Source organism: Pseudomonas fildesensis (assembly GCF_001050345.1).
GTDB classification, from domain to species: Bacteria; Pseudomonadota; Gammaproteobacteria; order Pseudomonadales; family Pseudomonadaceae; genus Aquipseudomonas; species Aquipseudomonas fildesensis.
The window spans coordinates 1-55,563 of record NZ_LFMW01000017.1 but is presented as its reverse complement, the minus strand read 5'-3'; the positions used below and the strand labels follow the sequence as shown (position 1 = coordinate 55,563).

The following is a 55,563-nucleotide window of genomic DNA, read 5'->3' as shown; positions in this document are numbered from 1 at the left end:
GCTGGTCCTGGCCCTTTGCTCGGTGCTGCTCCTACAGCGTTGGGGCGTGCCTTTCAATACCGCGTTTTTCGCCTTGATGCCGGCCAATTCCACAGAAATGGTTCACCTCGGCCGCCAGCGCCAGGCCGACACCGGCTTCATTGCCGCCGCCCACAGTATCCGGCTGTTGCTGATCCTGTTGGCGGTACCTGCCGTCGCCACCCTGGGCGTACCTCATGCGGTTGTGCGCACACCATTGCCGGTGATCTGGCCGTGGCTGCTGTTTATCCTGGCGATGGGTTGGCTGGCTGCGCTGGCGTTCAAACGCTGCAACCTGCCCAACCCGTGGACGTTCGGGCCGTTCCTGATCTGCGCGGTGGGCGTGGGCTGCAATAACCTGTCGATGAGCATGCCCGGTTGGCTGAGTGGCGGCGGGCAGTTGCTGATCGGCTGCGCGCTGGGCGCGGCGTTTGACCGTGGTTTCTTGTGCCGCGCACCGGGTTTTCTGTTGAAGGTGCTGTCGCTGCTGGCCGGTTCGGTGATCGCCACGGCGCTGGCGGCCTGGGCGCTGGGGGCTGGGTTGGGCATGCCGTGGCTGTCGCTGGCACTGGGCATGATGCCCGGCAGCGCCCCGGAAATGAGCCTGACCGCCGAGGCATTGGGCCTGGCGGTGACATTGGTAACGGCGATGCAAATTATCCGCATGGTGTTGATCCAAGCCGCGTGCCTGCCGTTGTATCGCCTGCTGGTACACCGCCCCCGTAGGAGCTGGCTTGCCGGCGAAGGTCGTCAACGATAGCGCGGGAAATCGGAATGACTGCGGTGCCTGTGGGTTTTTCGCTGGCAAGCCAGCTCTTAAGGGGACAGGCTTTACAAATCCACGACATTTCCTGTGTTTCTATTTGCATACAATTGCGCCCTCATCAAGGAGGCCAGTATGCAAACGCTTATTCGGGTGGCGACACAGGACGATATCGACACGCTCTTCGCCATTCGCACCTCGGTGGTGCAAAACCATCTGAGCCGCGAACAGATGACCAACCTGGGTATCACCCCGCAGGTGCTGGCCGACAGTATCCGTGAGGCACCGTGCGCATGGGTCGCCGAAGTGGACGGCCAACCGGCGGCCTTTTCCATGGTCGACCTGGGCGAAGGGGAGGTGTTCGCGATGTTTGTGTTGCCCGCCTACGAGAACCGCGGCCTGGGGCGCCAACTGATGGCGGTCGCCGAGGCGGCGTTGTTTGAGCGCCATGACAAACTGTTTCTGATCACCGATGGGCGAAATGAGATCCGCGCCAATGGGTTTTATCGGCGCCTGGGTTGGTGCGTGGTGGCTTCGGTGGACGGTGATGACGTTCGCTACGAGAAGAACAGGGCGCAGTAACGTCATGACTTCCTCAGAACCCAAAACTTCCAAGGCCTTGCGCTACTTATCGCTCGGGGTGCTGTGCATCGCGGGGGTATTGGGGGGTTTTTTCGTGCAGTTCAATGCCAAAGTCGACCGCCTGCGTGAAGAGTCTGCCGAGCATCTGGTGCTTTGTCGGCAAGTGGAACGGGTGGCCAGTGCCGCTTCGTCCAAGAGTGTCGAACTTAGCGACCCCTGCAAGCAATTGAACGAACAGTCTTCGAAAAGTGTTACGCCGTTGTAATCAATAACCCTTTTTTATGAGGGGAAATAGTGTGCGGTACTTGCACCAAAAAGTGGCACTTATATCCGCCTCTACCTTAAAAAAGGTGTGGTTATTGAATGACTTACGATGCTTTTAATCCGATGAAAGGATTAAAATAATCTTGTTAGCGCTTTTTACACTCGGTATTATTGCCGGGCGTTCACCTCCCACGGTTTATGCATTTTTAAATCCCAAGTTTCCATCAGCTACTTGGGATTTTTTTTGCCCGCGATTTGCCCTCGGCGTTACGCCTCTATCTCGGCAAACTCCGCACGCATTCGCCCATTGCGCTTGGCTTGATACAGCAACTTGTCGACGTCTTCGACAAACCCCAGCATTGCACTGTTCGGCGTGACGATATGGGTGCCCACTCCCAGGCTTAAGGACAGCAGGTTCGACACCTGCGAAAAGCCATGCTCGATCTGCTGCTGGCAGATCAAGTGCAGGCAGCGCTGCGCCACTTGCCTGGCCGATGCCGCGTCGGTTTCCGGCAGTAGCCACACGAACTCCTCGCCGCCGATGCGCGCAATGAAATCCCGTGGCCGATTGGCCGCCAGCGACAGCGTGCGCGCCACCTGGCGCAGGCATTCATCACCCTTGATGTGCCCGTAGTGATCGTTGTACTGCTTGAAAAAATCGATATCGAGGATGATCAACGACAGCGGCAACTGGCTGCGCTGGGCACTGGCCCATTCGCGTTCCAGCACGGTGTCGAACATGCGGCGGTTGGCGATGCCGGTGAGGCCGTCCTGGAACGAATATTCCTCCAGTTGTTTCTGCAGGCGCGTCAGATGTTCTTCGGTCTTCTTGCGCTCGCTGATATCGAACATGAAGCCGATCAGCGCCTCGACCTCGCCCTCTTTGCGCACCACATGCACCACGTCGCGAATCCACACGTAGTCGCCGCTCACCGTCAGCGCGCGGTAATCGGCCTCGTGATCCACCCCGGCGCGCGATTGCGACACGCAGAAGTTCACCACGTATTCACGGTCGTCCGGGTGCATGCGCTCCACCCAGTCATCCACGCTCACCCAGCTTTGCGGGGTCCAGCCCAACAGCGTTTCGATTTGCGGGCCGATGTAGCTGAAGGTCATGGTCTGCCAGTCGATGCGCCAGGGGATGGCCTTTGTCGACTCCAGCAGTGTTTTGTAGACGTCACTGTCGGGCTGGCTCGGGGGATCGATGCTCATGGCGGGATGCTCGGAGTGATGGCGAAAAGCCAAGAGCGTCTTTTTATCCACGGTTGGAGTCAAGTGCTTGTCGGTGCGGCAGACGGGAGGTCGTGTGGCGGGTTTTCTGACGTCAGCGTGTCGGCGTTTTCCGGGTGAAATGAGGCATGGCTATCACTTTTGAGTGAATCTTCCGACACCCTGTAAACGCTCATCTACTCTGTTTCCATCACAACTACCGGGTGAGGCCCTGGGAAGGGTGCTTCTCATGATTTCCATCATTGAACTCAACCGCATCATGGGCTCGGGCTTCCTGCCGCTGGCCTGCGATTGCACGGTGAACGCCGATGGCTCGCTGTGTATCCGCATCTTCGAGCCGGTGTCCGGGCGGGTTGATCTGTTGCTGACGCGTGTATCGCCCGAGGGGTTGGACAGTATTCGTTCGATCTCAAACCTTATTGGCGAGTTGCGGACCGAGATCAAGGCCGGGCGGAGAGGGTTTGCGGCGGTGGGTTAGTGCTGAGTGATATATCGGGACATAGCGCATTCCGTCGTCGGAAATGGCGAGCTTTGGTGAGGCTGCGGCGCGGCTACACAAAGGTGCCTGACACCCTTCAATACCTGTGGGAGGGGGCTTGCTCCCGATTACGGTCTGTCAGTCAAGAAATGCATCGACTGACCCACTGTAATCGGGAGCAAGCCCCCTCCCACATTAGAGCTGTGTTGTGCCTGCTAACACGGCCTGTTCTCGCTCCGCACTGTTGACGCCTCGACTCGCTGCACGCGCTTGGGTACCTTGAGCGCGGCGGCGTGTTGCCGTTTGTGGTCCGCAAACCGTACAACGGACCCGTCAAGGAGCGCTCGATGATTGACCAACAGGTACTTCAACAACTGGCCCCCGATGGCGTGCTGCGCGCCGCCATCAACTTCGGCAACCCGGTATTGGCGCAACGCGGCGCGGGCGGTGAGCCCCAGGGTGTTTCGGTCGCGTTGGCCAAGGCACTTGCCGATGAATTGGGTGTGAGCCTGGAGCTGATCACCTTCGATGCGGCGGGCAAGGTCTTCGCCGCGTTGGCCGATGATGTGTGGCGCGTGGCATTCCTGGCCATCGAGCCGGTGCGCGAGCAGCAAATCGCCTTCAGTGAGCCTTATGTGGCGATCAAGGGCACGTACCTGGTGCGCAGCGATTCGGCACTGAGCCACGTGGCACAACTGGACGAACCGGGTCGACGCATCGCCGTGGGGCAGGGCGCCGCCTATGACCTGTACCTGAGCCGTACGGTGCAGCAGGCCGAACTGGTGCGCGCGCCGACGTCAGCGGCAGCGGTGGACTGGTTTGTCGAGCAAGGCCTGGATGCTGCGGCGGGTGTGCGGGACTTCCTGCGGACCAAGGCGTCGGAGCAATGGAGGCTGGTGGAAGACGACTTTATGACCATCCACCAAGCCATGGCGGTACCCGTGGCGCATGCAGCCGCTGCGACGTTCGTCAAATCCTTTGTCGAACGGCAGAAACACAATGGCTTGGTGAAGCGAGGTTTGCTGGACAGCGGGCAGAGCGCTGAATTACAGGCGACGTAGAAACGATTTGACGATGTGCCGGGTGGCGTCGGTGGTGTCCAGTTCGTCCATGGCGCCGTAGGCGTGCCACTGGCATTCAACGATCTCGTTGCTCGGCCGCGCCTCGGCGATGTTCACTACCGATGCCTCAAACACATGGTGCAGCGTGTCGCTGGCCTTCAACTCCTGCAAGTACAACAACCCGTCCACGTTAAGCCCGGTTTCTTCTTCCAGCTCCCGTTCGGCCGCGCCGACCGGGCGCTCGTCTCGCTCGACCTTGCCGCCGGGCAACGCCCATTTTGATCTGGCCTTGCGCACGAAGAGGATATGCCCCTCGTGTTCGCAAATGACCGTGGCCCTTATTTTCATCGTCTGTGCCCCCGCAGCGGGATGAGTGTCATAAAAGTGTAATGCAATTGTCATGCTAAGTGGTTATGGCGCGTGGCCGTGGGGTTGTGGATACTGCTCGATTGATGAAAACGGACGAGGAAAACAGATGAGCACCGTACGTTGGGGCATGATTGGCTGTGGCAGTGTCACTGAAGTGAAGAGTGGACCCGCATTCTACAAAGCGCCAGGTTCTGCGCTGGTGGCCGTGATGGGGCGCCGCGAGGAAGCTGTGCGCGATTATGCGGCACGCCACGGCATTGCCCGTTCCTATACCGACGCCCAGGCGCTGATCAACGACCCCGAAGTGGATGCGGTGTACATCGCCACGCCGCCCGACAGCCACCTCGAGTACAGCCTGATGGTGGCGGCCGCCGGCAAGCATTGCTGCGTCGAGAAACCGATGGCCCTGAATGCCGAGCAGAGCGCGTTGATGCAGCGCACCTTCGAACGCGCCGGCTTGCACCTTTTCGTCTCTTACTATCGCCGCTCGCTGCCGCGTTTCCAGCAAGTACGTGACTGGCTGCGCGACGGGCGCATCGGTGAGTTGCGCCACCTCACGTGGACGCTCTGCAAACCGCCCGCCCTGGAGGACGCCAGCGCCGCCAATTGGCGCACCGACCCGGCCATTGCCGGCGGCGGTTACTTCGCCGACCTGGCCAGCCACGGGTTTGATCTGTTCCAGTACCTGGCCGGGGACATTGTCGAGGTCACCGGCTTTACCGCGCGACAGGCAGGTCGTTATGCGGCTGAGGATGCCGTAACGGCCTGCTGGACCTTCGGTTCAGGCGCGCTGGGCATGGGTTGCTGGAACTTTGTCGCGGACCGCCGCGAAGACCGTGTCGAGCTGATCGGCAGCAAAGGTCGCATCACCTTTGCGGTGTTCGAAGACCAGCCGCTGCGTCTTGAAGGCGAGGTCGACGAGGTGCTCGAAGTGCCGTGCCATGCACATATCCAATGGCATCATGTGCTATCCATGAACGCCCATATTCGCGGGGAAGGCGAGCATCCTTCGCTGGCAATCGAGGCGTTGAAGACCGACCGGATTCTCGACAAGGTGCTGCAGCGCAATCCCTACCATCCTGGTTAATCGCGACAGGTTGGTGATCAAACTTTCAAGGAATAGATGGATGAAATACTGGATGGTGTTGTGGCTGGTCATCGCCACAAGTGCGATGGCTGCACCACGGGAGCAACGGCCGGCGGGGGATTTTGATTTCTATGTGTTGTCGCTGTCGTGGTCGCCGACCTTTTGCCTGACGCACCCGGACAACGAGCAATGCTCGGGCAAGGGTTACGGCTTTGTGCTGCACGGGTTGTGGCCGCAGTACGCACGGGGCGGGTGGCCGGCGTCGTGTGATCCGCAGTCGCGGCTGTCGGCGGAGGATATGGCCAAAGGTGCGTTGATGTTCCCCACCAAGGCGCTACTCAAGCATGAGTGGGCCAAGCACGGCACCTGCAGCGGCCTGGATGCTTCGCGTTACCTGGATGCCACTGATGCGGCGCTGGCTACCGTGCAAATTCCGCAGCAATTGCAGCCGTTCAACGTGCCGGGTTACCTGGAAGCGCGGGAGATCGAGGCGCTGTTTCGCCAGAGCAACCCGGCCATGGGCGACCACAGCGTGGCGGTGATCTGCAAGGGCAAGGTGTTGTCCGAAGTGCGTGTATGCCTGAGCAAGGAACTACGCTTCGCCGGCTGCCCGAGGAGTGTGAAGACCCAGTGCCGGGGCGGCGATATTCGGATTCCGGTGCAGCGCTGATCAGCTACCCGAGTGCAACGCAATGGCCGCGGGTGCGGCGGTTGCACTCGACGCCCCGGCGCGGTCCGCCAGGTAACGCGCCGGCGGCTGGCCCACCGCCTTGCGGAACATGGTGATAAAACCGCTGGCATTTTCATAGCCCAGGTCCAGGGCCACTCGCTGCACGCTTTCACCCTTGGCCAAGCGTTGCAGCGACAGGATCACGTGCAACTGCCGGCGCCAGCGGCCGAAACTCAAACCGAATTCCTCCAGCAACAGGCGCGTCATGCTGCGTTCGCTCATGCCGATGCGCACTGCCCATTGGCCGAGGGTGGCTTTGTCACTCGGGTTGGCCAGCAGGCTGTCGGCCAGGCGCCGCAGCCTCGGGTCCAGGGGCATCGGCAGGTGCAAGTCCTCGATGGGGGCCTGGGCCAGTTCGTCGAGCAGCGTACCGATCAAGCGTCCCTGTGCGCCGTCCACCTCATACAACGGCGGGAAGCTTACCGCCTTGCTGATCAACTCATGCAACAGGCCGGACACCGCCAGGGTGCAGCATTGCGGGGGCAGGGCGCCGGCAACGTCCGGGTCGATCAACAGGCAGTACACCTCCGCTTCCCCTGCGCCACGCGCGGCATGGAAAGTGCCACTGGGAATCCACAGGGCGCACTGGGGCGGCACAATCCAGATACCCGCCTCGATTTCGCAGTGAATCACTCCGCGCAAGGTGTACATCAACTGGCCCTTGCGATGCGCGTGCTGAGCATGCTCCCAGCTCTCGGAGGTACTGGTGGCTCCGACCGCCACCACCGCACGCGGGATCATGTCGGCGTCCCTGGCCATCGAGGGGTCATGCATGTCTAGACGATGGCGCTTCATGGCAGATTCGCAGTTTGGCTGAATTGCGAAACATTCTGGCTATTCTGTGCAATGCCGTCCAGTGGGCCACGTCCTATAGTGAGATTCACTCTCATTCAGGAGCAATGCCATGCGACTCGACAGCTCAACCTTCCCTGTGGTGAAAATCGTGTTTGACGCCCCTAACGAAGGCGGGCCGGAAGACGCCCTGCTGCTCTTCGAAGGCCTGCTGGCACGGGGGCAAGCCTTTGTGCTGCTGCACGAAAAAGCTGTGGATGAAAGTAATTACGAGCACTCCCACGAGGAGCGTAAGCAGGCGTCTATCTGGATGAAGAAACACAAACAGGCCTTGCACACGTTCGTCAAAGGCATGATCCAGGTGGAGCCGAGCGCCGCCAAGCGGCTGGCGCTGAAGCCGTTCGCCGTGATGTTCGGCAAGGCCTGGGGCTACCCGCTGCTGGTGGTGGAATCCAGCGACCGGGCGTGGGCCCTGGCGCGGGATGTGCTGGATGAGCGGGTGTCGGATGTGGCGCATTTCTAACGGATTGAAATGCTTCCCTGTGGCGAGGGCGCTTGCTCCCGTTGGGTCGCGCAGCGGCCCCAAAAGAAGGGACTGCTGCGCAGTCCCCCTCGCCACAGGATTGAACTCCGACCGGTTTTCAGTCCACGCAGATCGCACGGCCCAGCTTGCCTTTTTCGACGGTGGCCGAGCAGCCAAAGCGGCCGTTATCCGCCTGGCATGCACCCGTCACCGGGGCATTCCCGGGCTGCGTGGTCACGCTGGTCCGGCACTCACCGTCACACTGGCTGGAATCGGTGCAGGCTTTACCGGCGTCCTTGTACGGGGTGATGCACTTCCAGCTCTGCAGCTTGCCCACTTGCTTCATGGCGCCGCCCCCCGCCAGGCAGGTGGACGCGGTGGAATCCTGGGCCGGTTGGGTGGAGGTGCACGCCGATACCAGCAGCAGGACGGCCAAGCCAATCATCAGTTTCATGCACGGGTCCTTAATGAAGTAAGCGTAGCGCTGCAGTGTACGAGCATTTGAACTACTTTGATTGACGAGCCATCCCCAACCGGTACTGAGCCATGCACACGTTATGGAAGCGGTATGTGGCGTTGCTGGAAAACGACCTCAGCACGCAGATCTTCGACAACGTCAAAAACCTGCTGGTGTGCGCACTGCTGTTCGCGGCGGGCACCAATACGCTACTGGGCCAGCGTGAACTGTTTATCGGGGTATTTGCGTCCAACGTCGCCGGGTGGGGGCTGATCATCCTGTCCACAGTGTTGATGCTGTTGAACGTCAGCGACGGCATTCGCCGGCTGGCCAAGCTGCGTTATCACCTGGCGCTGCAACTGTTGCTGATCCTGGTTTACCTGGTGGTTGCCGAGCGAGTGGTGGAGATTGTCTGGGGCTTCCGGGCGCATTGAAGTATCCTCCGCGCCCCGCAATCACTGATTCAAAGAAAGATGACCGGACAAGATATGCAGGCGATGCTTTCGTCGATCCTCGACGAAGTTCGTCCACTGATCGGCCTCGGCAAAGTCGCCGACTACATTCCCGCACTGGCCGACGTGCCCGCCAATCAACTCGGCATTGCGGTGTACGGCAACGACGGCTCGGCCTACTGCGCGGGTGATGCGCGTACGCTGTTCTCGGTGCAGAGCATTTCCAAGGTGTTCAGCCTGGTGCAGGCCATTGACCACGGCGGCGAAAGCATCTGGGAGCGCCTGGGCCACGAACCGTCGGGGCAGCCGTTCAATTCAATGGTGCAACTGGAATTCGAACGCGGCCGGCCGCGCAACCCGTTTATCAACGCCGGCGCGCTGGTCATCTGCGACATCAACCAATCGCGCTTCGCCGTGCCGATCTTGTCGATGCGCGATTTTGTGCGGCGCCTGTCGGGCAACCCGCAGATTCTGGTCAACAGCGTCGTCGCCGAATCCGAAGCCCAACACGGCGCACGCAACGCGGCCATGGCCTACCTGATGAAATCGTTCGGCAACTTCCACAACGATGTGGATGCAGTGCTGCACAGCTATTTCAACTACTGCGCCTTGCAGATGAGCTGCCTGGATTTGGCCAAGGCGTTCAGCTTCCTCGCGAATAAGGGTGTGAGCGCCCATAGCGGTGAGCAGATCTTGACGCCGCGCCAGACCAAGCAAGTGAACTCGATCATGGCCACCAGCGGGCTGTACGACGAGGCGGGGAACTTTGCTTATCGCGTCGGGTTGCCGGGCAAGAGCGGGGTAGGCGGCGGGATACTCGCGGTGGTGCCGGGGCAGTTTACGGTGTGTGTGTGGTCGCCGGAGTTGAATGCGGCGGGAAACTCGCTGGCGGGGATTAAGGCGTTGGAGTTGTTGAGTGAGCGGATTGGGTGGTCGGTGTTTTAGTGATGTTGATCGTTATGATCGCTCCCGCGCTCTGCGTGGGAATGCCGCCAAGGATTTGTGTTCGCCCAAACAAAAAATGCGCCCCTCAGGGCGCATTTTTTGTGCGGTCAGCGCTCGCTTATCAGGCGATGGCATCCCAAGCGCGATCACCGTGCTCGTCTTTAATTCGAGTCGGCAAGCCCATCACGTCCAGCGCCTTGAGGAACGGCTCAGCTGGCAGTTCCTCGACGTTGGCCATGTGTTTTACGTCCCACTCGCCACGCGCAACCAGCAGCGCAGCGGCTACCGGTGGCACGCCAGCGGTGTAGGAGATGCCCTGGCTGTCGGTTTCGGCAAAGGCTTCTTCGTGGCAGGCCACGTTGTAGATGAACAGCTCGCGCGGCTGGCCATCCTTGGTGCCTTTGACGAGGTCGCCGATGCAGGTCTTGCCGGTGTAGCCGGGCGCCAGTGAAGACGGGTCGGGCAGTACAGCCTTGACCAGTTTCAACGGCACCACTTCCAGGCCTTCGGCGGTGGTGACCGGTTTTTCGGAGAGCAGGCCGAGGTTCTTCAGCACGGTGAACACGTTGATGTAGTGTTCGCCGAAGCTCATCCAGAAGCGCACGTTGGGCACGTCGAGGTTTTTCGACAGCGAGTGCACTTCATCGTGGCCGGTCAGGTACAGGTTCTGCGAACCGACCACCGGCAGGTCGTCGGTACGTTTGACTTCGAACATGGTGTTGCTGGTCCACTGGCTGTTCTGCCAGCTCCACACCTGCCCGGTGAATTCGCGGAAGTTGATTTCCGGATCGAAATTGGTGGCGAAGTATTTGCCATGGGAGCCGGCATTGACGTCGAGAATGTCGATCGAATCAATGCGGTCGAAATGCTTTTGTTGCGCCAGCGCGGCATACGCGTTGACGACACCCGGGTCGAAGCCCACGCCAAGAATGGCGGTGATGTTCTTCTGTTTGCACTCTTCCAGGTGGTTCCACTCGTAGTTGCCGTACCACGGCGGGGTCTCGCAGACCTTGCCCGGCTCTTCGTGGATGGAGGTGTCGAGGTACGCAACGCCCGTGTCGATGCAGGCACGCAGCACCGACATGTTGAGGAACGCGGAACCTACGTTGATGACGATCTGCGATTCGGTCTCGCGGATCAGGGCCTTGGTCGCTTCCACGTCCAGGGCGTTCAGCGCGAAGGCCTGGATGTCGGCGGGTACCTTGAGGCTACCCTTGGCCTTGACGCTGTCGATGATGGCCTGGCATTTGGAGATGTTGCGCGACGCGATAGCAATACGACCGAGTTCGTCGTTGTGCTGCGCGCACTTGTGGGCCACCACCTTGGCGACACCTCCTGCACCAATGATAAGAACGTTCTTTTTCAATTGCTTTATTTCTCCTATATCCGCCAGCTTACGAAAGGCTGGACAGGTAGTCGTCGTAACCAAATTCACGAACCACTTCGACTGTACCGTCGAGTTGTTTCACTACGATGGACGGCATTTTCAGGCCGTTGAACCAGTTTTTCTTGACCATGGTGTAGCCTGCGGTGTCGATAAACGACAGCCGATCGCCGATGGCCAGCGGACGATCAAATTGATACTCGCCGAAGATGTCCCCGGCCAGGCAGGATTTGCCGCACACCATGTAGGTGTGTTCACCCTCGCTCGGCGCCAGCTTGGCGTTGAGGCGGTAGATCAGCAGGTCCAGCAGGTGGGCTTCGATGGAGCTGTCTACCACGGCGAGGTTCTTGCCGTTGTAGAGGGTGTCGAGCACGGTCACTTCCAGGGAGGCGCTGTTGGTGATCGCCGCTTCGCCGGGTTCCAGGTACACCTGCACGTCGTACTTCTGCGAGAACGCCTTGAGGCGCTGGCAGAAGGCGTCGATGGCATAGCCTTCACCTGTAAAGTGGATGCCGCCGCCCAGGCTGACCCAGTTGACCTTGTGCAGCAGAGCGCCGAAGCGTTCTTCGATGGTGTTCAGCATCTGGTCGAACAGGTTGAAGTCGCCGTTCTCACAGTTGTTGTGGAACATGAAGCCGGAAATCTGCTCGATCACGCCTTCGATCTTCACCGGGTCCCATTCGCCCAGGCGGCTGAACGGGCGCGCCGGGTCGGCCAGCAGGTAGTCGGAGCTGCTCACCTGCGGGTTGACGCGCAGGCCACGGGTCTTGCCCTCGGACCGCTCGGCAAAACGCTGCAGCTGGCTGATGGAGTTGAAGATGATCTTGTCGCAGTTAGCCAGCATCTCTTCGATTTCATCGTCGGCCCAGGCCACGCTGTAGGCGTGGGCTTCACCTTCGAACTTCTGGCGGCCGAGCTTCAACTCATACAGCGACGACGAGGTGGTGCCGTCCATGTATTCCTGCATCAAGTCGAACACCGACCAGGTGGCAAAGCACTTGAGCGCCAGCAGGGCCTTGGCGCCGGACTGTTCGCGCACGTAAGCAATCTTCTGCATGTTGACCAGAAGCTTCTGTTTATCGATGAGGTAGTACGGCGTTTTGATCATTTTTGAGAGCCTGCGGCGGTGCCTGCCAAAAAAGGACACGCATTGTGCCCGCACTTGGATCGAATCGAAAGGTTAGCGGGCGGATTTTGCGCGCTTGGTTTCTAACGATAGCGCCTGAGTGTGACTGTCTGTGGCTATGACACCGGTTCAAGTGGGCACCGCGCTGACATCAAATCGTCATCTCCCCACCACCTGACTGCCACATTTCCCCGTTACTGTCCTCGCCAATGAGATCGATCTCAAGCGAGTGACAATGACCGATTTAAAAGACGTAGCGAAGCTGGCCGGGGTATCCCGCGCCACCGCTGCCCGCACCTTTGCCTCCCCCGACCAGGTTCGCCCGGCGACCCGTGAACAGGTGTTCGCCGCCGCCCGTGAGCTGGGCTTTCGCCCCAACTTGCTGGGCCGCCAACTGCGCCTGCAAACCACCCAACTGATTGGCGTGGTGGTGCCCAACCTGCTCAACCCGGTGTTTGCTGAACAATTCCAGGCCATGGAGCGCGCCGCTCGCTTGCGCGGCTATAGCCTGTTGCTGGCGACCACCGACTACAGCAGTGAACGCGAAAGCATCGTGGTGGAAGAACTGCTGCGCCAACGGGTCGACGGTCTGGTACTGACCGTGACCGATGCCGAGAGCAACAGCGTGCTGAACAGCCTCGCCACCGAACAAACCCCCTTCGTGCTGGCCTATCACCAACCGAGCAACCCGAGCTACAGCGCCGTGTCGGTCGATAACCGCGCCGGTATGGCCCTCGCCACGCGCTACCTGCTCGAAGCGGGGCACCGGCGCATCAGCATGGTCGCCGGACCCGCCTTGCAGTCCGACCGTGCACGCCTGCGCTACGCCGGTTATTGCGATGCGATGCGCGAATACGGCCTAACCAGCCTGCCGGTGATCGAAATGCCGGCACACACCCAGGCCGAGTTCGCGGCCATCGAGCCGTTTCTCCAGGGCCCGCGCGCGCCCACCGCGCTGGTGTGTTCCAACGATTTCCTGGCCATCAGCCTGATCGCCGAACTGCGCCGCAACGCCTGGAACGTGCCCGAGCAACTCTCGGTGATGGGCTTTGACGGTATTGCCCTCGGCACCCAGATGCACCCGACGCTGTGCAGCGTGGTGCAGCCCATCGCGCTGCTCGCCAGCACCGTGATTGATCAACTGCTGGCGCAGATCGCCGGCAATGCCCCGATTTCCCATTGCCTGCCTTGCCATATCCGGCCGGGCGAAAGCACTCAACCCCATGAGGAGACCCTCGATGCGCGCATTCAGTAAAACCCTGGCCGCCGTACTGCTGTGCGGTGCGGCCAGCCTGGCCCAGGCCGCCGACACTGCAATTTGCTACAACTGCCCGCCGGATTGGGCCGACTGGGGCACCCAGCTCAAGGCGATCAACGCCAGCACCGGCGTGCAAGTGCCGCTCGACAACAAGAACTCCGGCCAGTCCCTGGCGCAGTTGGTGGCGGAAAAAGCCGCGCCGGTGGCCGACGTGGTGTATTACGGCGTGACCTTCGGCTTGCAGGCGCAAAAGGCCGGCGTGGTCGATGGCTACAAACCCAAGGGCTGGGAGCAGATTCCCGCTGGTTTGAAAGACCCGGCCGGCCACTGGTTCGCGATTCACTCCGGCACCTTGGGCATCATGGTCAACGTCGATGCGCTGGGCGGCCTGCCGGTCCCGCAAAGCTGGGCCGACCTGCTCAAGCCTGAATACAAGGGCATGGTCGGTTACCTCGACCCGTCCAGCGCATTCGTCGGCTACGTGTCGGCGGTGGCGATCAACCGCGCCCTGGGCGGCGACCTGGACAACTTCGCGCCGGCCATCGACTACTTCCAGAAACTGGCGAAAAACGCGCCCATCGTACCCAAGCAGACCGCCTATGCGCGGGTGCTGTCCGGTGAGCTGCCGATCCTGGTGGACTACGACTTCAACGCCTACCGCGCCCGCTACAAGGACAACGCCAACGTCGCCTTCGTGATCCCCAAGGAAGGCAGCATCAGCGTGCCTTACGTGATGAGCCTGGTGGCCAACGCGCCGCACCGCGCCAATGGCGAAAAAGTCCTCGACTTTGTGCTCTCGGACGAAGGCCAGGCGCTCTGGGCCAAGGCTTACCTGCGCCCGGTGCGCCCGATGAAGATGCCGGCCGACGTCGCCGCGCAGTTCTTGCCCGACAGCGATTACGCCCGCGCCGGGGTGGTGGATTACGAAAAAATGGCCGCCGTGCAGGAAGCCTTCGCCGCCCGTTACCTGAACGAGGTCAAGTAAGTGGCAGCATCGGCAAAACACGCCGCCTGGGCTCTGGCCCCGGCGTTGGCGGTGCTGCTCGCGTTCTGGTTGCTGCCGTTGGCGCACCTGATAGTGCTCGGCACCGAGAGCCGCGACAGTAGCGGCAGCGGCTACTGGCAGGTACTCAGCAGCGCGCAGTATTTGGGCAGCCTGGCGCAAACCTGCGCGCTGGCCATCTTCGTGACGCTCGTCGCGTTATTGATCGGCGGCATCAGCGGCGTATTTCTCTCCCGCCAGCAGTTTTTCGGGCGCTCGGCGCTGGTGGCGTTGCTGACGTTCCCCCTGGCGTTTCCCGGCGTCGTGGTGGGCTTCCTGGTGATCCTGTTGGCGGGGCGCCAAGGCCTGTTTGCGTCACTCGGCCTGCAAGTGGCCGGTGAGCGCTGGATCTTTGCCTACTCGTTGGCGGGGCTGTTTGTCGGCTACCTGTACTTCTCGATTCCGCGGGTGATTCTCACGGTAATGGCCGCGTGCGAAAGCCTCGACCGCAGCCTGGAAGAAGCCGCGCATTCGCTGGGGGCAGGGCACTGGCGCGTGGTGTGCGACGTGATCGTGCCGGGCCTGGCGCCTGCGTTGGCGTCGTGCGGGGCGATCTGCTTTGCCACGTCGATGGGCGCCTTCGGCACCGCGTTTACCTTGGGCACACGGCTGAATGTCACGCCGGTGGCGATCTACAACGTGTTCACCAACTACGCCAACTTTGCCGTGGCCGCTGCGCTGTCGGTAGTACTGGGGGCCGTGACCTGGGCGGTGCTGTTGCTGACCCGGCGCCTGGTGAAAAATGCGGGGACCGTCCTGTGAAGCGCTCATCGCTGTTCGTGATGCAACTGCTGTTTACCCTGTTGGTGTGCGCCTTCATGTTGGTGCCGGTGCTGATGTCATTGCTGGCCGGGCTCACACGCAATTTTTTTGTGGGCGTGTCCAGCGGCTTGACCTTCGATTGGTTGATCCAGGTGTGGCAGGCCTATTCGCCGACCGTGTGGCTGTCGCTGCAATTGGCCGTGGCCTGCGCGGTGTGCGTCTGCGTGATCGGTGTGCCGGCGGCCTACGCGTTGGTGCGGATGAACAACCGCTTCAGCCGCGCCTTTGAAGAACTGATGGTGCTGCCGGTGGCAATGCCTGGTCTGGCCAGTGCCTTGGCCTTGCTGCTGACCTACGGCCAGTTCGGCACGTTTCGCAGCAGCTGGTTGTTCATTCTGGTCGGCCATGTGCTGTTCACCTTGCCGTTTCTGGTACGCCCGGTGATGGCGGTGATGCAGCGCCAGCAACTGCCGGTGCTGGAAGAGGCGGCCGCCAGCCTGGGCGCCGGTCTCATCAAGCGCTTTTTCAGTGTGGTGGTGCCCAACTGCCGCGCGGGGATTCTCGCGGGTGTGTTGATGGTGGTCACGCTGTCGCTGGGTGAGTTCAACCTGACCTGGATGCTCCACACGCCGATGACCAAGACGCTGCCCGTGGGCCTGGCCGACAGCTACGCCTCGGCCCGCCTGGAAATCGCCAGTGCCTACACCCTTATCTTTTTGCTGATGATCGTGCCGCTGCTGGTTGCGTTGCAGGCCATCAGCGCTCGTTTGTCCCGTGGAGAGCGTCGATGACCGCTATCACTATTCGCCTCAAGGGCTGTCGCAAGGCGTTTGCCGACGGCACCGTGGCCGTGCATGACTTGAACTTGACCGTCGAAGGCGGCGAAACCCTGGCGATTCTCGGCCCGTCCGGCTGTGGCAAAACCACCACTTTGCGCCTGATCGCCGGGCTGGAAAGCCCGGACGTGGGCCAGGTGTTTTTCGGTGACCAGGACGTCACGCGCCTGCCTATCGAGCGTCGTGATGTGGGCATGGTGTTCCAGAATTACGCGTTGTTTCCCAACCTGGATGTGGCCGGCAATATCGTCTACGGCTTGAAGATTCGCGGGATGTCGGCGCCGGAGCGCAACAAGCGCTGTGAAGAGTTACTGGAGCTGGTCGGCTTGCAGCAGCACGGCAAGCGCAGCATTCATGAACTGTCGGGCGGCCAGCGCCAGCGCGTTGCACTCGCCCGAGCCCTGGCGCCCCGGCCCAAAGTGCTGCTGCTGGATGAGCCGCTGGCTGCCCTCGACGCGCAACTGCGTGAGCGCCTGCGCAGTGAGCTGGACCAACTGCTGCGTGGCCTCGGTATCACCTCGGTGTTTGTCACCCACGACCAGGGCGAAGCCATGGCCCTGGGGGATCGCATCCTGGTGATGGAGCAGGGCCGCGTCGCGCAACTGGCCAGCCCGCGTGAGATTTACCAGCAGCCGGCGAATGCGTTCGTCGCCGGGTTTGTCGGCAATCTCAACGCTTTTTCGGTGCTTGAGCACACACCCGATGGCGTGAAAGTCAGCGGCGGCGAACTGCCGTGGCACGCAGCCGATCGGCCCGCCACCGTGTACTGCCGTCCCGAACACCTGCGGGTGATGGAGGGCGAAGGGCACTTGCACGGCCATCTGCTGGCGCAGTTTTTCCAGGGTGCGCAAAGCCGCCTGTTGGTGGACGTGGGGGGCGCGCAACCGTTGCTGGTCGACAGCAGCGACAACCAGCTTCACGCCGTCGGTGCACCGATAGCCTTGGCCGTTGCCCCGCACATGTTATTCACCCTGAATGCTTGAGAGTCGACTTTTGAACCGTTCGTTTCTTGTTGCGCAGATCAGCGACCTGCACCTTAAAGCCGGCCAGCGCCTGACGTATGGCGTCGTCGATACGCTGGGTGCTTTGCGCCGTGCGGTCGACCATTTGAACGCCAGCACGCCGCGCCCGGATATCGTGGTGATCAGCGGCGACCTGGTGGACTTCGGCCGCGCCGATGAATACGCCGTGCTGCACCCCGAGCTGGCGCGCCTGCAAATGCCTTGCTACCTGGTGCCGGGTAATCACGACACACGCGGGCCGCTGCTGGAGGCGTTCCGTGATCACGCCTATTTGCCTGTGTCCGCCGAGGGCCCTTTGGATTGGGTAGTGGACACGCACCCGCTGCGCCTGATTGGCCTTGACTCGACCATCCCCGGAGGCCACGGCGGGCAATTGCTGGACAGCCAGTTGCAGTGGCTGGACGCGCAACTGGCGCTGCGCCCCGAGGCACCGACGCTGTTGATCCTGCATCACCCGCCCTTTATCAGCGGTATCGGCCATATGGACCGCGAACCCTTTATCAACGCTGCCGCCCTCGAACACGTGGTCGCCCGCCATCCGCAAGTGGAGCGCCTGCTGTGCGGGCATCTGCACCGGCCGATGCAACGGCGTTTTGGCGGCAGCTTGAGTTGCGTGTGCCCCGGCACCTCACACCAGATCGTGCTGGATTTGCAAGACGCCGCGCCCGCGCATTTCAACCTGGAACCGGCGGGTTATCTGCTGCACAACTGGGATGCGCAGCACGGTTTGATCAGCCACAACGGTGTGTTCGGGGAGTACCCGGGGCCGTATCCGTTTTATGACGCTCATGGATTGATTGACTGAGGTTTTACGGAGGTTCGCTTCTCGCAACTAAGTACCTGATCGCCCGTTAACGCTTCGGCCAACACGTTTGGCCGACGGCATCCTGCTGCCCTTTTTTTGCGCCCGGAACCTGGATTCCGCGCCGGAGTTTGTCCTGATGAAAGCCACTTTGAATGTATTAAGCGTATTGACCGGTAGCCTCGGCGTGGCCTTGAGCCCGTTGGCGTCGGCTGATTTTTTGAGCGACAGCAAAGCCAACCTGAGCATGCGTAACTTCTATTTCAACAACGACAACCGCGACGGCACCGCCGCGCCGTCGAAGACTGAAGAGTGGGGCCAGGCCTTCATCCTCAATTACCAGTCGGGCTTCACCGACGGTACCGTCGGCTTTGGTCTCGACGCCATCGGCATGCTCGGCGTGACCCTCGACAGCGGCGCCGGTCGCCACGTGGGCAGCTCGATGATCCCCAACGATGATGGCAAGGCTGCCGACAACTGGGCCCGTGGCGGTGCCACCGCCAAAGCCCGATTTGCCAAGACCGAAGCGCGCTACGGCTACCTGCGCCCGAACTTGCCGATTCTGGTGAGCAACGACGGTCGCCTGTTGCCGCAGTCCTTCGAAGGCGGGCAGATCACCAGCAACGACATCGATAACCTGACCCTGATCGGCGGCCAGCTTCAACACACCACGGGCCGTGGTTCCAGCGACCGCAGCGGCCTGGCAGTGGCTGGCGGTACTCAGGAAAGCAACAAATTCACCTATGCCGGCGGCGACTACAAAGTCACCAAGGACCTGATGCTCCAGTACTACTACGCCAATCTTGAAGACTATTACCAACAGCACTTTGCCGGGCTGATCCATGTATTGCCGCTCGGTGACTACGGTTCATTGAAAACCGACCTGCGCTACTTCAAGACCACCTCCGACGGCAAAAACAGCAGCGTCGCCGGTCGCTCCGAAGGCTACAAATTCAGTGGCTATACCAAGAACGGCAGTGGAGAAATCGACAACAACACCTGGAGTGCGGCATTCATCTACTCACTGGGCCCGCACGCGATTACCGCCGGTTACCAGCAAGTCTCGGACGACAGCAACTTCGCCCAACTCAACCAGGGCGGCCTGGTCGGCAAAGGTGAGGGCGGCTCCAGCCTGTACCTCTACACCGACCGTACCGTGCAGACCTTCATCCAGGCCGGCGAGCGCACAGCATTCGCCCAATACGCCTACGACTTCGCGTCCCTCGGCGTACCGGGCCTTAAGGCGTCGGTGATGTACCTGAAGGGCGACCATATCCTCACCGCCAGCGGCAACGATGCCAGCGAATGGGAACGGGATATCGCCCTGGATTACGTGGTGCAGAGCGGCACGCTCAAGAACGTCGGGTTTGGCTGGCGTAACGGGATGTCGCGCAGTGAGGTAGCGCGTGACCAGGATCAGAATCGTGTGTTTGTGAGTTATTCGATTCCGTTGATGTAAGGGCCGTCAACTGTGGCGAGGGAGCTTGCTCCCGCTGGGCTGCGCAGCGGCCCCGAACCTGCCACCTCGGTGTAGCAGGTACATCAACATGACCGCTATGGGGCCGCTTCGCAGCCCAGCGGGAGCAAGCTCCCTCGCCACAGGGTGGAAGTCGCTCAGGCCACTCGGTTTCTGCCTGGCGCTTGGCGTTGTACCAGCGCCTATCCGTACGTCGTGGCTTTGAGCGGTGTCGAGACCTGATAGCGGATTGCGCCGCAGAGGCAACTGCCTTGGGTAACTGCATCCATGTGAGATCTATCCTAAATAGGACGGCAGAGACTAAACCTGTGGCGAGGGAGCTTGCTCCCGCTGGGCTGCGCAGCAGCCCCAGACTGGTCACCGCGGTGTGCCTGATGCACCGCGGTGGCAGGTTTTGGGGCCGCTTCGCAGCCCAGCGGGAGCAAGCTTCCTCGCCACAGGGTGGGAGTTACTCAGGCCACTCGGTTTCTGCCTGACGCTTGGCCTTGTACCAGCGCCTATCCGCACGTCGTGGCTTTGAGTGGTGTCGAGACCTGATAGCGGATTGCGCCGCAGAGGCAACTGCCTTGGGTAACTGCATCCATGTGAGATCTATCCTAAATGGGACGACAGCCACTAAACCTGTGGCGAGGGAGCTTGCTCCCGTTGGGCTGCGCAGCGGCCCCAGACTGGTCACCTCGGTGTGCCTGATGCACCGCGGTGGCAGGTTTTGGGGCTGCTTCGCAACCCAGCGCGAGCAAGCTCCCTCGCCACAGGGTGGGAGTTGCTCAGGCCACTCGGTTGGTCTGCTTCATCTGTTCAGTGGCGATATGCCCCACATAAAAGCCCACGTTCAACAGTGTAAGCAGCGATAAACCGGCAAACCATAAGGTCAGGTAACTGCGCAGGCTGGCTTTGATCATGGGTGCTCGCTTGAGTGTTTGTTCCGTACATAGTGCATCTGAATGGATGCATGGCGAGCAACCACAAACGTACAAGAATCGCGTGCATCCGCCTCAGTAGACTCCCCCCACGTCTTCTACTGCAGGTTCCCCATGGACATCTTCCTCTACGCGTTCAGCGTCATGTACAGCCCAGGCCCCGTGAACTTCATGGGCCTAAACGCAGGGCTCACCGGCAAATTCCGGCGCTCCACCGGGTTTTTCATCGGCGTGGGCTGCGCGATGCTGGTGTTGTTCGTGCTGTTTGGCTACACCGGCGAAGCGATCATTTCCCAGGCGGCGCTGCCGTATATCTCGTTGATCGGCGGCGTGTACACGCTGTATCTCGCTTATCAAGTGTTCACTGCTCGCACGGTGGTTGAAGAACCTTCAAGCAAACCGGCCAAGACCCTCACGTTCTGGAACGGCCTGGTGATCCAGTTGCTCAACCCCAAGGGCATCATGGCGGTGTTGCCGATCACCAGTGTGATGCTGCCGGCGGCGCATATCACCGGGGCGTCGATCGCCGGGGTTTCGGCCTTGCTGGCCATAGGCGCCTTTGGTGCACCGTGGGTTTACGCGCTGCTTGGGGCGATGCTGGGGCGGCGGATCAATGGGGCGTCGGCGTTTACTGTGTTCAATCGCTGCATGGGACTGGCATTGGCCGGGTGCGCGTATTTCATGTTCCATGCGTTCTATCTGCACCTCATGGCAACATGAGCGAATCTTGTGATCATCTGGAATAATATGAGTTTGTCTCACTATCGCTGTCTGTCGACAATGGCTGCCATAAATACCTACGTTGGAGTTGTTAGTCATGGCAGTCGCTCATTCCCTTGGATTTCCGCGCATTGGACGCGATCGTGAACTGAAAAAAGCGCAGGAAGCGTTTTGGAAGGGCGAGCTCGACGAAGCCGGCCTGCGCGCCGTTGGCCGTGACCTGCGCAAGGCTCATTGGGACTTGCAGAAAAAGGCCGGTATCGAGTTGCTGCCGGCCGGTGATTTCGCCTGGTACGACCAGGTCCTGACTCATTCGCTAATGTTCGGTGTGATCCCCGAGCGTTTCCGCCCGGCCGATGGCCACGCCACGCTGCACACCCTGTTCGGCATGGCTCGTGGCGTCAGCGACAGCTGCTGCGGTGGTGCCCACGCCCAGGAAATGACCAAGTGGTTCGACACCAACTACCACTACCTGGTACCTGAATTCAGCGCCGACCAGCAGTTCCAGCTGGGTTGGGATCAGCTGTTCGAAGAAGTGAAAGAAGCCCGCGACCTCGGCCACAACGTCAAGCCTGTAGTGATCGGCCCGCTGACTTACCTGTGGCTGGGCAAGGCCAAGGGCGGCGATTTCGACAAGCTCGACCTGCTCGACCGCCTGTTGCCGCTGTACGGCCAGATCTTCCAGCGCCTCGCCGATCTGGGCGTGGAATGGGTGCAGATCGACGAGCCGATCCTGGTGCTCGACCTGCCGCAGGAATGGAAAAACGCCTTTGAGCGTGCCTACAACCTGATCCAGCGCGACCCGCTGAAAAAGCTGGTGGCGACGTACTTCGGTGGCCTGGAAGAGAACCTCGGCCTCGCCGCCAACCTGCCGGTCGATGGCTTGCACATCGACCTGGTGCGCGCACCGGAGCAGTACCCGACCATCCTCGACCGCCTGCCGGCCTATAAAGTGTTGTCCCTGGGCGTGGTCAATGGCCGTAACGTCTGGCGTTGCGACCTGGAAAAAGCCCTGGCCACTTTGCAGCACGCCCATGAGAAATTGGGTGATCGCCTCTGGGTTGCGCCGTCGTGCTCGCTGTTGCACAGCCCGGTGGACCTGGGCCGTGAAGACACGCTGGATGCCGAGCTGAAAAGCTGGCTGGCCTTCGCCGTACAGAAGTGCTCGGAAGTCGCGGTGCTGGCCCAGGCGGTTAACCAACCCGAAGCGCCAAACGTGCTCGCCGCCCTGGCTGAAAGCCACGCCGTGCAAGCGTCCCGCGCGGCATCGCCACGTATCCACAAGCCTGCCGTGCAAGCCCGTGTAGCGGCGATCACCGCCAAGGACAGCCAGCGCCAGTCGCTGTTTGCCCAGCGTATCGAGAAGCAGCGTGCCGGCCTCAACCTGCCGCTGTTCCCGACCACCACCATCGGTTCGTTCCCGCAGACCGCTTCAATCCGCGTGGCGCGCCAGTCGTACAAGGCCGGCAAGTTGAGCGAAGCCGAATACGTCGAAGCGATGCACAGCGAGATTCGTCACGCGGTTGAAGTGCAGGAAAACCTCGGCCTAGACGTACTTGTGCACGGTGAAGCCGAACGTAACGACATGGTCGAATATTTCGCCGAGCAGTTGGATGGCTACGTATTCACCCGCTTCGGCTGGGTGCAAAGCTACGGTTCGCGTTGCGTGAAACCGGCGGTGATCTTCGGCGACCTGAGCCGCCCGAAGGCCATGACCGTGGAGTGGATCCGCTACGCTCAAGGCCTGACCAACAAGGTGATGAAGGGCATGCTGACCGGCCCGGTGACCATGCTGATGTGGTCGTTCCCGCGTGAAGACGTGAGCCGCGAAGTACAGGCCCGTCAACTCGCCCTGGCGATTCGTGACGAAGTGGTCGACCTGGAAGCCGCCGGCATCAAGATTGTGCAGATCGACGAAGCCGCGTTCCGTGAAGGCTTGCCATTGCGCCAGGCACAGTGGCAGCACTACCTGGACTGGGCCACCGAAGTGTTCCGCCTGTGCGCCTCCGGCGTGCGTGACGAAACCCAGATCCACACGCACATGTGCTACAGCGAGTTCAACGATGTGATCGAGTCTATCGCGGCGATGGATGCCGACGTGATCACCATCGAAACGTCACGCTCGGACATGGAGCTGCTGGACGCGTTCGAAGCCTTCGCTTACCCGAACGACATCGGCCCGGGCGTCTACGACATCCACTCGCCACGGGTGCCGGATGCTTCGGAAATGGCCAACCTGCTGCGCAAGGCGGCCAAGCGGATTCCGGCCGAGCGCCTGTGGGTCAACCCCGATTGCGGCTTGAAAACCCGTGGCTGGCCTGAGACCGAGGCGGCGTTGATTCACATGGTGACTGCGGCCCGTCAACTGCGCGCCGAACTGGCGTAACGCGCAGACCTGTAGGCGCCGGCAAGCCTGCTCCTACAGGTGCGTCACAGGTATTTGAGCCAGGCGAGGTCCCGCCGCCGTGCCTTGAGTGCGGCGAACCAGTGCACGGGCGGGTAGAGCGCCAGGGGCAATACCAGCGCCATCAGCCAAACCGCACCCACGCCGTCAAAACCGAAGTAGTTGCCATAATTGAGGCCGAACAGGGCGCCGCAAGCGACGTAGAGCACTTTCAATACATAGAGGTGCAGCAGATAGAAAAACATCGGCGCCGAACCAAACACCGCCAACACACCGATCCAGCGTCGATGCCCGGCGCGCTCCAAGGCCAGCAACAGCAACAGTCCCACCCCCAGCGTCAACGCCAGAAACAACAGCGAAGGCGGGTACTTGGTGACATTGAAAAAGCTCATCAACGTTTGCACGCCACTGTCATACGCCTGCCAGGGCTTCTCGCCATATCCATTGGCGGCACGTAACAGCACAAACCCCACCAACGCACACACTCCCGCGATCAACAGATACCGCTGACGCACGGCCGCCGACATGCCATTGGCAAACCACGGCCCAATGCCGTAGCCCAGGGCGATCACACCGATCCACGGCAGCACCGGGTAGGTGGTGCGCAGGCGCAGCGAGTCACCGACCTCGATCCAGCTGCGTTCATGCAGGATCGTCCACGGCACCTGCAGCACCGACTCCGGGGCGAAGTGCACACCATCCAACAGGTTATGCCCGGCAATGATCACCAGCGCCAGGGTGATCAGCAGCGGGCGTGGCAACCACACCAGCGCGGCGAGGGCGATCATGCTCACGCCGATCGCCCAGATCACTTGCATATAGATCACGCTGGGTGGCAACTGGAACGTCCAGGCGAAGTTGACCAGGGTGAATTCGAGCACCACCAGGAACAGCCCGCGCTTGAACAGGAACGCCGACACATCGTGGCGGCCCTGATACTTCTGGCCGTACAGCCAGGCGGACAGCCCGGTGAGCAGCACGAACACCGGTGCACATAAATGGGCGAGGGTGCGGCTGACAAACAGCGCCGGCTCGGTGCTGTCGATGCTCATTGGGTCGCTGACCTGGCGGTGCAGCAGGAAGGTTTCGCGCACGTGGTCGAGCAGCATGAACAGGATCACGAGGCCGCGCAGGGCGTCGATGGAGAGTAGGCGTTGGCGCAGGGGAGCAGCGTCGATCATGGAGGGAGATCACAGGGCAGGCGGAAATTTGGCGTTATTCTATAACATTAATGTGCGCGTTGCCGCGCTTCGTTATCTTGATGATCTTCGCGAGCAAGGGCTAGCCGCCCGCCTCGCGCCTACAGGGGACACACTGTGAACACGACCGAACACACGCCACAGTCCGTCATCGACTTCTGGCAACAAGCCGGCCCCAAACGCTGGTTCGCCAAGGATGACGCCTTCGATGCCACGTTTCGCGAGACCTTCCACGCCACGCATTTGCAAGCGGCCCGGCGCGAGTTGGAGGGCTGGCTGGATTCGGCGCAGGGCGCGCTGGCCTTGCTGATCCTGCTCGATCAATACCCCCGCAACGCGTTTCGCGGCACGGCCCATATGTTTGCGACGGACCCGTTGGCGCGCCTGTATGCGCATCGAATGGTCGATGCCGGGCTTGATCAGCAGGTCGAGCCGGCCTTGCGCGCGTTTTGCTATTTGCCGTTTGAACATTCGGAAGAGGCGGCGGATCAGCAGCGCTCGGTGGTGCTGAATCAACAGTTGGATGCCAATACTGACCGCTGGGCCAAGGAACACGCGCGCATCATCGAACGCTTCGGGCGCTTTCCCCATCGCAATGAAGTGTTGGCCAGGGCCACCACCGACGAGGAGCGTGAATTCCTCAAGGCCGGTGGCTTCGCAGGCTAGGCTTCGGCTTCGGCCAGGGGCTCCCCGGCGGGTGTCGGGCGAAAGCTCCGCAGGCCCTTGAGGTCGACAGCCCAGCGCAACGCCTCGGTGGCAGAAGGGCGCTTACCTTTGCTGATCGCGTGTTCGTCGGTGGTCAGTGCGCCGAGGTAGCCCTGGTCACCCCCGCGCTCGCTCCAGTATTTCGTGTGGCTGAGCCATGAGCGCGCGAGCCAGCCTCTCCACCGGCTCACGGTCACCGGTAAATCCAGCACGCCATTGCCCATCACCGGCTTGACCGGGCCGCTGACGATGTCGCCAAACAGGCCAAAGGGCGCGGGGAAGTAAAGGTTGGTCCAGCGTGTCACGGCAAACGCCGCCGCATGGTGCAGGTACTGCGCGGTGAAGGGCTTTTGCCCGAGCATCACCGGCTGGCGGGCATTGTAGCCGTAGCCTTTGTCATCTTCGGTGGGCGGGCAGGCCGGGGCTTCGCGGCGCTCGATGCGCTGCTTGAAGTCACTCACGCTGCGCCCCAGCAGCAGGCTGGCGTGGGCCATCGGGCTGCCGACGGTGACCAGGTCGGTGATGCGCCACGGGTTACCGAGGCCGCGCTGCTCGATAAACGCTGCGGCCTGTTGTTCGCGAAACCTCAACGTACTGCCCAGGCTGCCGTCGAGGGCTGCGCCGGCGTTGGGCAGGGTGTCCTTGACCACCGGTTGCAGCGCTTCGTGGTTGGCATAACGGGCGGCCAGCGCCAGGTTGCTGGGGACGACCTTGGTCAGTTGATCGTGATGTTCATGCCAGAGGTAGCCGACGATATCGTAGGCAATCACGCTGCCCAGGCTATGGCCGACGACGATGATGCGGTCGTAATCGCCTTTGTTGTGCAGGGCGCGCAACAGCTCGACGCCATCGGCGCGAATCTGTTCGCGCACCATCACGTTCTGCGGGTTGGGGCTGAGGTAGCGGGCGGCGTCGCCCAGGTAGGACAGGGCCGAGTAGCGCAACCCCAGGCCGATGGCACCGAGCAGCAGCGGCATCAGCGCAAAGGGGTTGCCGTCGTGATCGAAAGTACCCCAGGCCGTGGCCAGGGTGCCGGTGGCGACCAGCAGCAGAAGCAACAGCACCGTCCAGCGCGTGGTGCGCCAGATCGGCACGATGGCGTCGGGAATGTCGCGGCGCGGGCGTTTGAAGATATCCCACAGCCAGCCCAGCAGATGGCCGAGCTTGGTGCCTTGCATCTTGTGGGCCCAGTAGTACTCGTAGAAATCGGTGGTGGTGCGGCCGGATGACTTCAACACGCGCAGGTCGAAATTGCGCGACAGCCGATCCGGCTTGCTCCAGTAGAACGGCGTGCCCCCGGGCGTGTCCGCCGGGATCATCGCCTCCACGAAGCTGCGCAAGGTGTCCATCGGGCGCTGTTCGCCGATGCCGTGGATGACGACAACCGCTTGTTTCATGAGCTGATCATTCCTTGAACATGACAAAAGTCAGGGCGATGTCGCAGAGTAGCTAATCGCCATAAAATGCCATTACTGGTGCTATTCCTGCCAGGAATGCCCCCATAAAAACCCTGCATTGTCTTTATCGCAGCACATCTCGTAGCGTAGGGGCTCACCCAAGGAGATTGCCCATGAACCCGTTGAGTCTCTACGTCGATTCGATATTCACCAGCCCCTACGCGATGTCGGTGTTCGTCACCCTGCGTGAAAAAGGCCTGGCCTTCGAGACGCTCACCCTGGACCTGGAGGCGGCGCAAAACCAAACAGCGGACTTTGTCCAACTGTCCGTGACCCAGCGAGTACCGACGTTGGTGGACGGCGACTTCGCCTTGTCGGAATCCTCGGCGATCACCGAATACCTCGAGGCCGTTTACCCTGAGACGGCCGTGTACCCGGCGGACCTGAAGCAGCGTGCGCGGGCGCGGCAGGTGCAGGCGTGGTTGCGCAGCGATTTGCTGCCGATTCGCCAGGAGCGTTCGACGCTGGTGGTGTTCTGCGGGCAAAAGAGGCCGCCATTGTCACCGGTGGCCGAAGCGGCAGCGCGCAGGTTGATCAGCGCAGCGCAGGTGCTGTTGGCGGGTAACCCGGCGTATCTGTTTGGCGAGTGGTCGATTGCCGACCTGGACCTGGCGGTGATGCTCAATCGCCTGATCCTCAACGGCGACAGCGTGCCGGCCGAGTTGGTGGACTACGCGCGGCGCCAGTGGCAGCGGCCGTCGGTGCAGGAATGGGTCAATCTGCCAAGGCCCGTGCTTTAATCCATTCATCCACCACGCGACGGTCCAGCTCTTCCAAATCCGCCATGCCCAGCACCCGCGTGGTGTTTAAACCGCGCAGGTAGCCGCGTAATTGCTGGGCGCTGGCTTTGACCTGGTCCGCGTCGGCGGCGTTGTCCTGCAGCACCTTCTCATAGTCGACCAGGTACTCGGCGACCCGCTCGCGGTATTGCTGCAGTACGGCTCCGCGGATACGGTCGAAGGTTTTCTGGTGGGGCTTCATAGCGTGGTCCTTATCGATTTTATGTGAGCACTATCGGTTCAGATAATAGTCATCATCAAGGATCGCAAGTTCTGTTTTTTCCGCAAAAGCGGAAAATCGCCCCATCGAGACGCTATTCAAGGAAATTGCGCGATGAGGACGTTTATCCAGCTTGCTTTAATGACGCTGATGCTGGGCACTGTTGTTGTGACCAACTCCGCAATTGCCGATGAACTGCGTACGAGCCATTTGCTACCCATCGACGCTAGCGTAGACTCCCTGCGCCACGGTCAGACGGTGGGTGTGCTGTACAGCGAAAACACCGTCGACAACCTAAGCTACCTCGAACGCTACCACGCCATGGCTCAGAACGGTGCCAGGGATGCCCTTGACGGGCGTATCCGCCAAGCGTTCGTCAACAGCTCCGACCCGGAACTGGCCATCGATTGGTTGATGAGTTCGCTGCAGGGTGCTTTTTTGTCGGTGACGGTCTATAGCAGTCTGGATGACTTGGTGCAGGCTCACCCTGATGTGGTGGTGATGCTCGATACCCATAACCAATTGCTGACCCCGCGCAACGACCAGGTCGAGGCGCGGTTTATCGCGCGGTTCTATGACGCGAACCTGCAATACATCGCCAAGGCCGAAGGCTCCGTGCACAAACAGGTGCCGTCGGTGTGGGTGCATGACCAGGCCGCACCAGAGATTGCCGCGCAGATCGAGCAGCAGCGTGATGTGCAGCTGGATGCCTTGAAGCAGTTCGATGCGTCACTCAAGGCTCTGGTTCGCGCGGGTTGAAGTGAACTTTTTATCTATTCAGGATTTTGTATGCGCTCTTTTTTCGTCCCGGCCCTGGCTTTTACTTCCGTGTGGCTGGCCGGGTGTGTCACCGCTCCCAATGCCCCGAGCTTGACCCTGCAAACCGCCAAGACCCCCGAAGGCTATGTGCAGTGCGTGCTGCCCAAGCTTGAAAAACACGGCATCACCTCGACCGTGACGCAGAACTCGCGCCACGCCAAGGTGCTGTTGACCAGCAAGATTGCGGCCGATGATGTGTTGGAAGCCTACAAGTCCCAGGACGGCACCAAAGTGTTCCTGTATGAGCGCAAGCCGCTGGCATCGGCCATCAAGCCGTCGCGGCTTGAGCAGGCTGCCAAGGAATGCCAATAGTCACTGGCAACGCATCACCAAATGTGGGAGCGGGCAAGCCCACTCCCACATTTTGATTTGTTCTCGGCTTAGGGTTTTGCTTCGTGGCTGAAGCTGTCGACCACTTTGACCAGGCCTTTCGCTGCCAGCGCCACCAGCTCACCACCTTTTTCCACCGTGGCCAGGGCCGGGTCCGACCCCATGCGCCCGTCGGGGAAGCGCGCGCGGAAGTCCAGCGCTTCACGGATCGGCCCGGTGTTGGCGATCTGCGGCGAATAGTCGGCAGACTTGATCAACGAAGGATACGCCCATTGCGTCACTGCGATTTCCGACGGCGTGGCATGGCTGCCATGGCCCACCGGGAATTGCCGATGAGCCAGGTCGTTGACGCCTTCCAAGTCCCACCAGTTCACCAGTTTCAATGCGAACCCGGCCGGGCGGCGGGCGAAGCTGGCTTCGGCGTACAGCTCGGAAAATGCCGCTTCAATCGTGGCGATGTTGCCGCCGTGGCCGTTGAGAAACAGGATCTTTTCAAAACCGTGCCCGGCCAGCGAGCGCACCCAGTCGCCAATCGCGGCGATAAACGTGGAAGGGCGCAGCGAAATGGTGCCGGGAAACCCCAGGTGATGCTGGGCCATGCCGATATTGAAGGTCGGGCCGATCAGGATGTCGGCGTTTTTCTGCGCTTGGTGGGCGATGATTTCCGGGCACATCCAATCAGTGCCCAGCAGGCCGGTGGGACCATGCTGTTCGTTGGAACCGATGGGGATCACCACCGTACGACTGCGCTCCAGAAACTGCCCGATCTCGATCCAGGTAGATGTGTGTAGAAGCATGCGACGCTCTCTTTTATCTATGGGGACAGGCTATCCGCCACGGATTGTACGACTACTCGCCACCTGTTGGGGTTTGCAATTGAGGTACGTCGAGGACTTCAACCAGCGCTGGTCGGGGTACCAGGAAAACATGAACTGCCCATCCTTGAGCTTGTCCACCACCTGGCGCGCCACCTGCGGGCGCACGGCCGGGCAACCCTGGCTGCGGCCGATACGGCCTTCGCGCTTGCTCCACAAGGGGCTGACGTAGTCGGCGGCGTGAATCACGATGGCGCGGTCGCGGGCCTGATCATTGAAGCCTGGCTCCAGGCCGTCCATGCGCAGCGAGTAGCCATGGGTGCCGAGGTAACTCTCCTGGGTGCGGAACAGGCCCAGGCTGGACTGGTGGCTGCCTTCACGATTGGAGAACGCGGTGGCGAAGTTTTCCCCGGACTTTGCGCCGTGGGCCACCAGGTCGCGCAGCACCAGAGTCTTTTTGCGCAAATCGAAGATCCACAGCCGACGGGCGGTCGAAGGCTGGGAATAGTCAATCACGGCCAGGCGCTCTGAGCGTTCCTCGCCATTATTGATCGCACACTGCACGGCGCTGAGGGCGCTTTTTAATACAGTGGGATTGAGTTCTGGAGCCGAGCGCGCCAGGCTGCTATACAAGGTAGGAGGGTTGCCATCGGCGGCGAGCGCAACATTGCTCAGCGTAGCCAGGGTCACGGTGATCAAACCGAGGCGGCACAAAAAAGTCAGCATCTACAGTACATCCCCCCAGCTGTGGATTGGAGCAAGGCTATTGTTCAAAAAACACGCATGTTACTTGAGCATTTGCTTGCTCGTTGCACCATTGGTCGCGACAGCCGAAGAACGGCTGGTGGACGCACTGCCCGTGCTCCCCATCAGCCCTGTGCAGCAGGCCCTTGCGCAGTTGCCAGGCGTTTGCCCCGAACTCGCTCCCCATATCGACGCCGCTGCGCAATTGCGGCTGCAAGCGTTCTATCAGCAGCAGGGTGATGTGCCGCTGTGGGCCGCCGACGAGCGCCGCCAAGCGTTGCAATCCCAGTTGCTGATGCTGGCCGACGACGGCCTGGACCCCACCCACTATAGCCTGCCCCCGGCAGATGCCACGGCCAACGTGCTGTGCAGCGATATCGGCACCAGCCGCCAGTACTTGCAAGCCCTGCAGGATTTGCATTACGGGCGCCTGCAGCAATCGCGCTTCGAACCGCTGTGGCATTCCCAGCCACCCACCCGCGACCCGAATACCGAAGTGCTGGCATTCGCCGCCACCGGCCTGCAAGACCTGGCGCAGGCGTTTGACCAGGCCCGCCCCGGTGCCGATTTATACCGCAGCCTGCGCAATGCCTATTCCACCGTGCGCCAGCAGCCGTTGCCGCATTGGGACGCGGTCGCCAGTGGCCCCTTGCTGCGCCCCGGCATGGAAGACCCGCGTGTGCCCGAACTGGCGCGGCGCCTTTACCGTGGCGGCTACCTGCCCAGCGAACCGAAAGACAGCGCAAAGCAATACCGCCCGGAACTGGTCAACGCCGTCAAAGTGTTCCAGCTCAGCCATTCACTGCAAGCCGACGGCGTGATTGGCGCCGGCACCGTGGCCGAGCTCAACATCAGCCCGGCAATGCGCCGCGAACAACTGCGCATCAACCTCGAGCGCTTTCGCTGGTTGAGCCAGGACCTGGAGCCCGAAGGTGTGCTGGTCAACGTTGCCGCCGCGCAACTAAGCGTTTACCAAAGCGGCATCCCCGTGTGGCAAACGCGCCTGCAGGTCGGCCGCGCCGAACGCCAGACGCCGCTGCTCAAATCGCGAATCACCCGGCTCACCCTCAACCCCACCTGGACCATCCCGCCCACTATCATGCGCGAGGATAAACTGCCGGCCATCCGCTTGAACCCGGAATACCTGCGCCAGCAAAACCTGCAAGTACTCGACGCCGAAGGCCACCCGCTGGCCCCAGAACAGATCGACTGGGCCCGCCCCGGCAATATCCTGCTGCGCCAGGAAGCCGGCCCGCGTAACCCGCTGGGCAAGATCGTGATGCGCTTTCCCAACCCGTATTCGGTGTACCTGCACGACACTCCCAGCCAACCGCTGTTCACCAAAGGCCCGCGCGCGTTCAGCTCGGGTTGCGTGAGGGTTGAACAACCGTTGCTGCTGCGCGATCTGCTGGTCACCCCGGCCGAACGCACGCGCACCGATGAACTGCTGGCTACCGGCGTGACCCATGAGTTCAGGCTGGCCACACCGGTGCCGGTGCTGTTGGGGTACTGGACGGTGGAAGTCGATCGCCAGGGTGGGTTGGTGTATGCGCCGGATATTTATGGACGGGATCTGGTGTTGATGAAGGCGATGGGGAGTGTGCTTTAGGAAGTAGCCGTTTTGACGAGAATGGTGGAGACGGCATCAGTCGTTGTCATGAAGGCGGTGTCCAGGGTCAACAGTGGCGCGTCCCAGGCCTCGTATTCATGGGTCAACACCGACTGCCAAGTGGGCGGGACCAGTCCGGTAATATCGCCCACGCGGGTTTCCACGCGGCGCTTGTGTTCCTGTTGGTCAGAACAAACCACCTGGATATTGACCAGTGCGACACCTGCTGTCGCTGCAACTTTTCGCCAGGCCTCCCGGCTCTCCTTGACCGGATTCACACAGTCCGCAATGACCCGATGGCCCAGCTGCAGGTTGCTCAGCGCCAGCGTGTTTGCCACCGCGTAACCGCTGGCGCCCACATCACCGGCCAACACGCCGGCGTCTCGAATCGCCTGCTCGATCACATCGATTCGCAGGTAAACGGCGCCGGTCCGGCGTGCCAGTTCGCGGGCAAGGGTGGTCTTGCCTGTACCGGGAAGGCCACTGAAGACGATAAGCATCGTTCGGTCTCGCTAAGTCAGGTCGGGTTGAGCAGAATATCCTCCCGTTCCCCCACCGGTCGACCACAGGACAGCCCATGACCTTGCCCTTCGTGAAGATGCACGCCCATGGCGACGATTTCATCATCATCGACCGCCGTGGCCAGGATGACTCGATCACCGCCGAGATCGCCCGTCGCCTGGGCAATCGCCACACCGGTATCGGCTTCAATCAACTGGCCGTGGTGCTGGACTGCACCGATGCCGCCGCGCGCATCAAATTCTGGAACCCCAACGGTACGGCTCTGCAGACCTGCGGCAGCGCCACGCGCGGTGTGGCAGACCGGTTGATGCATGAAACCGGTGCTGATTCGGTGGTGGTGCGCACGGATCGCGGTTTGCTCACGTGCGTGCGTGCGTCCGGGCAACGGGTGTCGGTGAACATGGGCGAGCCGTCACTGGAGTGGGTGGCGGTGCCGCTGGCCGAGCCGATGGATACGCTCGCGTTGCCGATCGAGGGCGACCCGGCGGCGTGCAGCATGGGCAATCCGCATTGCACGTTCTTCGTGGATGACATAAATGCCGTTGACGTGGCGGCCGTGGGCCCGGCGCTGGAAAACCACCCGCTGTTCCCGGCCAGGACCAATGTGCATTTCGTCCAGGTGATCGACCGCAACCATATCCGCCTGCGCATCTGGGAGCGTGGCGGCGGTGTGCCGTTGGGCTCCGGCTCATGTTGCTGTGGGGCGGTGGTCAACGGTATTCGGCGTGGGCTGTTGGACGACACGGTTGACGTGCAGTGCGACGGCGGCGTGGTCACTGTGCAATGGGACGGGCAGGGCGGTGTGGTGTTGACGGGAAGCGTTGAGCCGATCATGCAGGGCACCACCTGCGCGTTCTAACGCCATAGGGTAAAGTCGGCGCCTTCAGGAAGAAACTTCAGGTAACAAAACATGATGCTGTGGTTGCGGCGCTCCGCCTTGAGTCTGCTGGCCCTTGTGGTCGCGAGCCTATTGATCAGCCTCCCGGCCCAGGCCGACACGGCGCCCCCCGGGCTTGTCCCGGTCGCCCTCGACCAGCGGGTGATCGACCTCACCAACACCCTCGATACCGCCACCACCACCCGCATGAAAGACCAACTCGCCGCGCTCGAACAGCGCAAGGGCGCGCAGGTCGCGGTGTTGTTGGTGCCGAGCACCGGCGGTGCCAGCATCGAAGCGTTCGCCAACCAACTGTTCCGCGCCTGGAAACTGGGGCGCAAGGACGTCAATGACGGCATCCTGCTCCTGGTGGCCAAGGATGACCGCAAGGTGCGCATCGAAGTGGGGTATGGCCTGGAAGGCACCGTCACCGATTTGCTCGCCCATCGCATCATCGAAGAACACATCACCCCGGCATTTCGTCAGGGCGATTACGCGGGCGGCATCCAGCAAGCGGTGGACGATTTGACCGTGTTGGTGGACGGCGGTGACCTACCCGTGGCGGCTGGGCCGGTGCCGGGCCTGCGCCCTGAGGCTATTGCGGTGTTGCTGGCGTTTGTGTTCGGCGCTGTCGTCGGTGTGCTGGTCGCCGCTCGCAAGCTGCACTGGCGACGGGCCTTGATTGCTGCACTGGCGCTGACGGCGTTGCTGGCGATGTTTGTCGGTGGAAGGGAGTGGCCGGTGTACCTGCTGATACTGCCGCTGACCCAACTGATCGGCGGCGCAACGTTTGGCGCACTGTGGAGGGTGCGCACGCTGTTTTACGGCGTGCTCGGGTTGCTGGTCTACATCGTTGGGCTGGCGGTGGCGGATCGGTATGTGGACGTCAACTTCATCCACTGGTTGGCGATTCCGCTGGCGGGGCTAGTGGTGTTGGGGTTGTACCTGGTGCTGTTCGTCATCATGAAGGACGCCTGGAAGAAGAGCCGCACGTTTTTTATCATCCGGCTGCTGGCGGCGCTGGCGGTGTATGTGGCGGCGGGATTGCTGATCGACCACGGCCGCCAAGGCTGGCTGCTTGCGCTTCCCATCGCATCGTTTGCCGCATTGATCATCTACGCCAAGACGGGCAGCGGGTCGGGCTCAGGTTCGGGCGGCAGGTCCAGTTCGAGTTCCAGCAGCTCCCGCTCAAGCTCCAGCAGTTCGTCCGGGGGCGGCGGCTCCAGTGGCGGCGGTGGTGCGTCGGGGAGTTGGTAGTACACGGGCAGGGAGCGCTCAGGCCAGCACGATATAGTCGTTTTGCTGAATGATTGGGCGGTGTGTGCCTTGTACAAGATGGACGTAGCGACCGTCTACCAGATCGATGGGCAGGCAGTCATCGACATCCAGTACCCCGTCGGTGTGAGCCTGGGACCAGTGGCGCAGCATCTGCTGCTTGCCCTGTGCCTTGGCTTCCTGTTTGTTGCGGGCGACCACCAGCAGGTAATGATGGGCTTCGCCAAAACTGTTGGCTTCATAGCCGCCGAGGTTGATGAAGTACAGGTGCATCGCCTCGGCCTGAGGTGCAAGCTGGCTGAGCTCTACTTTCCAGCCGTCGACGCCGTCGACCGCCATCCACGAGTCGATATGCACGCCCTTGGGGCTGCCAAACCAGCCGTTGCGCAATTGCGCGTAGGTGCCTTCCAGCGTATCCGCCACGGCGAATACCACATCATGTACTTCGATTCTGGCCCGTGGGTGCTTGCCCCCGAGCATTACGACAAACAGCATTGCAGGTCCTTCCTGGCAGCTTGGCAAAGCGCAACCATACTTCGATTGAACCCTTTTGTCCGGCCAATGCCACACGCTTAACCCACGAATTTATCTGGAGGTTGTCATGCGTACCATCGATCTGGCCGGCGTTTCGGTCCCTGTCATCGGCCAGGGGACCTGGCGCATGGGCGAAAACCCGGACCAGCGCCGCGCCGAAGTCGCCGCGTTGCAACTGGGGATCGACGAGGGTATGACCCTGATCGATACCGCCGAAATGTACGGCGAAGGCGGTGCTGAAGAGGTGGTCGGCGAGGCCATTCGCGGCAAGCGCGACCAGGTGTTCCTGGTGAGCAAGGTCTACCCTCATAACGCCAGCCACCAGGGTGTGCCTCGGGCCTGTGAAGCCAGCCTGCAGCGCCTTGGCACCGATTACATCGACCTGTACTTGTTGCATTGGCGCGGCCAGTACCCTCTTGAAGAAACCGTCGAAGCCTTCGAGCGCTTGCGCGAGGCCGGCAAGATCGGCCGTTGGGGTGTTTCCAATTTTGATGTCGCCGACCTGCAGGAACTTGCCTCGCCGGCCTGCGCGACCAACCAGGTGCTCTACAACATTGAAGAGCGCGGTATCGAATTCGACCTTCTGCCTTGGTGGCAACAACATCACTTGCCCTTGATGGCCTATTGTCCGATCGCCCAGGGCGGTGAGCTGCTGGCCAGCCCGACGCTCAAGCAAATCGCTCACCGTCATGAAGTCACACCGGCCCAGGTGTCCCTGGCGTGGGTTTTACGCCAGGACGGGGTGATTGCGATCCCCAAGGCGGTCACGCCTGAGCATGTACGCCTCAACGCCGGCGCTGTGAAACTGGTGCTGGACGAACATGACCTGGACGCTATCGACCGAGTGTTCGGTGCGCCCAAGCGCAAGCATCCGCTGGCGATGGTATGACAGCCCGGCAGAAACGGCGCCGTCCCTGGTTGCCGCTTCTGCCTCAGGCAGCGTTAGCCAGCCACCGGGCTGCGCCAGTCGTCTGAGCCGGAGGTGCCGGAGACTTCATGGGTCCAGACGATCTTGCGATAGGTGAAGTACACGTCTTCCAGGTGGGTGAAGTGCGCGTTGTCCGGGTCCTGGCAATTGGGCATGCGCGACTGAATGTCGACGAGGGTCGCCCCCTCGAGTTCGATGGTGAAATAGTGCTCCTGCGTTCCCGCCGATGAGGTGCGAAACCACTCCAGGCGGCATTTGACCTCCTCACCGCTGGTCAGCGCGCTGAATAGCAGCGGTGACGACTTGTCGAAGACCTTGCTGATCATCAATGGCTTGTGGACCCTTTGGCCGGTTGGCTGGCCGGACTGTGGGTCTCGGGGAATGATCACCTGGTGAGCAAACGCCTGGACGAGGATCTGGTCTTCATGGCCCTCCTGGTAAATGTTGCCTACCGAATCCTGGGTAAAAGTGCCTGCCGTGATCAAACCTTGCTTGACGCCGGTAATGGAGAGATACGCGGGTGTTGGCATGACGGGTTTCCTTGCCTTGTTGATAGGGAGTTCCATACGGCGATTGAACCGAGTGGGAAGTTCCCTATAACAAGAAGCGTGCCTGAAAGTACGAGGGCCAATGAAACAAAGGTCGGGGTGATGTGCGCACTGGTTTTTAATAAGTGGGTGTAAATTGGCGCTGCGTTTTTGGGGTTTAACTTGCGCATAAGTGTGCAATTAGTTGCCGTTGGTTTTTGAGCGTTTAGGCGTTAAGTCTTGCGGAGGGAGTGGGTTAGTTGTGGTGGCCAAACTGTGCAAAATGCTGCGCAGATGCTGTATTGCGGCGGTTGTAGGAAATTCCTTAAGTAGGATTTTGTTGCTTGCTGAATGTTTTTTGCATGGCTACTGTTCAGGGGCTTCGGGAAGTTCACAACGAAGTTTCACCCGTACTCTGATGGGCAGTTAATGCAAAATTAGTGTGCGGGTTCTGTCTTGAACAGTCGTGCGCGGTCCACAATGGTTTACTCAGACACACTTTGCGTTTACTACCTTGAAATAGCACGCTCGCCTTGTTCAGGCGCAAGTTTTGCTGGCAGTGATATGCGCTTCTCCAGCGAATTTGAAGCTGTGGAAACCGAACTGGCCAAGGCGCAATCGATGCATGGCGGGAGCCAGCCGGATTGGCAAAAGGTCCGGGAAATCAGCGAGTGTCTGTTGCGTCAGCACTCCAAGGATTTGCGGGTCGCCGTATGGTTGTCCTGGGCGTTGTACCAACGCGAATCCTTTCCTGGCTTGCTCGCGGGCCTGGGTTTGCTGAGTCATCTCTGTGAGCACCATTGGGCGGCTGTCCACCCCGCCAAATTGCGTACCCGTGGTGCGGCGTTCGGCTGGCTGGTGTTACGCCTTGAGCAACTGTTTACGCAGAACTTGTCAATTGTCGATCAGCAGCCATTGTTTCAATCGATCCTTGAACACCTGTCTCGCCTCGATGATCGCTGGAGTGAATGCCTGGGAGATAACGCGCCGCTCTTGCTGCCGATTCGCAGGCAATTATCAGAGCGTCTGGAGCGTGCCGCGCAAAGCAGTCCTGAGCCTGCTGGTGTGACCGGCGTTATTACCCAGGTCAAACAGGTCGCCACGCAACTACTCAAGCCAGAGTCGGCAATCGACAACGAGAAGGACGCGCATAAACGTCTGCGTACCTTGCAGGATCAGGCGCGCTCCTTGTGTACCTGGTGGCTGCGCCAGGACGCCACTGACCTGCGCGCGCTGCGCCTGAACCGAACATTGACATGGCTGCCGCTTGCGACTTACCCCGACGCCGACAGCGAAGGGGTCACCAGCCTGCGAGGCCCCACACCCGACAAGCTCAAGCGTTACCAGGAGCGTTTTGCCCAAGGGCATTACACCGACCTGATGCTGGAGCTTGAGGCGAGCCTGGCCGGTGCAATGTTCTGGTTCGACGGCTTGCGCATGGTCTGGGAGTGCCTTCAGGCCTTGCAGGCCAACCTGGCGATGACCGAACTGGAAGTGAGCTTTGCCCTGTTGTTGCAACGCCTGCCGAACCTGCCCGAATTCTGCTTTCACGGCGGTGCGCCTTTTGCCGATGCCGCGACCCGCGACTGGATCACGCTCCAGGTGGCTCGCCATCTGCAAAAAAACGAGCCGCTTAATGTGCCGGTCGATACCGATGCCGAGCCATGGGAGACAGCATTACAGGATGTCATGCCAAGGTTGCGCCAGGACGGGCTGAAGGCCGCGGTAGGGGAAATCAAGCAAGGCCTGCATGCCGCACGCAGTGAGCGCGCCCGTTTTCATTGGCGATTGGCGCTGGCCCGGTTGTGTGTACTGGCAGGCAAGCATGAGTTGGCGAAGATTCAGCTCGAACACCTGGATCACGAACTGCAGCACGCAGGGCTGGACCGTTGGGAACCAGCGTTGGCGCTTCAAGTGACGCAGCTTCTGTACCGCTGTTGCGACTTGCTGCCCCAAAGCCAAGCGGTACGTGAACGCAAGGAACATACCCACCGCAGGTTGTGCCACTTCGATCTGGAAGCGGTACTTGAATAGGCTTTCGAGCCGCTCGAAAAAGGAGAAAAACCATGGCCAAAGAAGGTTCGGTAGCACCGAAGGAACGCATCAATATCACCTTCAAACCTGCTGTCGGGGGCGCCCAGGAAGAGGTTGAACTGCCATTGAAGTTACTGGTGCTGGGAGACTTCACCCTGCGTGAGGACCTTCGCAAGCTTGAAGACCGCAAGCCAATTGGTATCGACAAGAACAGCCTGGATGAGGTGCTGGCCAAGCAAGCGTTGAGCCTGACGCTCAGCGTACCCAATCGCCTTCAGGACGAACCTTGCGTTGAAGAGCTGGGCATACAGGTCCGGATTAATTCGATGCAGGACTTCAACCCCGCAAGCCTGGTCGAGCAGATTCCCGAATTGAAGAAGCTGATGACATTGCGTGAAGCACTGATGGCGCTCAAGGGACCACTGGGTAACACACCGAGCTTTCGCAAGGCTATTGAACAGGCGCTGGCCGATGACGAATCCCGCGCGCGCGTATTGGCCGAGCTGGGACTGAGCAGCCCCGCCGTATGACGTTTTCAGTAAAAGGACACTGATCCCATGAGCACCCAACACCAGCCACTGGCAGCACCCTCGGTCGCCGAGCACAGCATCCTCGACAACATTATTGCCCAGACACTCCTGAGTGCTGACGATGAGGCGTACGGTATCGCGAAACGTGGCGTCTGCGCGTTTATTGAAGAACTGGTCAAGCCGCAGAACAGTGGAGAGCCGGTCAAGAAGCGCCTGGTCGACCGGATGATCGCCGAGATTGACGCCAAGCTCAGTCAACAGATGGACGAGATTCTGCACCACCCGGATTTCCAGGCGCTGGAAGCTTCATGGAAGGGGCTGCAGCTGCTGATCGAGCGCACCAACTTCCGCGAAAACATCAAGATCGAGCTGCTGAATGTCTCTCGGCAAGACCTGCTGGATGACTTCGAGGACTCGCCGGAGATTAACCAGTCCGGGCTCTACAAGCATATCTACAGCGCCGAATACGGTCAGTTCGGCGGCCAGCCCGTGGGCGCCATCATTGCCAACTTTTTCCTTTCACCCAGTGCGCCCGATGTAAAGCTCATGCAGTACGCGTCCAGCGTGGCCTGCATGGCACACGCGCCGTTTATCGCGGCGGCCGGCCCCGGGTTCTTTGGCCTGGAAAGCTTCACCGGGCTGCCTGACCTGAAGGACCTCAAGGACCATTTCGAAGGCCCGCAATTTGCCAAATGGCAGAGCTTTCGCCAGAGCGAAGACGCGCGCTATATCGGCCTGACCGTGCCACGGTTCCTGCTGAGAACGCCTTACGACCCGCTTGAGTGCCCCGTCAAAACCTTTGCCTACCAGGAAAACGTGGTTAACAGTCACGAGCACTATCTGTGGGGCAATACCGCCTATGCGTTTGCCACTCGCCTGACCGACAGCTTCGCGCGGTTTCGTTGGTGCCCGAACATTATCGGTCCACAAAGCGGCGGTGCGGTGGAGGATTTGCCCTTGCACCACTTCCACAGCATGGGCGAAATCGAAACGAAGATTCCTACCGAAGTGCTGGTATCAGACCGTCGCGAATATGAGCTGGCCCAGGAAGGTTTTATCGCCCTGACCATGCGCAAGGGCAGTGACAACGCTGCGTTTTTCTCCGCCAGTTCCGTGCAGAAGCCCAAGTATTTCGGCACCAGCACAGAGGGCAAGGAGGCCGAGTTGAACTACCGCCTTGGAACGCAGTTGCCTTACATGATGGTGGTCAACCGGCTGGCCCATTACCTGAAAGTGTTGCAGCGCGAGCAGCTGGGTTCGTGGAAGGAACGCACGGATCTCGAGTTGGAGCTCAACAAGTGGATTCGCCAGTACGTCGCCGACCAGGAAAACCCCAGCGCCGAGGTGCGCGGCCGTCGTCCGTTGCGCGCGGCACGCATTGTGGTGAGTGACGTCGAGGGGGAACCTGGCTGGTACCGTGTCAGCCTCAGTGTGCGGCCTCACTTCAAATACATGGGGGCGGATTTCACGTTGTCCCTGGTCGGAAAGCTCGATAAAGAATGAGCAGAGACCAGGGGATGACCTATCACCGCAGCCTCTTCGAGCGACTCGAAGGCCCGGCGCTCGGCCAGGCGAGCAGCGTAGAGTCCGTCGCGGCTCATCTGGGAAAGATGCTCAGCACCCGCGCGGGCAGCGTCCAGACGCAGCCCGACTACGGTTTGCCGGATCTGAATGACATGCGTCTTAGCCTGCATGAGTCATTAAGCCAGTCGCGCCTTTCGATCGAGCGCTTTATCCAGGCCTATGAACCGCGCCTGGTGAATGTGCACGTCAGGGTGCTGCCGCGTGATCGTGACCCCCTGGTTCTGGCGTTTGCCATTGATGCCTCGTTGAGGGTCAACGGTGTCATGCAGCCTGTGGTGTTCAACGCCCGTCTGGGTGGCGGCGGGCAGGTCGAGGTCGCGCCGGATGGCCTTTAATCGTTATTACCAAAGCGAGCTCAGCGCCTTGCGCCAGCTCGGGCGACGTTTCTCCGAGCGTAATCCTGCCCTGGCACCGTTTCTTGCCGATGCCGGCCAGGACCCGGACGTGGAGCGTTTACTCGAAGGTTTTGCGTTTCTCACCGGTCGTCTGCGCCAGAAACTGGATGACGAATTACCCGAGCTGACCCACTCGCTGATGCACCTGTTGTGGCCCAACTACATGCGGCCGCTGCCGGCGTTCAGCATCCTGCAGTTCGACCCGCTGAAACGTGCGGGCCCGGCCGTGTGCGTGGGGCGGGATACCTCAGTGGAAAGCGTGGCCATCGACGGCGAACGCTGTCGCTTCCGGACCTGCTGTGTCACTCAGGTCATGCCGCTGCAACTCAATGCCCTGGAGTATGTCTTCCAGGGTGAGCGGGCCTTGCTGGACCTGCGTCTAGACATGAGCGCCCCGGGCAATTTCAGTGAGTTGGTATTCGAATCCATGCGGCTGCACCTGGCAGGGGACCGTTACGTCAGCCAGGGGCTTTACCTGAGCCTGTTACGTCACCTCGAAGGCATTGAGTTGCTGTTACTGGGCGAGGATGGCCAGCCTGTCAACGGGGCTGATGGACAGGCAATGTCGCTGCGGCTCAATGCCAGCCAGGTACAGCCGGTGGGGTTCTGCGAAGAACAGGCGTTGATTCCTTATCCGCGGAATACCTTTCGTGGCTATCGTCTGCTGCAGGAATACTTCGCCTTTCCTGACAAGTACCTGTTCGTGGATGTGAGTGGTCTTGATGGCCTGCACGCGCTGCCTCAAGCGCTGCTCAAGCAGGTGCGCAGCATGGTGATGCGGTTTGAACTGCGTATCCAGGGGCATGAACCACAACGCCCCAGCCTGGACAACGTGAAGCTGTACTGCACGCCCATCGTCAACCTGTTCGCCCATGACGCGGTGCCGATCCGGCTGGATGGCAAACAGGATGAATACCTGCTGGTGCCGGGGGAATATTCGCGAGGCAACGCCGGTGTTTTTTCCGTGGACAAGGTCACGGGATGGCGCCCTGGCGGGCTGGGTTACCAGGCGTTCGTACCGTTCGAATCGTTTGAACATGACGGTGATACCGACGCATCGCCAGCGGCCCCCAGCTTCAGTATCCGTCAGCGTTCATCGGCGCAGCACGCGGGTCTCGATACGTGGGTGGCGTTCGGTGCCGGCCGAGGACACGAGCAGGAAACGCTGTCGATCGAGCTGACCTGTACCAATCAAAACCTGCCGCGGCAACTGCAGGTGGGCCAGATCAATCAGCCCTGCGAGCAGACCCCGGAATTTCTGTCATTTCGCAATATCACCGTGCCCACCGCGAGTTTTGCACCGCCCCTGGATCAGGATTTCCTGTGGAAGCTCATCAGCAACATGTCGCTCAACTACCTGTCGTTGACCGATATCAATGCGTTGAAAGTGATCCTCGAAACCTACGACCTGCCGCGCTACCACGGCCGGCAAGCGCAGAAGGTCAGCGCGAAGAGACTGGGGGCATTGCAGTCCATCAGTCACGAAGCCGTCGACCGATTGCACCATGGCCTGCCGGTTCGCGGTTTGCGGGTGAACCTGACAATTGATCCCCAGGGCTTCCACGGCCCAGGCGACGTATTTGTATTCGCTTCAGTGCTCAACGAGTTTTTTGCGCTGTACACCAACCTCAATTCGTACCACGAACTGAGCGTTATCAGCACACAAGGAGATGTGTACCTATGGCCACCCCGGATGGGCCAGCAGCCTCTGCTTTAACCGAAGTGTCCCGTGTCATCCGCGAGTATTCGTTGTTCCAGGCGGTACTGCAGGTGATCGAGCGCTTGCGTGTAGCCCATCCCTTCCTGGATGAGGACGCGTTGTATGACCAACTGGAATTCCAGGCCAATCCTGGCCTCGGGTTTCCCGGACACGACATCGATCGAGTGGAGTTTTTTGTGGAGTACGGTCAATTGCGAGCGCGGCTGCGCCTCAATGTACTGGGGCTGTTCGGCGCAGGTTCACCGCTGCCGGCGTTCTACGGTGAGCAGGCGTACGCGGAGTCGGCGGGTGGCAATTCCACTCGCGACTTTCTGAATGTGTTTCACCACCGCCTGCAGCGGCTGATGCTGCCGATCTGGCAAAAATATCGTTATCGGGCGCGCTTTGGCAGTGGGGCCAGTGATGCCTTTTCCGCGCAAATGTTTGCCCTGATTGGCCTGCGGGGCGAGGAAATTCGCCGTGCTACGCACCTGGACTGCAAGCGATTGTTGCCCTTCCTGGGGCTGCTGAGTCTACGGGTGCATTCCGCCGCAATGATCGAGACGGTCCTGCGCCATTACTTCAACCACAGCCGGCTATTCGTTGAACAGTGGGTTGAACGCAGCGTGTCAGTCCCTGGTGAACAACGCAATCGACTGGGGGCTGCCAACCATGCGCTCGGCCAGGACCTGGTGTTGGGACGCCGGATAGCCGATCGCAGTGGCAAGTTCAACGTGCATGTGATCGGGCTGGATTGGCAACGGTTTCACGAATTCCTGCCCTCCGGAGACGGGTTCCTGCCCTTGTGTTCACTGGTGCGTTTAACCGCGCGGGCGCCCCTGGAGTACGACCTGAGACTGGTGTTGGCGCAAGGGGAGATCCGTGCGCTGCATATCGGCGAACGCAACGTCTGCCGCCTGGGATGGACCAGTTGGCTGGACCATGAGCGGGCCGATGGTGTGGTCACGCTTGCCGGCAACGCTCATTAGGGACTGATGATTATGATGAATGTAGACCTGCAACAACTGATCCGCACATTGGCCGCTCAGGCCCGTCGCGACCTGGAGCGATCAGCCGAACGGTGTGTCGCCCGCGGTGGCCGCGAAGTATTGGTAGAGGACCTGCTGCTGGCACTGCTGGAGCATCCCTACGGGCTGACGGTCAGGGCCTTGACGGATGCCGGCGTCGAAGTGAGCGAACTGGAGGCGATCCTTCATCCAAAGAGTGAGCAGAGTGCAACGCGCAACCCGGTCTTCGCCCAGGCATTGGTGCACTGGTTGCAGCAGGCGCTGATGCTTGCGCACGTTGAACTGCAGCGCCATGACGTCGACGAAGGCGCGTTGCTGCTGGCGCTCCTGCGTCATCCTTTGGCGCACGCAGGGAGTCGGTATCAGCACCTGCTGAGTCGGGTGGATGCTGATCGGGTGCGTGACTTTGTACTGAGCCAGCGTCCTGAGGCCAAACCCTTGACGACGGAGTCGTTATTGCAGCGCTTTACCCATGACCTGACGCGCCAGGCGCGTGAAGGCTTGATTGACCCGGTGTTGTGCCGCGACGGCGAAATCCGGCAATTGATCGACATCCTGGCGCGTCGGCGCAAGAACAACCCGATTCTGGTTGGCGACGCCGGCGTGGGGAAGACGGCCATCGTCGAAGGCCTCGCCCTGCAAGTGGTGGCAGCGCGAGTGCCGCAATCCCTCAAGGATGTGCGCGTGCTGACCCTGGATATGGGGTTGCTGCAAGCGGGCGCTGGTATCAAGGGCGAATTTGAGCGGCGCCTCAAGGGGGTGATCGATGAGGTCAACGCTTCGCCCCAGCCCGTGATCCTGTTTATCGATGAAGCCCACACGCTGGTGGGGGCGGGTGGCCAGGGCGGAGGGTCCGATGCCGCCAACCTGCTCAAGCCTGCGCTGGCCCGTGGTGAGCTGCGTACCATCGCTGCCACGACGTGGTCGGAGTACAAGAAGTACATCGAAAAAGACCCGGCGCTGGCGCGTCGTTTTCAACCGGTAATGGTCTGCGAACCCAGTGTCGAGGAGGCCGTTTCCATCCTGCGCGGGCTGGTCGCGGTGTATGAGGCCAGCCATGGCGTCTACGTGCGTGATGATGCGGTGGTCGCGGCAGCGCAGATGAGCGCGCGTTACCTGGCAGGGCGCCAGTTACCGGACAAGGCCGTGGACGTGCTGGATACCGCGTGCGCACGGGCGCTTACGCGCTTGGCGGTGCGGCCCGAAGCGTTGCAGCACCTGCTCGCCGAGTTGGCCGAAGGTACGCGGCAGCACCAGGCCTTACGCAGGGACGCCGAAGCGGGGTTACCTGTCGATGAGCCGGTTTTGCAAGCGCTGAGCCTGCGACTTGAGGCTATCGAACATGAGCGCCAGGCATTGGAGCAATGTTGGGTTCAACAGCGCGAACAGTCGTCGGCGAATCCCGAAGTGTGTCCTCGCCTGATAGCCCAGGTCATCAGCGCCTGGACGGGAATCCCGGTCGAGCAACTGGCCCTTGAGCACAATGAAAAAGTCCTGGGTTTCGCCGATGCCTTGCGGGCACGCATCCTCGGACAAGAGCAGGCTGTGCAGGCGCTTGATCGCAGCCTGCGCGCCGTTGCCGCCGGCCTCAATCAGCCGGACGCGCCGGTCGGGGTGTTCCTTCTGGCCGGCCCCAGCGGCGTGGGCAAGACCGAAACGGCGCTGGCCCTTGCCGACCTCCTGTACGGCGGCAAGCGGTTTGTCACCACCATCAATATGTCGGAGTACCAGGAGAAGCACTCACTGTCTCGGCTGATCGGCGCGCCACCGGGCTACGTCGGTTATGGCGAGGGCGGAATCCTGACGGAGGCCGTGCGTCAACGCCCTTATTCGGTGGTGTTGCTGGATGAGGTCGAAAAGGCCGATCCGGAGGTGTTGAACCTGTTTTACCAGGTCTTCGACAAGGGGGTGGTCAATGATGGCGAGGGCCGTGAAATCGATTTTCGCAATACGCTGATCCTGATGACTTCCAACCTGGGCAGCGACTGCATCAGCGAGCTGTGCGCCGACGGCCAGCGACCTGACGTCGGGGTGCTGCAAGAGGCGATTTCCAAGGCGTTGCGGGCTCACTTCAAACCGGCATTGCTGGCCCGGATGCGTGTCGTCCCGTATTACCCGATTGCGGGTGAGGTCCTCAATGACGTGGCACGCCTCAAGCTTGAGCGTCTCGGGCAGCGCCTGCTGGGACGCAACGTTACCTTCACCTACAGGCCCGAACTGGTTGAGTACATGGCTCGGCGCTGTGTGCATGCCGACAGCGGTGCGCGTTACATCGATCAATGGATCGAAACCGATTTGCTGCCGCAGATAGTGGACCGCCTGCTAACGGCTACGACCGTTGGCGAACGCCTGTCGCTGGCGCATGCGACGCTTGATGACAATGGCTTGCCGGTCTGCGAGTTCAGCCAATGATGGACAACCTGTTTACCCAGTTGCCCCATCCCCTGGCGTACGCCGATACCTTGCTGAGCTGGTTCAGTCGACTGGGTCTGGAAGGTGACGAAGCAACGTTGCCAGGGCTTTGTACGGCAGGCATTGCGCAACTGAGCCAGTGTGAACTCAGCCAGCTGTATCTGTTCGACGAGGCGGCCGGCCGGCTGGACCTGATCGCCCAGCATTTACAGGGAGCACTGCCACCGGGCAATCCGGGTTCGGCCCTCGGGTCACAGGATGAGCAGCTGTTGCATTTCGTCCTGACCCAGGGCCGCGCCCTTACGCTGGATGACTTGAGTCAGTGTGTCTATGACACCGGCTTTTTGCCGGCGACGGCGACACCCTGGCATTGCCTGTCCTGCATGCCGTTGTTCGGTCGGCGCAAAACCCTCATCGGTGTCTTGTTGTGCGCCAGCCAGCGCCCGGTTGAGTTGCAAGGCTACGTCCCATCATTGGCCCAACTGGGCAGCTTTGCCCTGGCCCAACTGGCCCTGTTGCGGTGTATGCGACCGGCGCAAGGCGCCATCAGTCCCGCGCCGCGCGCAGCCCTCGGTTGTGCGTATGGGCTGATCGGTAACAGCACGGCGATGGAGCAGACCTGCCGCTTGATCGGCAAGGTCCTGCACACCCCCTATACCGTGCTGCTGCGTGGCGAGACCGGTACCGGCAAGGAAGTGGTGGCACGGGCCATTCATGCTGCCGGCTCACGCAGCACCAAAGCATTTGTGGTGCAGAACTGCGCTGCGTTTCCGGAAGGGTTGCTGGAGAGCGAGCTGTTTGGTTATCGCAAAGGCGCGTTTACTGGCGCGCAGCGCGACTACACCGGGTTATTCGACACCGCCCACGGCGGCACGCTGCTGTTGGATGAAATCGGCGATATGCCGCTGTCGTTGCAAGCCAAGCTGCTGCGCGTATTGCAGGAAGGAGAGGTTCGTCCGCTGGGCGCCAGTGTTTCCCACAAAGTTGATGTACGCATCATCGCTGCCACCCACCGCGACCTCGCAGCGATGGTGGCGAATGGCAGTTTCCGTGAAGACCTGTATTACCGGCTGGCGCAGTTCCCCATCGAGCTGCCTGCTTTGCGTGAGCGTGACGGCGATGTGCTGCAACTCGCACGCCATTTCGCTGAAAAGGCCTGCACGGCACTGGGGCGGCCGCTGGTTGCCTGGTCAAGCGGTGCCCTTGACCAACTGACGAGCCACCGGTTTCCCGGCAATGTCCGCGAGCTCAAGTGTCTGGTGGAGCGGGCGGTGCTGCTGTGTGACGACGATATAATTCTGCCGGCGCACCTGGCGCTGGCGCCGGTTCCTGCGGCCGTCCCGGATTCGACGCTACGTCACCGCCTGGAGAGGGTGGAGCGCGTATTCCTGATCGATTGTCTGCAGAAGAACCGTGGTAACCGAACCCGTACCGCCCGTGAACTGGGGGTAGCACGCCGTACGCTGCTCTACCGCCTTGCGCGCTTGAACATCCCTTTTGGTGAGGTCAAGGGGTAATGCCAAAAGGTGTACCCGAGCATTCCGATAATTCACCGGCGCCTCCAAGGATTCGTGCCGGACTGCCTTACTTCTATGGGAGTTACCTGATGCCTGATCGTCCGTGGCAAGCCGTGGTGCTTGTGTTGTGTTTGCTGGGCGGCTGTAACGCCAATTACGTCTTCGATGATGCTGACTACCGTCCGTTGGGTGACCCGCAGGCGATCACTCGCGGCCAGTAAAGGGGGGGGGCTGACCATGCAATTAGTGTTAGAAGTGTTTGACTCCGCGGGCGCAGAGTCAGTGCCAACGGTCTGCAAGACCTTCGAGGGTGCTGGCGGTGTGATAGGCCGTGGGGCCGGCTGCGACTGGGTGATTCCCGATCCCAGCCGTCTGCTTTCCAGCCACCATGGCCTGGTGAGCTTCCGTGAAGGTCGCTATTTCCTGACCGATATCAGCAGCAATGGCATTTGCGTGATTGGCAGCCAGGAACGCCTGCGAAAAGGGCAGGCGCGACTGATCAGTGAGGGTGACGTATTTCAATTGGGGGAGTTGATTATACGGGCACGACTGATCGGCACGTTGGTGCAGCACAACCCACACAGGGTTGCGGCGGCTGAACCGATTCCCGACGATGCCTTTCTGGCGTTGGACCCCGTGCATGCGCTGGATGAGGAGCATCTGGCCCAAAGCTCCTCGGATGAGTTGGAGGCGTTGAAGGCGATCACCGACGAGCTCGGGCAATGGATGGATCACCGCGCAGCAGAAAGGGAATTCCTGCCCGTGCCTCGATGCGTCGAGCCTGTTCGTGAAGTGCCAGAGCCCCAGCCTGTGACGACTGCGCTTGCTGTCAATGAGGCGTTTTGGGCGCAGTTCGCAGCGGCGCTTGGCATACCGGTGGACGGCCTTGATACGCCAAGTCGAGAGGCGTTGGCAATCAAAGTGGCGAGTTTACTGAGGCACGGTATCGCAGGGTTGCAGCAATGCCTGCGGACCTGCGACGAACTGAAAACCGAGTCGAGCCTGGGTTCTGCAGAGTCCCCTTTCAACAGCCCCAACCCGTTGAGGAACTGCGTGGATGCCCAGGCGGCATTGACGGCATTGCTGGGCACCAACGAGTTGGGCCAACTGCCCGCCGAGCTGGCTATTACTCAAGTGCATCGGGACCTGCAAACGCATCAGGTTGCCTTGCTCACGGCGTGTCGCAGCGCATTGCGCAGCGTTCGAGCCGCGTTCGCGCCCGGCCACCTGCAGTTGTGTTTCGAGCTTCAGGACAAACCGCCCAGGTTTAACACCGACGGTGCGAATTGGCGGGCGTATCAACGTCACTACCAGTACTTGATCGCGGATGAACAATTGAACGAACGCCTGCTGGGCAACGACTTCGTCAAAGCCTATGAGGAACAGGTCCGCCTGATCTCCACCCTCCATGCTGTCTACACAGGATGACGTTCATGTATCGAGCCACGCTTGCATCGATGCTGTTGTTACTTGGCCTGTTGGCCGGGTGCAGCTCGCTTTCGCCTTTTTCGACCCTGACCAAGCTGGACCTGACGTTGGTGGCCAGTGATCAGGTCAATCCCGACTTGCACGGTCGTCCCTCTCCGGTGGTGATACACCTGCTTGAGTTGCGACACCCCGTGGCCTTCGAGAATGCTGACTTCTTCAGCCTCTATGGCCGTGCCGAACAGTCCTTGCCCAAGGACTGGGTGAGCAGCGAGGAGCTGGAAATGCGCCCTGGTCAGCGGTTGACGCTCAAGCTCAGCGTTTCACCGCAGAGCCGTTATGTGGGGGTGCTGGCGGCCTATCGAGATCTGCCCCATGTGCAATGGCGGCTGGTTGTGCCGGTTACGCCGCAGCGACTGACACGGACCGAGTTGGTGCTTGATCAGGCGGGTATCCGGGTCGGCAACCCACTCTTCGGCTCGACAAAGGATTGATATGCACGTTCATAAAGTCATCTGGCAGGAAGGCATGTTGTTGCGGCCCCAGCACCTGCAGCACAACGATCGTTACTACAACCAGCAACTCAACCGGACCCGTTTGCTTGGCAGCGATGCCTGGGGGTTTCTCAGTCTCGACGTCGACTTGCAGTACCTGAATCTGGGCAAGGTCGTCGTGACCCAGGCCAGTGGTGTGTTACCCGACGGCAGCCTGTTTGAGTTGAGCACGGCCATGGAACCGTTGGTACTGCAGGTGCCGGCCAACTCGGGGCGGCAAGGGATTTATCTGGCATTGCCGTTGGCAACCAGTAACCAGATCGAGGCGCGCAAGTCCGACCAGGCCGATGTACTGGCGCGCTATATCAGCTGCACAACTGAGGTAGGCGACTCTAACGCGGGTGTCGACTCCCGTTGCCAGATCAACTGTGGCCGTCCGGATCTGCGCCTGCTTTTGGGGGAGCAGCACAGTGAGCAGGTTTTCGTGAAGCTGAAGGTCGCCCAGGTGCTGGACTCCACGGATGAAGAGGGGGTGAGCCTGGATACGGATTTCGTCCCGACGTTCATGTATCTGCAAGGGTCAGGTTATGTGTCGTCGTGCCTCAAGGAAGTGGTCAGTTTGCTGGCCTGTCGAGGCGATGCCATCGCAGGGCGTATTCAGGGTAGCGGCGCGGGCTCAGGCACGCAGATCGGGGACTTTCTGATGCTGCAACTGATCAATCGTTGCGAGTTGGTGCTGCGTCATTACTTGAGCCAGTCCCAGGTTCGTCCGGAAGCCTTGTACCGGGAGTTGTTATCGATCTTCGGTGAGTTATCGACATTCGCCCACGACAGCAAGCGCGCACATCTGGATGGGCGCTATCGGCATAACGATCAGGGCGCGAGCTTTCGTGGGCTGATGGAGGGCATTCGTACGGTGCTGTCGATGGTGCTGGAGCAGCACGCGATGGAACTGGCGCTGCAACAACGCCAGTACGGCGTGATGGTCTGCCCGGTGAGCGACCTCAAGTTGCTTGGCAGTGCAACCTTCATTCTGGCGGCCCGCGCACAGTGTGATTCGGATGAGCTGCGCCATCGTTTGCCGGCACACCTAAAGATCGGGCCCGTGGAGCGCATACGTGAACTGGTCAACCTGCATCTGGCGGGCATCAAGGTCAAGGCGCTGCCCGTGGCGCCGCGCCAGCTTCCGTTTCACGCGGGCAAAACCTATTTCATGCTCGAACTCAGCGCCCGCGACATCACGCAACTAGAGCAATCGGGTGGTTTTGCCTTCCATGTGGGCGGCGAATTTTCCGAGCTTGAACTCAACTTCTGGGCCATCAGGAACTGAACACCATGAAGACGGACAGTGAATATCCTCAGGATGAGAAAACCGTCCTGCTCGACCGCGAGGGGCGCGGGCCGGCGCAGGGCGCGATGACTGACTTTCCATCGCCCCCGCGTTTCGAACATCTTGAGGACCGAATCATCTACGCCGCCCATTTGCGGGGTGCGCAGACGTTCAATATGGGGCTCAACCTCTTGGTGGCCGCCGCCTGGGAGTTACTGTCGGAGTTGGCCCGTCTCAAGGCAAGCTCTGGCCGGGAAAGCCTGAATACGCTCAACGACCGGCTGTCAGCGGGGGTTAAGCAGTTCGAGACGCGAGCCCTGCACAACGGTGCTGAAAACGCCCAGGTCATGTCTGCGCGCTATGTGCTGTGCAGTGTGGTTGACGAAGCCGTGGTCACCACTGCCTGGGGGAGTCGCAGCGACTGGTCGAAGATGAGCCTGCTGAGCCGTTTTCATAACGAAACCTTCGGCGGCGAAAAGTTTTTCCAGTTGCTGGAGCGATTGTCCCGTGACCCAGTCAAGCATCTCGCGATGCTGGAGCTGATGTATCTGTGCCTGTCGTTGGGCTTCGAGGGCAAATACCGGGTCATGGAGCGTGGCGTGTTGCAACTCGAAGCCTTGCGCGATGCCTTGTATCGACAGGTCAGGCAGGTCAGGGGGGAGCCGCCGCCAGTGTTGGCACTACCGCCCGGCACGGACCCGGTGCGACGTGCAAGGCCGCGCGTTGTGTCTGCTGCCGGGCTCGGGATTTTTTGTCTGGCCTGCTTGCTGTTGACCTACTCCGGGTTTGCCTGGGTATTGGGCCAGGAGCGCACGAAGGTACTGCAACCTTTTCAATTTTCGGCGCCGGACCCTACTCGGACGCCCTTGTAACGCGGGGAGCAATCAATGAACGCATTCTTCAAGGGAGCGGGCACCGTGCTGGGTACGATTTGGGTCTGGAGCCTGCTGCTGGTGCTGTCGATCGCGCTGCTGGTGTGGTTTTTCGGGCCGTTGCTCGCGGTGGACGGTTATCGGTTTTGGCAGGGTTCGACGGCGCGGCTGTTGACCATCAGCGTACTGTTTTTGCTGTGGGGACTGTCGATGGTGGTTGCCAGCGGGCGCCGTACGGCTCGCTTCAAAAAGCCTGAAAATCAGGCAGATCTTGAGCAGTTGGGGCGTATCGAGCATGAGCAGCGTCAGGTGCGTGGCCGTTTCCGGGAGGCGGTCCAAACCCTGAAAACCTCACGCCGCTATGCTGAGCGCAGCGAGCGTTGGCGTGAAGAACTGCCCTGGTACCTGCTGATTGGCGAGGCAGGCAGCGGCAAGACAAGTCTGTTGGCTGCCAGTGGCTTGTCGTTTCCGCTTGACCGGGTAGAGCCGACCACTACCGGACCCACCCCGTACTGTGATTGGTATTTCGCCGACGACGCGGTGTTGGTCGACACCGCCGGACGCTACCTGACCCAATCCGACAGCGCGGTGGACGCTGCAGGTTGGTTGAAATTGCTGGGGCTGCTCAAGGCGCGTCGTGGATCACACCCGCTCAGTGGCGTAGTGGTGACAGTGTCGGTGCCAACGCTGGTCAGCAGTCAGGAGCATGATCTGGAGCATCACGCGCGTCAGATCCACACACGGCTGCAGGAAATTCAGCAAACGCTGCATGTCGATGTGCCGATCTATCTGGTGTTGACCCAGGCTGACCAGTTGACGGGGTTTGCCGAGTACTTCGACTCAGCGCAGGGAGACGGTGCCGAAGCGGTATTGGGCGAGCGGTTGGCAGCAGGCAAGGCGGGTACCGAGATCGCCCAGGTGCGCCAGGCGTTCGAGACGCTGTTGCAGCGCCTGAGCGGTGAGCTGATCCAGCGTTTGCACCAGGAGCGAAATATCGACCAGCGTGGCCAGATACTCGACTTTCCCCAGCAGGCGGCGCGAATTGGCGAGCGTTTATGCGCGTTCGTCGAGTTGGCTTTTTCTGCTCATCGTTATCAGCGCATCAATGGCTTGCGAGGTTTCTATTTGACTTGCGCCGGTGATCGGCGCTCCTGTTTCATCCAGGGTTTGTTTAACCGGGTGATTTTCGCCGAGGCTGGCCTTGCCGGTCTCCAGACCCGGGAACAACACCGTATTCGTTGGCGCCAGAGGGCGTTGGCGACGGCCGCGTCCCTGGTTATCGGTGCGGCAGGGTGGTTATGGACGCACAGTTACTCGGCCAATCAACAACGCCTGGCGCAGTTGGCAGACCTGACACGCCCGCCGCCCGCCACTCGCCAGGGTACAGACGACACCCTCGCCGTGTTACCCGTGTTGGATGCCCGTCTGGCGGCGACCCGGGTCTTTCCTCATTTGGAAGACGTCCGGTGGGTTGAGCGAGCAGGCTTGTATCAGGGAGAAGCGAGCCAGCCGGTGCTGACCAAGGCCTATCAGCAGTCCCTGCAAGAACAGTTATTGCCCCGCGTCGTCGCGACGCTTGAAGAACAGGTGCGTGCCAGCCTGGACGATCGCGAACGGTTGATGGACAACTTGCGGGCGTACCTGATGCTTACACTGCGCGAGCGTCGTGATCCCGCTTGGCTGGCGGAGCGCGTTGCTGCTCATTGGTCAGCACGTTACGCCGGTGATACCTCGGCGCAGAGCCGGCTGAATCAACACCTGGCGAGTTTGCTTGGGCAACCGTTCGGGGCACAGCTCGACGATGAACTGATAGCCCAGGCGCGTCAGGCGTTGCGCGGTGAGTCCTTGGCTGATGTGGTCTATCGAGTACTGCGCGAGCAATCCCGGAACCTGGAGCCGTTGCGCCTTGCCGAGGGCAAGGTATTCGCCGCCATCGATCAACCCGTTCCAGGGTTTTATACAAAAAGGTATTTGCAGTATTTCGAGACGCAGGGCCCACGGTTGGTGAATGCCATCGCTCAGGATAACTGGGTGCTGGGTGAGGGGGCCGACTTGAGCGCCATGGATTTGCGCCGGTTGATGGTCGAACTGGAACAACGCTATTTCAGTGAGTACGCCGATGCCTGGAGTGATGCGCTGGGCCGAATGAGCCTGCTGGAGTCTGACAGCCTCAAGCACAGTGCCGAGCAACTCGCCAGCCTCACTTCAGCTCAATCGCCGCTGGTGCACCTGTTGCAACAGGTCAGGGAAAATACCCGTTTGCTGCCCACCCTTGAGCGACTTGACGACGTAACACGCGAGGCAGGCCAGCTTGGCAATATGGCCCAGGCGGCGAGCCCAGTGCTGGTGCAGTTGCCGGTGCATGTTCTGCCCGACTCTGCCCGGCGTGCATTGCAGCGCCGTTTCGAACCGTTGCACCGGTTGCTTGATGAGCAACAGAACCCCGGCCCCGAGTTGACCCAGGCATTGCGCCTGTCCGATGAGTTGCAGCTGCAACTGGCAACCCTGAACCTGGAGAGTGCGCCGGAACAGGCGGCGTTCCTCAGGGTCACGCGGCGCATGGAGGGGCAGCAGGATGTGCTGGGTAATCTGCGCGAGGTGGCCGCTCGTTTGCCGTTGCCGCTGTCCGAGTGGTTTGGAGGCATTGCGGACGATACCTGGCAGCGCTTGCTGGAGAGTGCTTACGTGCATGTGAACCAGCGTTATCAAAGCGATGTGTACGGTGTCTACGCCAAGGCGATCCGTAAGCGGTATCCGTTCAGTGCCGACGCCACCAGCGATGTGGCCCTTGGCGATTTCCATGAGTTCTTCAGGCCTCAAGGTGTGTTCGCGCGGTTTCATAACAGTTACTTGCGGCCTTTTGTCAGTGCTGAAGGCACCCGCTACCGTTTGCGCGGCGTGGATGGTCGCAATTTTCCAATGTCGCGTTCGCTGCTGGAGCAAATGACGAAAGTGCAACTGATCCGCCGAAGCTTTTTTACCCCGGAACAAGGCGAGTTGTCGGTAGGGTTTACCTTGGCACCCTACAGCCTGGATCAGGCGGTCAGTCGGGCGGTCCTGCGTGTGGGTGATCAACAGCTGGAATACCGGCATGGCCCGATTGTGCCCATGGCATTTCACTGGCCGACCGAGGCGGATAATGGCCGCAGCAGCCTGGTACTCGAGCGAGGGGAGGCGCGGGCTCTGGGTATCGAGAAAAACGCAGGGGCCTGGTCATTGTTCAGGCTTTTTGACTTGATGCTGTCTTGTCCTGAATAAGGTTTACACCTTCTGACCCAATCTCAGGAGGGCGTAATGAATTCAGGAAAAAGGCGCAGTCAGCGTGATTACTCGCTGACCTTTAAATTGTCAGTCGTCGATCAGGTCGAAAAAGGCGAGTTGAGTTATAAAGAGGCTCAA

The 55,563-nt window shown here is 60.8% G+C and carries 56 protein-coding genes (1 of these 56 only partly in view); 41 read left to right on the top strand and 15 right to left on the bottom strand.

Translation table 11 applies throughout. The features are described from left to right. From ACR52_RS22270 to ACR52_RS22260, 3 genes are all read left to right on the top strand, one after another. Nucleotides 1-778, top strand: the 3' portion of a protein-coding gene (locus tag ACR52_RS22270) for an AbrB family transcriptional regulator (RefSeq protein WP_048729530.1). The gene continues 278 nt to the left of window position 1, outside the view; the window shows 778 of its 1,056 coding nt (coding positions 279-1,056); its start codon lies off the left edge, out of view; its stop codon occupies nt 776-778. Nucleotides 779-916: 138 nt separating this feature from the next. Continuing rightward, entirely contained in the window at nt 917-1,363 is a 447-nt protein-coding gene (locus ACR52_RS22265) for a GNAT family N-acetyltransferase (protein ID WP_048729528.1), read from the top strand. Nucleotides 1,364-1,367: 4 nt separating this feature from the next. After that, nucleotides 1,368-1,628: a hypothetical protein gene (locus ACR52_RS22260; RefSeq protein ID WP_048729525.1), complete on the top strand. Its 261-nt coding sequence runs from the start codon at nt 1,368-1,370 to the stop codon at nt 1,626-1,628. A gap of 266 nt (nt 1,629-1,894) precedes the next feature. On the opposite strand, the gene ACR52_RS22255 is transcribed toward ACR52_RS22260, so the two are convergent. Next, nucleotides 1,895-2,839, bottom strand: coding sequence for a GGDEF domain-containing protein (locus ACR52_RS22255; RefSeq protein WP_048729523.1), 945 nt, complete (start codon nt 2,837-2,839; stop codon nt 1,895-1,897). A gap of 247 nt (nt 2,840-3,086) precedes the next feature. On the opposite strand from ACR52_RS22255, the gene ACR52_RS22250 reads away from it, so the two are divergent. Beyond that, nucleotides 3,087-3,335, top strand: coding sequence for a DUF1652 domain-containing protein (locus ACR52_RS22250; RefSeq protein WP_048729522.1), 249 nt, complete (start codon nt 3,087-3,089; stop codon nt 3,333-3,335). Nucleotides 3,336-3,682: 347 nt separating this feature from the next. Beyond that, nucleotides 3,683-4,396 (top strand): transporter substrate-binding domain-containing protein, encoded by a 714-nt coding sequence (locus ACR52_RS22245; RefSeq protein ID WP_048729519.1) that lies wholly within the window; start codon nt 3,683-3,685, stop codon nt 4,394-4,396. Here the strand turns inward: ACR52_RS22245 and ACR52_RS22240 are convergent. Continuing rightward, nucleotides 4,382-4,744 carry an NUDIX hydrolase gene (locus tag ACR52_RS22240; protein WP_048729517.1) on the bottom strand — a complete coding sequence of 121 codons (363 nt, stop codon included), beginning with the start codon at nt 4,742-4,744 and terminating at the stop codon, nt 4,382-4,384. The genes ACR52_RS22245 and ACR52_RS22240 overlap by 15 nt on opposite strands. Nucleotides 4,745-4,871: 127 nt before the next feature. Here ACR52_RS22240 and ACR52_RS22235 point away from each other — a divergent pair, with 127 nt between their 5' ends. Both ACR52_RS22235 and ACR52_RS22230 read left to right on the top strand, forming a co-directional pair. Further along, complete coding sequence (locus ACR52_RS22235; protein WP_048729513.1) at nt 4,872-5,852, top strand: Gfo/Idh/MocA family protein; 981 nt, start codon at nt 4,872-4,874, stop codon at nt 5,850-5,852. Between the two features lie 40 nt (nt 5,853-5,892). After that, nucleotides 5,893-6,522 (top strand): ribonuclease T2 family protein, encoded by a 630-nt coding sequence (locus tag ACR52_RS22230; RefSeq protein ID WP_048729511.1) that lies wholly within the window; start codon nt 5,893-5,895, stop codon nt 6,520-6,522. Here ACR52_RS22230 and ACR52_RS22225 read toward each other — a convergent pair whose 3' ends face one another. Beyond that, nucleotides 6,523-7,377, bottom strand: a complete 855-nt coding sequence (locus tag ACR52_RS22225) for an AraC family transcriptional regulator (protein ID WP_048729508.1) — start codon at nt 7,375-7,377, stop codon at nt 6,523-6,525. A gap of 109 nt (nt 7,378-7,486) precedes the next feature. On the opposite strand from ACR52_RS22225, the gene ACR52_RS22220 reads away from it, so the two are divergent. Then, complete coding sequence (locus ACR52_RS22220; RefSeq protein ID WP_048729506.1) at nt 7,487-7,897, top strand: immunoglobulin domain-containing family protein; 411 nt, start codon at nt 7,487-7,489, stop codon at nt 7,895-7,897. 118 nt (nt 7,898-8,015) lie between these two features. Here ACR52_RS22220 and ACR52_RS22215 read toward each other — a convergent pair whose 3' ends face one another. Further along, a complete protein-coding gene (locus ACR52_RS22215; protein ID WP_053221256.1) occupies nt 8,016-8,351 on the bottom strand; it encodes a hypothetical protein in 336 nt (111 codons plus the stop codon). A gap of 92 nt (nt 8,352-8,443) precedes the next feature. Between ACR52_RS22215 and ACR52_RS22210 the strand changes: the two genes are divergently transcribed. Together ACR52_RS22210 and glsB are read left to right on the top strand one after the other, a co-directional pair. Further along, the gene (locus ACR52_RS22210; protein ID WP_048729504.1) at nt 8,444-8,788 is read left to right on the top strand and encodes a hypothetical protein; all 345 of its coding nucleotides are present in this window, start codon (nt 8,444-8,446) and stop codon (nt 8,786-8,788) included. A 54-nt stretch (nt 8,789-8,842) separates the two neighbouring features. Next, entirely contained in the window at nt 8,843-9,751 is a 909-nt protein-coding gene (gene glsB / locus ACR52_RS22205; protein ID WP_048729501.1) for a glutaminase B, read from the top strand. A gap of 121 nt (nt 9,752-9,872) precedes the next feature. On the opposite strand, the gene ACR52_RS22200 is transcribed toward glsB, so the two are convergent. Beyond that, nucleotides 9,873-11,117 (bottom strand): saccharopine dehydrogenase family protein, encoded by a 1,245-nt coding sequence (locus ACR52_RS22200; protein WP_048729498.1) that lies wholly within the window; start codon nt 11,115-11,117, stop codon nt 9,873-9,875. 28 nt (nt 11,118-11,145) lie between these two features. Next, complete coding sequence (locus ACR52_RS22195; RefSeq protein ID WP_048729495.1) at nt 11,146-12,243, bottom strand: carboxynorspermidine decarboxylase; 1,098 nt, start codon at nt 12,241-12,243, stop codon at nt 11,146-11,148. Between the two features lie 253 nt (nt 12,244-12,496). Here ACR52_RS22195 and ACR52_RS22190 point away from each other — a divergent pair, with 253 nt between their 5' ends. The 7 genes from ACR52_RS22190 (at nt 12,497) to ACR52_RS22160 (ending at nt 19,442) form a co-directional block, all read left to right on the top strand. Then, nucleotides 12,497-13,516: a LacI family DNA-binding transcriptional regulator gene (locus ACR52_RS22190; protein WP_048729492.1), complete on the top strand. Its 1,020-nt coding sequence runs from the start codon at nt 12,497-12,499 to the stop codon at nt 13,514-13,516. Continuing rightward, nucleotides 13,500-14,504, top strand: coding sequence for an ABC transporter substrate-binding protein (locus ACR52_RS22185; protein ID WP_048729491.1), 1,005 nt, complete (start codon nt 13,500-13,502; stop codon nt 14,502-14,504). The genes ACR52_RS22190 and ACR52_RS22185 overlap by 17 nt, the downstream gene beginning before the upstream one ends. Beyond that, nucleotides 14,505-15,323, top strand: a complete 819-nt coding sequence (locus tag ACR52_RS22180; protein ID WP_048729488.1) for an ABC transporter permease — start codon at nt 14,505-14,507, stop codon at nt 15,321-15,323. Beyond that, entirely contained in the window at nt 15,320-16,114 is a 795-nt protein-coding gene (locus ACR52_RS22175; protein ID WP_048729486.1) for an ABC transporter permease, read from the top strand. The genes ACR52_RS22180 and ACR52_RS22175 overlap by 4 nt, the downstream gene beginning before the upstream one ends. Continuing rightward, entirely contained in the window at nt 16,111-17,142 is a 1,032-nt protein-coding gene (locus tag ACR52_RS22170) for an ABC transporter ATP-binding protein (RefSeq protein ID WP_048729483.1), read from the top strand. The genes ACR52_RS22175 and ACR52_RS22170 overlap by 4 nt, the downstream gene beginning before the upstream one ends. A 10-nt stretch (nt 17,143-17,152) precedes the next feature. Then, a complete protein-coding gene (locus ACR52_RS22165) occupies nt 17,153-17,986 on the top strand; it encodes a phosphodiesterase (RefSeq protein ID WP_048729481.1) in 834 nt (277 codons plus the stop codon). Nucleotides 17,987-18,122: 136 nt separating this feature from the next. Then, nucleotides 18,123-19,442, top strand: coding sequence for an OprD family porin (locus ACR52_RS22160; protein ID WP_048729808.1), 1,320 nt, complete (start codon nt 18,123-18,125; stop codon nt 19,440-19,442). A gap of 785 nt (nt 19,443-20,227) precedes the next feature. On the opposite strand, the gene ACR52_RS31525 is transcribed toward ACR52_RS22160, so the two are convergent. After that, nucleotides 20,228-20,362 (bottom strand): hypothetical protein, encoded by a 135-nt coding sequence (locus ACR52_RS31525; RefSeq protein WP_269084200.1) that lies wholly within the window; start codon nt 20,360-20,362, stop codon nt 20,228-20,230. Nucleotides 20,363-20,494: 132 nt separating this feature from the next. Here ACR52_RS31525 and ACR52_RS22155 point away from each other — a divergent pair, with 132 nt between their 5' ends. Both ACR52_RS22155 and metE read left to right on the top strand, forming a co-directional pair. Further along, nucleotides 20,495-21,100 carry a LysE family translocator gene (locus tag ACR52_RS22155; RefSeq protein WP_048729480.1) on the top strand — a complete coding sequence of 202 codons (606 nt, stop codon included), beginning with the start codon at nt 20,495-20,497 and terminating at the stop codon, nt 21,098-21,100. Nucleotides 21,101-21,197: 97 nt separating this feature from the next. After that, a complete protein-coding gene (metE, locus tag ACR52_RS22150; RefSeq protein WP_048729477.1) occupies nt 21,198-23,486 on the top strand; it encodes a 5-methyltetrahydropteroyltriglutamate--homocysteine S-methyltransferase in 2,289 nt (762 codons plus the stop codon). 44 nt (nt 23,487-23,530) lie between these two features. Here the strand turns inward: metE and ACR52_RS22145 are convergent, their stop codons facing one another. Further along, nucleotides 23,531-24,685, bottom strand: coding sequence for a DUF1624 domain-containing protein (locus ACR52_RS22145; RefSeq protein WP_048729475.1), 1,155 nt, complete (start codon nt 24,683-24,685; stop codon nt 23,531-23,533). A 135-nt stretch (nt 24,686-24,820) separates the two neighbouring features. Between ACR52_RS22145 and ACR52_RS22140 the strand changes: the two genes are divergently transcribed. Beyond that, entirely contained in the window at nt 24,821-25,369 is a 549-nt protein-coding gene (locus tag ACR52_RS22140) for a DUF924 family protein (RefSeq protein WP_048729473.1), read from the top strand. Here the strand turns inward: ACR52_RS22140 and ACR52_RS22135 are convergent. After that, complete coding sequence (locus ACR52_RS22135; RefSeq protein WP_048729470.1) at nt 25,366-26,805, bottom strand: alpha/beta hydrolase family protein; 1,440 nt, start codon at nt 26,803-26,805, stop codon at nt 25,366-25,368. The two genes, ACR52_RS22140 and ACR52_RS22135, sit on opposite strands and share 4 nt — an antisense overlap. A gap of 173 nt (nt 26,806-26,978) precedes the next feature. On the opposite strand from ACR52_RS22135, the gene yfcF reads away from it, so the two are divergent. Next, on the top strand, nt 26,979-27,605 hold the full coding sequence (yfcF, locus tag ACR52_RS22130; RefSeq protein WP_048729467.1) for a glutathione transferase: 627 nt from the start codon (nt 26,979-26,981) through the stop codon (nt 27,603-27,605). Here yfcF and ACR52_RS22125 read toward each other — a convergent pair. Continuing rightward, nucleotides 27,580-27,846, bottom strand: a complete 267-nt coding sequence (locus tag ACR52_RS22125; protein WP_048729465.1) for a hypothetical protein — start codon at nt 27,844-27,846, stop codon at nt 27,580-27,582. The two genes, yfcF and ACR52_RS22125, sit on opposite strands and share 26 nt — an antisense overlap. Before the next feature lie 132 nt (nt 27,847-27,978). Between ACR52_RS22125 and ACR52_RS22120 the strand changes: the two genes are divergently transcribed. Further along, complete coding sequence (locus ACR52_RS22120; protein WP_048729463.1) at nt 27,979-28,623, top strand: hypothetical protein; 645 nt, start codon at nt 27,979-27,981, stop codon at nt 28,621-28,623. Nucleotides 28,624-28,653: 30 nt separating this feature from the next. Beyond that, on the top strand, nt 28,654-28,995 hold the full coding sequence (locus tag ACR52_RS22115; RefSeq protein WP_048729461.1) for a hypothetical protein: 342 nt from the start codon (nt 28,654-28,656) through the stop codon (nt 28,993-28,995). Between the two features lie 68 nt (nt 28,996-29,063). On the opposite strand, the gene ACR52_RS22110 is transcribed toward ACR52_RS22115, so the two are convergent. Continuing rightward, on the bottom strand, nt 29,064-29,810 hold the full coding sequence (locus ACR52_RS22110; protein WP_048729458.1) for a creatininase family protein: 747 nt from the start codon (nt 29,808-29,810) through the stop codon (nt 29,064-29,066). A 30-nt stretch (nt 29,811-29,840) separates the two neighbouring features. Next, nucleotides 29,841-30,554, bottom strand: coding sequence for a murein L,D-transpeptidase catalytic domain family protein (locus ACR52_RS22105; RefSeq protein WP_048729456.1), 714 nt, complete (start codon nt 30,552-30,554; stop codon nt 29,841-29,843). A 40-nt stretch (nt 30,555-30,594) separates the two neighbouring features. Here ACR52_RS22105 and ACR52_RS22100 point away from each other — a divergent pair, with 40 nt between their 5' ends. Beyond that, nucleotides 30,595-32,181, top strand: coding sequence for a L,D-transpeptidase family protein (locus tag ACR52_RS22100; RefSeq protein ID WP_048729454.1), 1,587 nt, complete (start codon nt 30,595-30,597; stop codon nt 32,179-32,181). Here the strand turns inward: ACR52_RS22100 and ACR52_RS22095 are convergent. After that, on the bottom strand, nt 32,178-32,681 hold the full coding sequence (locus ACR52_RS22095) for an AAA family ATPase (RefSeq protein ID WP_048729452.1): 504 nt from the start codon (nt 32,679-32,681) through the stop codon (nt 32,178-32,180). The genes ACR52_RS22100 and ACR52_RS22095 overlap by 4 nt on opposite strands. A 77-nt stretch (nt 32,682-32,758) precedes the next feature. On the opposite strand from ACR52_RS22095, the gene dapF reads away from it, so the two are divergent. After that, entirely contained in the window at nt 32,759-33,562 is an 804-nt protein-coding gene (gene dapF / locus ACR52_RS22090) for a diaminopimelate epimerase (RefSeq protein WP_048729450.1), read from the top strand. 51 nt (nt 33,563-33,613) lie between these two features. Continuing rightward, nucleotides 33,614-34,837: a TPM domain-containing protein gene (locus tag ACR52_RS22085; protein ID WP_048729448.1), complete on the top strand. Its 1,224-nt coding sequence runs from the start codon at nt 33,614-33,616 to the stop codon at nt 34,835-34,837. Nucleotides 34,838-34,855: 18 nt separating this feature from the next. Here the strand turns inward: ACR52_RS22085 and ACR52_RS22080 are convergent, their stop codons facing one another. Continuing rightward, nucleotides 34,856-35,350 (bottom strand): DUF1543 domain-containing protein, encoded by a 495-nt coding sequence (locus ACR52_RS22080; protein ID WP_048729445.1) that lies wholly within the window; start codon nt 35,348-35,350, stop codon nt 34,856-34,858. Between the two features lie 106 nt (nt 35,351-35,456). Here ACR52_RS22080 and ACR52_RS22075 point away from each other — a divergent pair, with 106 nt between their 5' ends. Beyond that, on the top strand, nt 35,457-36,278 hold the full coding sequence (locus ACR52_RS22075) for an aldo/keto reductase (protein WP_048729443.1): 822 nt from the start codon (nt 35,457-35,459) through the stop codon (nt 36,276-36,278). Between the two features lie 53 nt (nt 36,279-36,331). Here ACR52_RS22075 and ACR52_RS22070 read toward each other — a convergent pair whose 3' ends face one another. Continuing rightward, nucleotides 36,332-36,847: an Hcp family type VI secretion system effector gene (locus tag ACR52_RS22070; RefSeq protein WP_048729440.1), complete on the bottom strand. Its 516-nt coding sequence runs from the start codon at nt 36,845-36,847 to the stop codon at nt 36,332-36,334. A 477-nt stretch (nt 36,848-37,324) separates the two neighbouring features. Here ACR52_RS22070 and tssA point away from each other — a divergent pair, with 477 nt between their 5' ends. From tssA to tssM, 14 genes are all read left to right on the top strand, one after another. After that, nucleotides 37,325-38,878, top strand: coding sequence for a type VI secretion system protein TssA (gene tssA, locus ACR52_RS22065; protein ID WP_082143206.1), 1,554 nt, complete (start codon nt 37,325-37,327; stop codon nt 38,876-38,878). A 32-nt stretch (nt 38,879-38,910) separates the two neighbouring features. Continuing rightward, nucleotides 38,911-39,408, top strand: a complete 498-nt coding sequence (gene tssB / locus ACR52_RS22060; protein ID WP_048729437.1) for a type VI secretion system contractile sheath small subunit — start codon at nt 38,911-38,913, stop codon at nt 39,406-39,408. Between the two features lie 27 nt (nt 39,409-39,435). Beyond that, nucleotides 39,436-40,911 (top strand): type VI secretion system contractile sheath large subunit, encoded by a 1,476-nt coding sequence (gene tssC / locus ACR52_RS22055; RefSeq protein ID WP_048729433.1) that lies wholly within the window; start codon nt 39,436-39,438, stop codon nt 40,909-40,911. A 14-nt stretch (nt 40,912-40,925) separates the two neighbouring features. After that, the gene (tssE, locus tag ACR52_RS22050) at nt 40,926-41,327 is read left to right on the top strand and encodes a type VI secretion system baseplate subunit TssE (RefSeq protein ID WP_048729427.1); all 402 of its coding nucleotides are present in this window, start codon (nt 40,926-40,928) and stop codon (nt 41,325-41,327) included. Beyond that, nucleotides 41,317-43,104 (top strand): type VI secretion system baseplate subunit TssF, encoded by a 1,788-nt coding sequence (gene tssF, locus ACR52_RS22045; RefSeq protein WP_048729425.1) that lies wholly within the window; start codon nt 41,317-41,319, stop codon nt 43,102-43,104. The genes tssE and tssF overlap by 11 nt, the downstream gene beginning before the upstream one ends. Then, a complete protein-coding gene (gene tssG / locus ACR52_RS22040; protein WP_048729423.1) occupies nt 43,068-44,075 on the top strand; it encodes a type VI secretion system baseplate subunit TssG in 1,008 nt (335 codons plus the stop codon). Before tssF ends, tssG begins: the two co-directional genes overlap by 37 nt. A gap of 12 nt (nt 44,076-44,087) precedes the next feature. Continuing rightward, nucleotides 44,088-46,526, top strand: coding sequence for an AAA family ATPase (locus tag ACR52_RS22035; protein ID WP_048729422.1), 2,439 nt, complete (start codon nt 44,088-44,090; stop codon nt 46,524-46,526). After that, the gene (locus ACR52_RS22030) at nt 46,523-48,043 is read left to right on the top strand and encodes a sigma-54 interaction domain-containing protein (RefSeq protein WP_048729420.1); all 1,521 of its coding nucleotides are present in this window, start codon (nt 46,523-46,525) and stop codon (nt 48,041-48,043) included. The genes ACR52_RS22035 and ACR52_RS22030 overlap by 4 nt, the downstream gene beginning before the upstream one ends. A gap of 89 nt (nt 48,044-48,132) precedes the next feature. Further along, nucleotides 48,133-48,264, top strand: coding sequence for a hypothetical protein (locus tag ACR52_RS22025; protein WP_048729418.1), 132 nt, complete (start codon nt 48,133-48,135; stop codon nt 48,262-48,264). Nucleotides 48,265-48,280: 16 nt separating this feature from the next. Further along, on the top strand, nt 48,281-49,471 hold the full coding sequence (tagH, locus tag ACR52_RS22020; protein WP_048729417.1) for a type VI secretion system-associated FHA domain protein TagH: 1,191 nt from the start codon (nt 48,281-48,283) through the stop codon (nt 49,469-49,471). 5 nt (nt 49,472-49,476) lie between these two features. Next, nucleotides 49,477-49,962, top strand: a complete 486-nt coding sequence (gene tssJ / locus ACR52_RS22015) for a type VI secretion system lipoprotein TssJ (RefSeq protein ID WP_048729416.1) — start codon at nt 49,477-49,479, stop codon at nt 49,960-49,962. Between the two features lies 1 nt (nt 49,963). Then, nucleotides 49,964-51,292: a type VI secretion system baseplate subunit TssK gene (gene tssK, locus ACR52_RS22010; RefSeq protein ID WP_048729414.1), complete on the top strand. Its 1,329-nt coding sequence runs from the start codon at nt 49,964-49,966 to the stop codon at nt 51,290-51,292. Between the two features lie 5 nt (nt 51,293-51,297). After that, complete coding sequence (gene icmH, locus ACR52_RS22005) at nt 51,298-52,164, top strand: type IVB secretion system protein IcmH/DotU (RefSeq protein WP_048729411.1); 867 nt, start codon at nt 51,298-51,300, stop codon at nt 52,162-52,164. 15 nt (nt 52,165-52,179) lie between these two features. Next, nucleotides 52,180-55,422, top strand: a complete 3,243-nt coding sequence (gene tssM, locus ACR52_RS22000; RefSeq protein WP_152687667.1) for a type VI secretion system membrane subunit TssM — start codon at nt 52,180-52,182, stop codon at nt 55,420-55,422. Nucleotides 55,423-55,563: the final 141 nt, after the last annotated feature.

Bases quoted from the DNA above. Each gene is read 5' to 3' on its own strand.
- tssF (WP_048729425.1), top strand. From the start codon at position 41,317: ATGGCCTTTAATCGTTATTACCAAAGCGAGCTCAGCGCCTTGCGCCAG.
- ACR52_RS22245 (WP_048729519.1), top strand. From the start codon at position 3,683: ATGATTGACCAACAGGTACTTCAACAACTGGCCCCCGATGGCGTGCTG.
- tssM (WP_152687667.1), top strand. From the start codon at position 52,180: ATGAACGCATTCTTCAAGGGAGCGGGCACCGTGCTGGGTACGATTTGG.
- ACR52_RS22230 (WP_048729511.1), top strand. From the start codon at position 5,893: ATGAAATACTGGATGGTGTTGTGGCTGGTCATCGCCACAAGTGCGATG.
- ACR52_RS22120 (WP_048729463.1), top strand. From the start codon at position 27,979: ATGAGGACGTTTATCCAGCTTGCTTTAATGACGCTGATGCTGGGCACT.
- ACR52_RS22030 (WP_048729420.1), top strand. From the start codon at position 46,523: ATGATGGACAACCTGTTTACCCAGTTGCCCCATCCCCTGGCGTACGCC.
- ACR52_RS22170 (WP_048729483.1), top strand. From the start codon at position 16,111: ATGACCGCTATCACTATTCGCCTCAAGGGCTGTCGCAAGGCGTTTGCC.
- ACR52_RS22260 (WP_048729525.1), top strand. From the start codon at position 1,368: ATGACTTCCTCAGAACCCAAAACTTCCAAGGCCTTGCGCTACTTATCG.
- ACR52_RS22185 (WP_048729491.1), top strand. From the start codon at position 13,500: ATGCGCGCATTCAGTAAAACCCTGGCCGCCGTACTGCTGTGCGGTGCG.
- ACR52_RS22080 (WP_048729445.1), bottom strand. From the start codon at position 35,350: ATGCTGTTTGTCGTAATGCTCGGGGGCAAGCACCCACGGGCCAGAATC.
- ACR52_RS22145 (WP_048729475.1), bottom strand. From the start codon at position 24,685: ATGATCGACGCTGCTCCCCTGCGCCAACGCCTACTCTCCATCGACGCC.
- ACR52_RS22250 (WP_048729522.1), top strand. From the start codon at position 3,087: ATGATTTCCATCATTGAACTCAACCGCATCATGGGCTCGGGCTTCCTG.
- tssK (WP_048729414.1), top strand. From the start codon at position 49,964: ATGCACGTTCATAAAGTCATCTGGCAGGAAGGCATGTTGTTGCGGCCC.
- ACR52_RS22190 (WP_048729492.1), top strand. From the start codon at position 12,497: ATGACCGATTTAAAAGACGTAGCGAAGCTGGCCGGGGTATCCCGCGCC.
- ACR52_RS22215 (WP_053221256.1), bottom strand. From the start codon at position 8,351: ATGAAACTGATGATTGGCTTGGCCGTCCTGCTGCTGGTATCGGCGTGC.
- ACR52_RS22085 (WP_048729448.1), top strand. From the start codon at position 33,614: ATGATGCTGTGGTTGCGGCGCTCCGCCTTGAGTCTGCTGGCCCTTGTG.
- tagH (WP_048729417.1), top strand. From the start codon at position 48,281: ATGCAATTAGTGTTAGAAGTGTTTGACTCCGCGGGCGCAGAGTCAGTG.
- ACR52_RS22240 (WP_048729517.1), bottom strand. From the start codon at position 4,744: ATGAAAATAAGGGCCACGGTCATTTGCGAACACGAGGGGCATATCCTC.
- metE (WP_048729477.1), top strand. From the start codon at position 21,198: ATGGCAGTCGCTCATTCCCTTGGATTTCCGCGCATTGGACGCGATCGT.
- yfcF (WP_048729467.1), top strand. From the start codon at position 26,979: ATGAACCCGTTGAGTCTCTACGTCGATTCGATATTCACCAGCCCCTAC.
- ACR52_RS22225 (WP_048729508.1), bottom strand. From the start codon at position 7,377: ATGAAGCGCCATCGTCTAGACATGCATGACCCCTCGATGGCCAGGGAC.
- ACR52_RS22220 (WP_048729506.1), top strand. From the start codon at position 7,487: ATGCGACTCGACAGCTCAACCTTCCCTGTGGTGAAAATCGTGTTTGAC.
- ACR52_RS22035 (WP_048729422.1), top strand. From the start codon at position 44,088: ATGATGAATGTAGACCTGCAACAACTGATCCGCACATTGGCCGCTCAG.
- ACR52_RS22070 (WP_048729440.1), bottom strand. From the start codon at position 36,847: ATGCCAACACCCGCGTATCTCTCCATTACCGGCGTCAAGCAAGGTTTG.
- ACR52_RS22195 (WP_048729495.1), bottom strand. From the start codon at position 12,243: ATGATCAAAACGCCGTACTACCTCATCGATAAACAGAAGCTTCTGGTC.
- ACR52_RS22115 (WP_048729461.1), top strand. From the start codon at position 28,654: ATGCGCTCTTTTTTCGTCCCGGCCCTGGCTTTTACTTCCGTGTGGCTG.
- tssE (WP_048729427.1), top strand. From the start codon at position 40,926: ATGACCTATCACCGCAGCCTCTTCGAGCGACTCGAAGGCCCGGCGCTC.
- ACR52_RS22110 (WP_048729458.1), bottom strand. From the start codon at position 29,810: ATGCTTCTACACACATCTACCTGGATCGAGATCGGGCAGTTTCTGGAG.
- ACR52_RS22255 (WP_048729523.1), bottom strand. From the start codon at position 2,839: ATGAGCATCGATCCCCCGAGCCAGCCCGACAGTGACGTCTACAAAACA.
- ACR52_RS22235 (WP_048729513.1), top strand. From the start codon at position 4,872: ATGAGCACCGTACGTTGGGGCATGATTGGCTGTGGCAGTGTCACTGAA.
- tssJ (WP_048729416.1), top strand. From the start codon at position 49,477: ATGTATCGAGCCACGCTTGCATCGATGCTGTTGTTACTTGGCCTGTTG.
- glsB (WP_048729501.1), top strand. From the start codon at position 8,843: ATGCAGGCGATGCTTTCGTCGATCCTCGACGAAGTTCGTCCACTGATC.
- tssA (WP_082143206.1), top strand. From the start codon at position 37,325: ATGGTTTACTCAGACACACTTTGCGTTTACTACCTTGAAATAGCACGC.
- ACR52_RS22105 (WP_048729456.1), bottom strand. From the start codon at position 30,554: ATGCTGACTTTTTTGTGCCGCCTCGGTTTGATCACCGTGACCCTGGCT.
- ACR52_RS22095 (WP_048729452.1), bottom strand. From the start codon at position 32,681: ATGCTTATCGTCTTCAGTGGCCTTCCCGGTACAGGCAAGACCACCCTT.
- ACR52_RS22075 (WP_048729443.1), top strand. From the start codon at position 35,457: ATGCGTACCATCGATCTGGCCGGCGTTTCGGTCCCTGTCATCGGCCAG.
- ACR52_RS22160 (WP_048729808.1), top strand. From the start codon at position 18,123: ATGAAAGCCACTTTGAATGTATTAAGCGTATTGACCGGTAGCCTCGGC.
- dapF (WP_048729450.1), top strand. From the start codon at position 32,759: ATGACCTTGCCCTTCGTGAAGATGCACGCCCATGGCGACGATTTCATC.
- ACR52_RS22155 (WP_048729480.1), top strand. From the start codon at position 20,495: ATGGACATCTTCCTCTACGCGTTCAGCGTCATGTACAGCCCAGGCCCC.
- tssB (WP_048729437.1), top strand. From the start codon at position 38,911: ATGGCCAAAGAAGGTTCGGTAGCACCGAAGGAACGCATCAATATCACC.
- ACR52_RS22125 (WP_048729465.1), bottom strand. From the start codon at position 27,846: ATGAAGCCCCACCAGAAAACCTTCGACCGTATCCGCGGAGCCGTACTG.
- ACR52_RS22135 (WP_048729470.1), bottom strand. From the start codon at position 26,805: ATGAAACAAGCGGTTGTCGTCATCCACGGCATCGGCGAACAGCGCCCG.
- ACR52_RS22025 (WP_048729418.1), top strand. From the start codon at position 48,133: ATGCCTGATCGTCCGTGGCAAGCCGTGGTGCTTGTGTTGTGTTTGCTG.
- ACR52_RS22265 (WP_048729528.1), top strand. From the start codon at position 917: ATGCAAACGCTTATTCGGGTGGCGACACAGGACGATATCGACACGCTC.
- ACR52_RS31525 (WP_269084200.1), bottom strand. From the start codon at position 20,362: ATGATCAAAGCCAGCCTGCGCAGTTACCTGACCTTATGGTTTGCCGGT.
- tssG (WP_048729423.1), top strand. From the start codon at position 43,068: ATGGCCACCCCGGATGGGCCAGCAGCCTCTGCTTTAACCGAAGTGTCC.
- tssC (WP_048729433.1), top strand. From the start codon at position 39,436: ATGAGCACCCAACACCAGCCACTGGCAGCACCCTCGGTCGCCGAGCAC.
- icmH (WP_048729411.1), top strand. From the start codon at position 51,298: ATGAAGACGGACAGTGAATATCCTCAGGATGAGAAAACCGTCCTGCTC.
- ACR52_RS22210 (WP_048729504.1), top strand. From the start codon at position 8,444: ATGCACACGTTATGGAAGCGGTATGTGGCGTTGCTGGAAAACGACCTC.